The 57671-nt window shown below is 54.4% G+C and carries 47 protein-coding genes and 7 tRNA genes (1 of these 54 running past the window's edge); 40 read left to right on the top strand and 14 right to left on the bottom strand.

Annotation, left to right across the window (positions count from 1 at the left end):
• From V8L71_RS11365 to clpA, 3 genes are all read left to right on the top strand, one after another.
• A protein-coding gene (locus tag V8L71_RS11365; RefSeq protein WP_101146102.1) for an NADP-dependent isocitrate dehydrogenase crosses the window boundary here: on the top strand, positions 1-468 show its 3' portion. Its footprint begins 1767 nt before the window's first position; the window shows 468 of its 2235 coding nt (coding positions 1768-2235); the start codon falls outside the window, past its left edge; it ends in the stop codon at positions 466-468.
• Between the two features lie 286 nt (positions 469-754).
• A complete protein-coding gene (gene clpS, locus V8L71_RS11360; protein ID WP_008958433.1) occupies positions 755-1063 on the top strand; it encodes an ATP-dependent Clp protease adapter ClpS in 309 nt (102 codons plus the stop codon).
• Between the two features lie 139 nt (positions 1064-1202).
• Positions 1203-3479 carry an ATP-dependent Clp protease ATP-binding subunit ClpA gene (clpA, locus tag V8L71_RS11355; RefSeq protein WP_101146103.1) on the top strand — a complete coding sequence of 759 codons (2277 nt, stop codon included), beginning with the start codon at positions 1203-1205 and terminating at the stop codon, positions 3477-3479.
• A gap of 162 nt (positions 3480-3641) precedes the next feature.
• Here the strand turns inward: clpA and infA are convergent, their stop codons facing one another.
• From infA to aat, 3 genes are all read right to left on the bottom strand, one after another.
• Positions 3642-3860: a translation initiation factor IF-1 gene (gene infA, locus V8L71_RS11350; RefSeq protein WP_007111068.1), complete on the bottom strand. Its 219-nt coding sequence runs from the start codon at positions 3858-3860 to the stop codon at positions 3642-3644.
• Positions 3861-3991: 131 nt separating this feature from the next.
• A complete protein-coding gene (locus V8L71_RS11345; RefSeq protein WP_101146104.1) occupies positions 3992-4726 on the bottom strand; it encodes an arginyltransferase in 735 nt (244 codons plus the stop codon).
• 37 nt (positions 4727-4763) lie between these two features.
• The gene (gene aat, locus V8L71_RS11340; protein WP_101146105.1) at positions 4764-5510 is read right to left on the bottom strand and encodes a leucyl/phenylalanyl-tRNA--protein transferase; all 747 of its coding nucleotides are present in this window, start codon (positions 5508-5510) and stop codon (positions 4764-4766) included.
• A 194-nt stretch (positions 5511-5704) separates the two neighbouring features.
• Between aat and V8L71_RS11335 the strand changes: the two genes are divergently transcribed.
• Together V8L71_RS11335 and lolA are read left to right on the top strand one after the other, a co-directional pair.
• On the top strand, positions 5705-8944 hold the full coding sequence (locus V8L71_RS11335; protein WP_101146106.1) for a DNA translocase FtsK: 3240 nt from the start codon (positions 5705-5707) through the stop codon (positions 8942-8944).
• A 170-nt stretch (positions 8945-9114) separates the two neighbouring features.
• A complete protein-coding gene (gene lolA / locus V8L71_RS11330) occupies positions 9115-9780 on the top strand; it encodes an outer membrane lipoprotein periplasmic chaperone LolA (protein WP_101146107.1) in 666 nt (221 codons plus the stop codon).
• Between the two features lie 98 nt (positions 9781-9878).
• Here lolA and V8L71_RS11325 read toward each other — a convergent pair whose 3' ends face one another.
• A complete protein-coding gene (locus tag V8L71_RS11325) occupies positions 9879-11213 on the bottom strand; it encodes a replication-associated recombination protein A (RefSeq protein WP_101146108.1) in 1335 nt (444 codons plus the stop codon).
• A 238-nt stretch (positions 11214-11451) separates the two neighbouring features.
• Between V8L71_RS11325 and V8L71_RS11320 the strand changes: the two genes are divergently transcribed.
• From V8L71_RS11320 to V8L71_RS11300, 5 genes are all read left to right on the top strand, one after another.
• Positions 11452-11997: a hemerythrin domain-containing protein gene (locus V8L71_RS11320; RefSeq protein WP_101146109.1), complete on the top strand. Its 546-nt coding sequence runs from the start codon at positions 11452-11454 to the stop codon at positions 11995-11997.
• 150 nt (positions 11998-12147) lie between these two features.
• A complete protein-coding gene (gene murI, locus V8L71_RS11315; protein WP_101146110.1) occupies positions 12148-12945 on the top strand; it encodes a glutamate racemase in 798 nt (265 codons plus the stop codon).
• Positions 12946-13080: 135 nt separating this feature from the next.
• Positions 13081-14202 (top strand): tRNA (uridine(54)-C5)-methyltransferase TrmA, encoded by a 1122-nt coding sequence (trmA, locus tag V8L71_RS11310; protein ID WP_101146111.1) that lies wholly within the window; start codon positions 13081-13083, stop codon positions 14200-14202.
• 171 nt (positions 14203-14373) lie between these two features.
• Entirely contained in the window at positions 14374-19197 is a 4824-nt protein-coding gene (locus V8L71_RS11305; protein WP_336274177.1) for an NAD-glutamate dehydrogenase, read from the top strand.
• 138 nt (positions 19198-19335) lie between these two features.
• Positions 19336-20352: a quinone-dependent dihydroorotate dehydrogenase gene (locus V8L71_RS11300; protein WP_336274176.1), complete on the top strand. Its 1017-nt coding sequence runs from the start codon at positions 19336-19338 to the stop codon at positions 20350-20352.
• Between the two features lie 125 nt (positions 20353-20477).
• On the opposite strand, the gene rmf is transcribed toward V8L71_RS11300, so the two are convergent.
• A complete protein-coding gene (gene rmf, locus V8L71_RS11295) occupies positions 20478-20687 on the bottom strand; it encodes a ribosome modulation factor (RefSeq protein ID WP_007111057.1) in 210 nt (69 codons plus the stop codon).
• Between the two features lie 344 nt (positions 20688-21031).
• On the opposite strand from rmf, the gene rlmKL reads away from it, so the two are divergent.
• Positions 21032-23269, top strand: a complete 2238-nt coding sequence (gene rlmKL, locus V8L71_RS11290; RefSeq protein ID WP_336274175.1) for a bifunctional 23S rRNA (guanine(2069)-N(7))-methyltransferase RlmK/23S rRNA (guanine(2445)-N(2))-methyltransferase RlmL — start codon at positions 21032-21034, stop codon at positions 23267-23269.
• Between the two features lie 29 nt (positions 23270-23298).
• On the top strand, positions 23299-23634 hold the full coding sequence (locus V8L71_RS11285) for a glutaredoxin family protein (RefSeq protein WP_336274174.1): 336 nt from the start codon (positions 23299-23301) through the stop codon (positions 23632-23634).
• 12 nt (positions 23635-23646) lie between these two features.
• Here the strand turns inward: V8L71_RS11285 and V8L71_RS11280 are convergent, their stop codons facing one another.
• Positions 23647-23928 (bottom strand): WGR domain-containing protein, encoded by a 282-nt coding sequence (locus V8L71_RS11280; protein WP_290696408.1) that lies wholly within the window; start codon positions 23926-23928, stop codon positions 23647-23649.
• A gap of 113 nt (positions 23929-24041) precedes the next feature.
• Between V8L71_RS11280 and pdxB the strand changes: the two genes are divergently transcribed.
• Positions 24042-25199 (top strand): 4-phosphoerythronate dehydrogenase PdxB, encoded by a 1158-nt coding sequence (pdxB, locus tag V8L71_RS11275; RefSeq protein ID WP_336274173.1) that lies wholly within the window; start codon positions 24042-24044, stop codon positions 25197-25199.
• A gap of 76 nt (positions 25200-25275) precedes the next feature.
• Here the strand turns inward: pdxB and htpX are convergent, their stop codons facing one another.
• The 8 genes from htpX to V8L71_RS11235 form a co-directional block, all read right to left on the bottom strand.
• Positions 25276-26181: a protease HtpX gene (gene htpX / locus V8L71_RS11270; RefSeq protein ID WP_336274172.1), complete on the bottom strand. Its 906-nt coding sequence runs from the start codon at positions 26179-26181 to the stop codon at positions 25276-25278.
• A 153-nt stretch (positions 26182-26334) separates the two neighbouring features.
• Positions 26335-27582, bottom strand: a complete 1248-nt coding sequence (locus V8L71_RS11265) for a pyridoxal phosphate-dependent aminotransferase (protein WP_336274171.1) — start codon at positions 27580-27582, stop codon at positions 26335-26337.
• Between the two features lie 94 nt (positions 27583-27676).
• Positions 27677-28633, bottom strand: coding sequence for a ribosome biogenesis GTPase YlqF (gene ylqF, locus V8L71_RS11260; protein ID WP_336274170.1), 957 nt, complete (start codon positions 28631-28633; stop codon positions 27677-27679).
• A 97-nt stretch (positions 28634-28730) separates the two neighbouring features.
• Entirely contained in the window at positions 28731-29129 is a 399-nt protein-coding gene (gene msrB, locus V8L71_RS11255) for a peptide-methionine (R)-S-oxide reductase MsrB (protein ID WP_101146118.1), read from the bottom strand.
• Between the two features lie 127 nt (positions 29130-29256).
• Positions 29257-30843, bottom strand: coding sequence for a gamma-glutamyltransferase family protein (locus tag V8L71_RS11250; RefSeq protein ID WP_336274169.1), 1587 nt, complete (start codon positions 30841-30843; stop codon positions 29257-29259).
• Positions 30844-30870: 27 nt separating this feature from the next.
• Entirely contained in the window at positions 30871-32196 is a 1326-nt protein-coding gene (locus V8L71_RS11245; RefSeq protein ID WP_336274168.1) for a TRAP transporter large permease, read from the bottom strand.
• 3 nt (positions 32197-32199) lie between these two features.
• Positions 32200-32709: a TRAP transporter small permease subunit gene (locus V8L71_RS11240; RefSeq protein WP_336274167.1), complete on the bottom strand. Its 510-nt coding sequence runs from the start codon at positions 32707-32709 to the stop codon at positions 32200-32202.
• 1 nt (position 32710) lies between these two features.
• Positions 32711-33814 (bottom strand): TRAP transporter substrate-binding protein, encoded by a 1104-nt coding sequence (locus V8L71_RS11235; RefSeq protein ID WP_008958409.1) that lies wholly within the window; start codon positions 33812-33814, stop codon positions 32711-32713.
• A 332-nt stretch (positions 33815-34146) separates the two neighbouring features.
• On the opposite strand from V8L71_RS11235, the gene V8L71_RS11230 reads away from it, so the two are divergent.
• The 27 genes from V8L71_RS11230 to V8L71_RS11100 all read left to right on the top strand — a co-directional run bounded on the left by V8L71_RS11230 (position 34147) and on the right by V8L71_RS11100 (position 57590).
• A tRNA-Glu gene (locus V8L71_RS11230) sits at positions 34147-34222 on the top strand.
• A 54-nt stretch (positions 34223-34276) separates the two neighbouring features.
• Positions 34277-34351 (top strand) — tRNA-Gly (locus V8L71_RS11225).
• 95 nt (positions 34352-34446) lie between these two features.
• Positions 34447-34522, top strand: a tRNA-Glu gene (locus V8L71_RS11220).
• Between the two features lie 55 nt (positions 34523-34577).
• Positions 34578-34652, top strand: a tRNA-Gly gene (locus V8L71_RS11215).
• 87 nt (positions 34653-34739) lie between these two features.
• Positions 34740-34815, top strand: a tRNA-Glu gene (locus V8L71_RS11210).
• Positions 34816-34843: 28 nt separating this feature from the next.
• Positions 34844-34918, top strand: a tRNA-Gly gene (locus tag V8L71_RS11205).
• A gap of 252 nt (positions 34919-35170) precedes the next feature.
• Positions 35171-36139: an ABC transporter ATP-binding protein gene (locus V8L71_RS11200; protein ID WP_336274166.1), complete on the top strand. Its 969-nt coding sequence runs from the start codon at positions 35171-35173 to the stop codon at positions 36137-36139.
• On the top strand, positions 36136-36909 hold the full coding sequence (locus tag V8L71_RS11195) for an ABC transporter permease (protein WP_290693196.1): 774 nt from the start codon (positions 36136-36138) through the stop codon (positions 36907-36909). The genes V8L71_RS11200 and V8L71_RS11195 overlap by 4 nt, the downstream gene beginning before the upstream one ends.
• 35 nt (positions 36910-36944) lie before the next feature.
• Complete coding sequence (queF, locus tag V8L71_RS11190) at positions 36945-37778, top strand: NADPH-dependent 7-cyano-7-deazaguanine reductase QueF (protein ID WP_336274165.1); 834 nt, start codon at positions 36945-36947, stop codon at positions 37776-37778.
• A 73-nt stretch (positions 37779-37851) separates the two neighbouring features.
• Positions 37852-38412 carry a nitroreductase family protein gene (locus V8L71_RS11185; protein WP_101146123.1) on the top strand — a complete coding sequence of 187 codons (561 nt, stop codon included), beginning with the start codon at positions 37852-37854 and terminating at the stop codon, positions 38410-38412.
• Between the two features lie 2 nt (positions 38413-38414).
• Positions 38415-38924: a YiiD C-terminal domain-containing protein gene (locus V8L71_RS11180; protein WP_336274164.1), complete on the top strand. Its 510-nt coding sequence runs from the start codon at positions 38415-38417 to the stop codon at positions 38922-38924.
• A gap of 106 nt (positions 38925-39030) precedes the next feature.
• Positions 39031-39118 (top strand) — tRNA-Ser (locus V8L71_RS11175).
• 161 nt (positions 39119-39279) lie between these two features.
• Entirely contained in the window at positions 39280-40560 is a 1281-nt protein-coding gene (locus tag V8L71_RS11170) for a tyrosine-type recombinase/integrase (RefSeq protein ID WP_336274163.1), read from the top strand.
• Entirely contained in the window at positions 40557-41171 is a 615-nt protein-coding gene (locus V8L71_RS11165; protein ID WP_336274162.1) for a hypothetical protein, read from the top strand. Before V8L71_RS11170 ends, V8L71_RS11165 begins: the two co-directional genes overlap by 4 nt.
• A 121-nt stretch (positions 41172-41292) precedes the next feature.
• A complete protein-coding gene (locus V8L71_RS11160) occupies positions 41293-41511 on the top strand; it encodes a helix-turn-helix transcriptional regulator (RefSeq protein ID WP_336274161.1) in 219 nt (72 codons plus the stop codon).
• Complete coding sequence (locus tag V8L71_RS11155; protein WP_336274160.1) at positions 41511-41780, top strand: hypothetical protein; 270 nt, start codon at positions 41511-41513, stop codon at positions 41778-41780. Before V8L71_RS11160 ends, V8L71_RS11155 begins: the two co-directional genes overlap by 1 nt.
• Positions 41767-42282, top strand: a complete 516-nt coding sequence (locus tag V8L71_RS11150; protein WP_336274159.1) for a hypothetical protein — start codon at positions 41767-41769, stop codon at positions 42280-42282. The genes V8L71_RS11155 and V8L71_RS11150 overlap by 14 nt, the downstream gene beginning before the upstream one ends.
• Positions 42275-43825 (top strand): YfjI family protein, encoded by a 1551-nt coding sequence (locus V8L71_RS11145; RefSeq protein WP_336274158.1) that lies wholly within the window; start codon positions 42275-42277, stop codon positions 43823-43825. Before V8L71_RS11150 ends, V8L71_RS11145 begins: the two co-directional genes overlap by 8 nt.
• Positions 43818-44477: a hypothetical protein gene (locus V8L71_RS11140; RefSeq protein WP_336274157.1), complete on the top strand. Its 660-nt coding sequence runs from the start codon at positions 43818-43820 to the stop codon at positions 44475-44477. Before V8L71_RS11145 ends, V8L71_RS11140 begins: the two co-directional genes overlap by 8 nt.
• 405 nt (positions 44478-44882) lie before the next feature.
• Positions 44883-46859 (top strand): type I restriction-modification system subunit M, encoded by a 1977-nt coding sequence (locus V8L71_RS11135; RefSeq protein ID WP_336274156.1) that lies wholly within the window; start codon positions 44883-44885, stop codon positions 46857-46859.
• A gap of 136 nt (positions 46860-46995) precedes the next feature.
• Positions 46996-47976 carry an Abi family protein gene (locus V8L71_RS11130; protein ID WP_336274155.1) on the top strand — a complete coding sequence of 327 codons (981 nt, stop codon included), beginning with the start codon at positions 46996-46998 and terminating at the stop codon, positions 47974-47976.
• On the top strand, positions 47973-49313 hold the full coding sequence (locus V8L71_RS11125) for a restriction endonuclease subunit S (protein WP_336274154.1): 1341 nt from the start codon (positions 47973-47975) through the stop codon (positions 49311-49313). The genes V8L71_RS11130 and V8L71_RS11125 overlap by 4 nt, the downstream gene beginning before the upstream one ends.
• Positions 49310-50239 (top strand): GIY-YIG nuclease family protein, encoded by a 930-nt coding sequence (locus V8L71_RS11120; protein WP_336274153.1) that lies wholly within the window; start codon positions 49310-49312, stop codon positions 50237-50239. Before V8L71_RS11125 ends, V8L71_RS11120 begins: the two co-directional genes overlap by 4 nt.
• An 18-nt stretch (positions 50240-50257) precedes the next feature.
• On the top strand, positions 50258-51442 hold the full coding sequence (locus tag V8L71_RS11115) for an HNH endonuclease (RefSeq protein WP_336274152.1): 1185 nt from the start codon (positions 50258-50260) through the stop codon (positions 51440-51442).
• Positions 51443-51457: 15 nt separating this feature from the next.
• Positions 51458-54655: a type I restriction endonuclease subunit R gene (locus tag V8L71_RS11110; RefSeq protein ID WP_336274151.1), complete on the top strand. Its 3198-nt coding sequence runs from the start codon at positions 51458-51460 to the stop codon at positions 54653-54655.
• Positions 54656-55242: 587 nt separating this feature from the next.
• Positions 55243-56379, top strand: a complete 1137-nt coding sequence (locus V8L71_RS11105; RefSeq protein WP_336274150.1) for a chymotrypsin family serine protease — start codon at positions 55243-55245, stop codon at positions 56377-56379.
• 689 nt (positions 56380-57068) lie between these two features.
• Positions 57069-57590: a hypothetical protein gene (locus V8L71_RS11100; protein ID WP_336274149.1), complete on the top strand. Its 522-nt coding sequence runs from the start codon at positions 57069-57071 to the stop codon at positions 57588-57590.
• Positions 57591-57671 lie beyond the last annotated feature (81 nt).

Here is a 57671-nt window from a genome sequence, read left to right as displayed (position 1 = left end):
CACGTTCAACAGCTGTTGGAAGAGAACCACCTGCGTTGGGATTCGCTGGGTGAATTCCTGGCCTTGGCCGCCTCGCTTGAGCACCTGGGCAGTACCTTCGATAACGCACGTGCGAAAATGTTAGCCAAAGCGCTCGACCAGGCTAACGGTAAGTTCCTGGACAGCAACAAATCGCCTTCGCGCAAAGTGGGTGAGCTCGACAATCGCGGTAGTCACTTCTATTTAGCGCTATACTGGGCAGAAGCGTTGGCTGAACAGAATGACGATACCGAGATGAAAGAGCTGTTCGGTCGCTTAACCGAAGCACTGACGGCCAAAGAAGCGACGATTGTCGATGAGCTCAATAGTGTGCAGGGTCAGCCTACCGATATTGGTGGCTACTACCATCCTGACCACGCGCTGACAGACAAAGTAATGCGTCCCAGCCAAACCCTCAATGAGACGTTGACCATCGTCGCCAAGGGCTAATCGCTCCGTCTTCGATTAAGCCTAACCCCCGTCCGCTTGGCGTGCGGGGGTTTTGCATTGCCTTCGCTAATGCATCCTGTGATATTTTAATTTTTCCATGAACCCTTGCTGATCGTTAGCGTCTTATGTACTAGTGAATTCGCCATTGCTGTGAATTAGCTATAGTAAAACGTAGCGATGCTTCTATCGGTCAGTCTTGAGACAAATAATCGTGCTGCTTATGTCCAACCTAGAGAGCTCATACTTGGTCGATCTTCCCGTGTATGCGGGAATGACGCGCCCAAATATGCCCGATGAAGATGGCGATATAGCGGTGCAGCCAGCAGAGCCAGCGCTGGCGCAACCGCCACTTTATAAGGTGGTGCTTCATAACGACGACTACACGCCGATGGAATTCGTCATTGAAGTACTGCAAGGCTTTTTCAACATGGATAGCGAGACCGCCGTTCAGGTGATGCTCGCGGTTCATACCCAGGGTAAGGCCACTTGCGGCGTGTTTACCCGTGATATAGCGGAAACCAAAAGCTATCAGGTAAACGAGTACGCCCGTGAGTGCGAGCATCCGTTGATAAGCGATATTGAGGCCGCCAATTAAAAGCGTTGAGAAATAATTGGCGGAGAGGCTTGCAACCGTGCCATTTGTACCCGATGTTGAGAGAGCCGGTCGATTAAACTGATCCGACGCAAGCCCTAGGTGGCGATACGCCCTAGGTAGTAGCGAAAAGGGGACTGCCATGCTGAGCAAAGAACTTGAAATGACCCTGAACACGGCCTTTACCGTCGCGCGTTCCAAGCGCCACGAGTTCATGACCGTTGAGCACCTGCTGCTAGCGTTGCTGGATAATGCCTCAGCGGTAGACGTACTGAAGGCGTGCGGGGCTAACCTCGATAAGCTGCGGTCCGATCTGCAGGATTTTATCAACTCGACCACCCCGCTGATCCCAGAGGGTCAGGGTGATCGCGAAACACAGCCCACGCTCGGTTTTCAACGCGTTTTACAGCGTGCGGTTTTCCACGTTCAGTCATCTGGTAAAAGTGAAGTTTCCGGCGCGAACGTGCTGGTGGCTATTTTCTCCGAGCAGGAGAGCCAAGCGGTTTACTTCCTTAAGCAGCAAAGCGTGGCCCGCGTTGATGCGGTGAATTATATTGCGCATGGTATCTCTAAAGTAGCTGGCCACGGGCCGTCCCCGTCACCCTCTTCATCAGAAAGTGAAGATGCGGAAGAAGGCAGTAGCGAAGGCGCTGCACACCCGCTTACTGGCTACGCCACCAATCTGAATGAGCAGGCGCGGCTCGGCAAAATCGATCCGTTGATCGGTCGTGATCACGAGTTGGAGCGCGTCGTACAAATCCTGGCGCGTCGTCGCAAAAACAATCCGCTCTTGGTCGGTGAGGCGGGTGTGGGTAAAACCGCGATTGCCGAAGGCTTGGCCAAGCGCATTGTGGAAGAAGATGTACCCGACGTGATTGCCGATGCGGTGGTTTACTCGCTGGATATGGGTGCACTGCTTGCCGGTACGAAATACCGCGGGGATTTTGAAAAGCGCCTCAAGGGCTTGCTGGGTGAGCTTCGTAAACAGCCTAACGCCGTGCTTTTCATTGATGAAATTCATACCGTCATCGGTGCGGGCGCCGCCTCCGGTGGTGTGATGGATGCATCAAACCTGCTCAAGCCGCTGCTCTCTTCGGGTGAGCTGCGCTGCATTGGTTCCACTACTTTTCAAGAGTTCCGGGGCATCTTTGAGAAAGATCGTGCCTTGGCGCGTCGTTTCCAGAAAGTCGACGTGCTGGCGCCCTCTGTTGATGACACCATCAAGATCCTCAAGGGGCTGCGTTCACGCTTTGAAGAGCACCATGAGCTCAAGTACACCGACGGTGCCTTAGAAAGTGCCGCGCGGCTGGCGGATCGCTACATCAATGATCGCTTCCTGCCTGACAAGGCGATTGATGTCATTGACGAGGCGGGGGCGCATCAGCGGCTACTGCCACCGGAAGTTCGAGCTAAAACCATCGACGTGGAGCAAGTGGAAGCCGTCGTCGCCTCCATTGCACGGATCCCGCCGAAGAGCGTTTCAAGCTCCGACCGCAAGCTGCTTGAAAAGCTTGATCGTGACCTGAAAATGCTGGTCTTTGGGCAGGATGAAGCGATCGATAGCCTCTCTGCGGCCATCAAACTGTCCCGTGCGGGGCTTAAATCGCCTGACAAACCGGTGGGTAGCTTCCTATTTGCTGGTCCTACTGGGGTGGGTAAAACCGAAGTAGCCAAGCAGCTCGCCCATATCATGGGTATCGAGCTGGTGCGCTTCGATATGTCCGAGTACATGGAGCGTCACACCGTATCGCGTCTTATCGGTGCGCCTCCCGGTTATGTCGGCTATGACCAGGGCGGCTTGTTAACCGAAGCGGTTACCAAACAGCCTCACTGCGTGTTGCTGCTGGATGAGATCGAGAAAGCGCACCCGGAAGTCTTTAACCTGCTGTTGCAGGTGATGGATCACGGCCGCTTGACGGATAACAACGGTCGCGAAGCCGACTTCCGCCATGTGATCGTCATCATGACGTCCAACGCCGGGGCTGAGCAGGCGTCGCGCCGTTCGATTGGTTTCCAGCACCAAGATCACTCGACCGATGCGATGGAAGTCATCCGGCGTACATTCTCGCCTGAGTTCCGCAACCGCCTGGATGGCATTATACAGTTCCACGCGCTGCCGGTTTCCGTTGTCCGCAACGTGGTCGACAAGTTCTTGATCGAACTGCAGGCGCAGTTGGATGAGAAGCGTGTGCAGCTGGATGTAGACGACATGGCGAGGGATTGGCTGGCCGACAAAGGCTATGATCCGGATATGGGCGCACGCCCCATGGCGCGTCTCATCCAAGAGAAGCTTAAGAAGCCATTAGCCGAGATGATTCTGTTTGGCGAGCTGGCGGATCAGGGTGGCATTGTGCATGTAAGCCTGGAGGAGGGCGAATTACACCTTTCCACCGAGACTGAAATGGCTGATGCGCCCTGAAAAGGGCGCTAAGCAGCGCTACAGCTTGACATTCAAGCACTAGTCATGCCTAAAACGCAGCGCCCTGTCATTGACGGGGCGTTGTCGTTTTTAATGAACAGCCATTGACACTGAACGGCCTGGCGGGAGGGGGCTAGCCGAACGCGTTAACGCTGTAACGACTTAGCGCGAACGGTAAACGATACGGCCTTTAGAAAGATCGTAAGGTGTTAGCTCTACTTTTACCTTGTCGCCGGTCAGAATGCGGATGTAGTTTTTGCGCATCTTGCCAGAGATGTGAGCGGTTACAACGTGGCCGTTCTCCAGCTCAACACGAAACATGGTATTCGGAAGGGTATCGACGATAACGCCTTCCATTTCAATATGATCTTCGCGTGCCATATAGGCATTTCCTCACTTATGAGTTAGTAGTGTTACAATCAGTCAGCATTTGAGTGCCGTTAGGCAGGCGCTCAAGAAACAGCGCTATATTGTGCCGTAAGCCTGCCGTCAAGGCAAAAAAGCTTACTCGTTTAGCGGATTAACTGCCGCCAGTGGCGCCCATCGAGTATTTCCAGCGGTGCAAAAGCCTGTTTGTAGCGCATCTTACGGCACTCTTCGATCCAATACCCTAAATATAGGTGTGGGAGCGCTTTTTCTCGGCTGAGCTCAATCAGCTGAAGAATAGCAAAAGTGCCTAATGAGCGCTTATCCAGCGCTTCGCTCACGGCAAAAAAGGTGTAAATGGCCGAGAGGCCATGCTCCAGTTGATCAAAGGCGGTGACACCGATCAGCTCGTCATGGAGATATATCTCCATGAGATGGGCGTAGGGCTCATCAAGGGTGAGGAAGGTACGGTACTGCTCCCGGCTGGGTGGAAACATATCGCCGTCAGCGTGACGTTGACGAATATAATCCGCATACAAGTCATAGTGGCTTGAAGCATAGTAAGCGGGCATGACGCGAATGGTAAGATCTGCATTACGCCGCCAAATTTTTCGCTGTGTGCGATTAGGCTCGAATGTTTCAACCGGAATGCGTACCGACCGACAGGCGTTGCAGCCTTCGCAGTGGGGGCGGTAAAGATGGCGCCCGCTACGTCGAAACCCAAGCAGTGCCAGTGAGTCATAGACCCCAGGCACGGGTGACTCCTGCGGGTCGAGAAATAGCGTTGTCGCTTCTTTGCCTGGCAGATAGCTGCAGGCATGAGGAACGGTAAGGAAGAAGCGTAAATCCCGCACCGGGCGACGCGGAGTGTTACTACTCACGGCTTGCCTCCTGGGTGAAGCATAATGGGTTCATCTCTTATACGTTAGCCTCGGTGGCAATTGCTTTTAGCCACGGCGATGGAGGAACGATCGGCGTCTCATCGGGTGATGAGGGTAACGTAAACGCCTTACTGGGTAACCAGTTATTAAGATAGTTGATGAATGCTTCGCGAGCGACTGTAATAGCGCCCAGGCTGGCCAAGTGAGGCGTGTGCATTTGGCAGTCGATCAGCTTACCGTCATGCTCGCGCATGGCTCTCGCTAGATGGGCGAGGGCGACTTTAGAAGCATCAGGTGTGCGGGAAAACATGGATTCGCCAAAAAACATTGGCCCCATGGCAATGCCGTACAGGCCGCCCACTAACTGGCCGCCTTGGTGGACTTCAATACTATGGGCAATGCCGAGGGCATGTAGCTGACCGTAGGCGGCACGCATCTCGTTGGTGATCCAGGTGCCGCCTAATTCGTCTCGCGGAGCGGCACAGGCGTGAATAACCTGATCGAAGTGTTGATCCAGGGTGATATGGAAGCCACCATGGCGCAACCGTTTGGTGAGGCTCCGGCGCTGCTTAAATTGCTCGGGTAGGAGTATCATGCGCGGGTCTGGGCTCCACCACAAAATGGGGTCGTCATCGCTAAACCATGGAAATATTCCCTGCCGGTAAGCGTCTACTAGCCAAATGGGTGAAAGCTGCCCACCGGCCGCCAGCAGCCCGTTGGGTGAATCGAGGGCCGTCGATATGGCGGGAAAATTAGGGTATGGCGAGGAAAGCCAAGGCAGCATTAAGTGCTCCTATTGCTAGGGTCGTGAACGACGAACGTTCGTGTACGGCATAGATTCTTGTACGACATGTGTTCTTTACAACGTTCTTCTGCTGAATGCTTAGCAAGAGGCTCTGTGACGGCGGAAGGATGCTCGGTATCATGCAAACTCGCAAGTGGATTAAAGACGCCATTTAGGTGTAAAGGGAGAGTCGCTTGAAAGTGAATAAAGCAGTTAACAAGCGAACGCAGCGTAGCGCGCGTCAAACACCAGCATCGGCTTCTTCTGCGCGTGTTAACGCTGCAAAAGATAAGGCTCGCCGTTTTGGCCTGCGCTTACAAGGCTCTGTGCGCGAAGGTGTCGTGGTGATACTGCTCGCATTGTGTGTATTTTTATTATTAGCACTGTTTAGTTACCACCCCGCCGACCCAGGCTGGTCTTATCAGGGGGCCGAAACGGATGTGCGCAACTGGATGGGGCAGGTGGGGGCATGGTTAGCCGATGTTCTTTATTCATTGCTTGGTGCCAGTGCCTTATGGTGGCCGGGCATGTTTGGTTTTGCCGCCTGGTGGTTGATTCGCTCTCGCCAGGTGCGTTTTGAACTCGATCCGGTGGCGATTGCCGTACACGCAGGTGGATTGGTGTTGCTGATTTTCGGCACCACCATGCTCGGGGCGCTGCATTTTTACCACCCAGATAGCATGCTGCCCTACGCCTCTGGCGGTATCTTGGGCGAGGGCTTGGTCGGCGCATTGAGGCCGCTCGTTGGCAGTGGCGGGGTTGGTTTGATAGCGGCTGCGCTCATTTTAAGCGGCTTTCCGCTGTTCAGCGGTATGTCGTGGCTACAGGTGGCGGATGAACTCGGTAAGCGGATCTGCCGCTTGGGTGGTTGGCTATCAGCTCGACGGCAAGCTCGCCGTATGCGTGCGGCGCAGCGCGCGGCGGCTAAACCCGCACCGACGCCTAAGTCTAAAGCAGAGCCCAACCAGGCAGCCGAGTCAAACGCAACACTGAAAGATAAACAGCCTGCTGAGGTTAAGCCCACGGCTGAGCCGGTCGGTAAAAGTGCCGCTGGCCGTGAACGGCGTGAGCCAGGTTTCTCCATGCCGCTGGATAGCGGCGACACTGACGCTGCCGCCGCTTCTGCACCTAGCCGTGACACGACAGACACCTCCATTCCTTGGGAAGCGGCCGCGTTTTCCAGCAATAAGCATGTGCCTGCTAAAAGCCCCGCGCCTGACGGTGAGCCTTCGATAGAAGCGCCGACCAAATCACCAGTGACGCCAGCCCATCAAGCGGAACAAAAGGCTGAAAGCGCAGCGCCGCCTGCGCCGCGGGAAAATGCGTTCGTACAACCAAGCACGTCGGCGGTAGCGTCTGAGCCTGATGATGCGCCCCAGGAAAAAGCCAGTGCTTTCCCATTGCGTGCGTCGCGCCAGGAAGAGACGACCGAGCCCGCCAGCCAGCACTATTTCGTCAACGATGAAACCGCTGTTAAACAGCATAGTGAGCCATCACTCACCGCTGAGCCAGCGTACACTCCTGAGCCATCGCATTCTGCTGAACCATCACACACAGATGAAATAGCAAAAGCAGAAACGAGCACTCATCGTAGTGATGTTACGGAGCAGACCCCCGTGCACGTTTTTGAGCCCGAGCCTGCCCGTAAACCTGAGCGTGTGGCAGAGGTCGTGCCAGAGCCCGTTTGGGACGACGAAGAGATGGACGACGAAGCGCTGTACCCGGCAGAGCCGCAAGCCGAAACCGTACCAGGGGCTGCTTATTCATCATCTAGACAGTCATCACCTACGACGCCTACGCCAACTGCGCGTCGTGAGCCTACCTTCGCCCCCGATGAGAGTGCGCCAGAAGCGGATGAAGGCCCAGCGCTTTGGACCGTGGAACATTTACAGAGTCAACGGCCTGCCTTTGAAACCATGGACGAGCCAGAAGGCGAGGTGCCGAGCCTGCAACTGCTGACACCGGCAGAGCCGCATCAGCCGAACTATACCGAAGAGCAACTGGCCGATATGGCGGAGCTGCTCGAAGTACGGCTGCGCGAGTACGGCGTTAAGGCGGAAGTCGTCGATACCTGGCCTGGGCCGGTAATTACACGCTTTGAGATCAAGCCCGCGGCGGGCGTGAAGGTCTCCAAAATCAGCAACCTTGCCAAAGATTTGGCGCGCTCCTTGATGGTCAAGAGCGTGCGGGTGGTCGAGGTGATTCCGGGCCGGCCAACAGTAGGCATTGAAATACCTAACCCCAACCGCGCCATGATCCGGCTACGCGAAGTCATCGACTCTGACCGTTACCAGCAGGAAACCTCGCCGCTGACCATGGCGCTGGGGCAAGATATTGGCGGTAGCCCGGTGGTGGCCAACCTGGGCAAGATGCCGCACCTATTGGTCGCGGGTACGACAGGTTCGGGTAAGTCGGTGGGTGTTAACGCCATGCTGATCTCGATGCTGCTCAAGGCGAAGCCCAGCGAGCTGAAGCTGATCATGGTCGACCCTAAAATGCTGGAGCTGTCGGTCTACGACGGCATTCCCCATTTGCTGGCACCGGTGGTCACCGATATGAAAGAGGCGGCCAACAGCCTGCGCTGGTGTGTGGCTGAAATGGAGCGCCGCTATAAGCTAATGGCGGCCATGGGGGTGCGTAATATTGCAGGTTTTAATGGCCGTTTGGATGAAGCCGAACGCGCCGGTGCGCAAGTGGCAGACCCGCTTTGGGAGCCGCAACCCTGGGAAGTACATCAACCGCACCCCGTGTTGAAAAAACTGCCCTACATCGTTGTGGTGATCGACGAATTTGCCGACATGTTCATGATCGTCGGTAAGAAGGTCGAAGAGCTGATTGCCCGTTTGGCGCAAAAAGCACGTGCCGCCGGTATCCATCTGATTCTAGCGACGCAGCGCCCCTCGGTGGATGTGGTGACGGGTCTGATCAAGGCCAATATTCCTTCGCGAATGGCCTTCCAGGTGTCATCGCGCATCGATTCGCGCACCATTCTTGACCAGGGCGGCGCGGAAAGCCTGCTTGGGCACGGTGATATGCTCTATCTGCCCGCCGGTTCCGGGCCGCCTAACCGCATCCACGGTGCCTTTGTGGATGATGACGAAGTACACCGGGTGGTCGATGACTGGAAGCGCCGTGGCGCCCCGGAATATATCGAGGAGATCCTTTCTGGGGGCGTCTCCGCGGATGCCTTGACCGGTCTTGAAGCGGAAGGGGGCGATGGCGACGATGCCGAGCAGGACGCGCTTTACGATGAGGCCGTCCAGTTTGTCACTGAAACGCGTAAAGCGTCGATTTCTGCCGTTCAGCGGCGCTTTAAAATTGGCTATAACCGGGCGGCGCGCTTAGTAGAAGCCATGGAAGGCGCCGGTGTGGTGACATCCATGGGCTCTAATGGCGCACGCGAAGTGCTGGCGCCGCCCCCGGTGGGCCACTAGGTCAAAAAGCCACAATTATGCAATAAGCGTGAAAATAGCGCCGCTGGTGAAACCCTGCGGCGCTTTTCACGTCTTACAACACATGGACGGTTACGCCGACCTCACTGCTTGATTATTGAGCAACCGTTTTGAGCAATCATTCGTTAGCAACGGTTGCCTAGGGAGATCACATGCGCGATACGCAATCAAAACGAACTTCATCGCTGGGTGCTTCACCCCTGGCATTGGCAGCAAGCGCCTTGGGTCTAACCTTCGGTGCCCCCGCATGGGCGGATGATGCAGCCGAGCGTTTGACCGAGCGGCTGGATCCACTCGAGCGTTATCAGGCGTCTTTTGACCAGCAGATTCTCGATGGCAGCGGCGAGCGACTACAGAGCGCACGCGGCGAAATGTGGTTGTCACGCCCGGGTATGCTGCGTTGGGAAGTCGAAGCGCCGTACTCGCAAACCGTGGTTTCCGATGGCGACGATGTCTACATGTATGACCCTGATCTTGAACAAGTCACCGTTCAGGAAATGGATGATCGCGTCACCCATACCCCCGCGCTGCTGCTCTCGGGAAGCGTGGACGATTTAACCGAAAGCTATGAGGTCTTTTACGAGCAGGACGGGGGGGAAGATGTGTTTACCCTGGTACCTATCTCTGCCGATACGCTGTTCGAAGAGTTAAGTATGGTATTCGATGCCGACACGCTAACTGAGCTGTGGATGATGGACAGCACCGGCCAGCGCACCGCGATTACCTTTAGCAATATCACTCTCAATGGCGAGATCGCCTCGGATATGTTTGACTTCGAAATTCCCGAAGGCACGGATGTGATCCGCGAAGAGCTCTAAGAAGAGCTCTAAGAAGAGCTCTAAGAAAGAAGGAGCTTTAAGAAAGCGCTTCAAGCTAGCGTTGTCTGCACAAGCCAGAGAGTAAACCGTCAGGCGCCTTAGGGCGCCTGATCTGCTTCTTGGTCACGATTTTCCCGCCATGCCATGATTTCGCTAAAGCGTTTCTCTTGACCGAAAGGGCTCGGCTTAAAGAAAATGGCTTTAGGCAGCTCGTCAGGCCAGCAATCGTGGGCGCTACCCGCCGGGTAACCATCGGGTTCATTGTGGGCATAGCGGTATCCTTCACCATGGCCCAGTTGCTCCATCAGCTTGGTGGGTGCATTGCGCAGATAGGTCGGCACTTCCACTTGAGGTTGCTGGCTTACATACTGCTTGGCCTCACTCCAGGCACGATCAATGCGGTTGCTTTTAGGCGCCACCGCCAAGTGAATGGCTGCATGGGCTATCGCCCGCTGGCCTTCGTAATCTCCCAGGCGCAGGTAGGCGTCCCAGGCGGCAATAACTAGCGGCAGGGCGCGCGGGTCGGCATTGCCGACATCCTCTGAGGCAATGGCCGTCAGTCTGCGCACCACGTCCAGCGGGTCGCCGCCACCCTGCATGAAGCGCGCCATATACAGCAGCGCGGCATTAGGGCGTGATGAACGAATGGATTTGTGAATCGCCGAGAGCAGGTCGTAGTAGGCGTCGCCCTGCTTATCGAAGGCACTGGCCTGGTGGCCAATCACATCCGCCAGTACGTCCTTATGGAGCACTTCGCGGCCCGCTTCCTGGGTGGCGAAATCACATGCCGTTTCTAAAAGCCCCAGCGCCCGACGGGCATCACCGGCGCTGGCGTGGGCTAGCGCGCTCAACACTTCATCATCGACGACAATATCGCGTTTGCCGAGGCCGCGCTCCACGTCGTTAAGCGCTTGGCGCATTACCGTGATGAGCTCTTCTTGGGTCAGTGATTTCAACACATAAACTCGCGCGCGGGAGAGCAGCGCCGAATTGACCTCGAACGAGGGGTTTTCGGTGGTGGCGCCAATTAGCGTCAGCAGGCCCGACTCCACGTGGGGAAGCAGGGCATCCTGCTGGCTCTTGTTGAGGCGGTGAATCTCATCCAGGAAAAGGATCACCGTCGATGACATTTGTTGGGCTCGCTCCACCACGGCGCGAATCTCTTTTACCCCGGCCATCACCGCGCTAAGGCGCTCTAAATGGGCGTCGGAAGCCCGCGCCAAGAGCTCCGCTAGCGTGGTTTTACCCACGCCCGGCGGCCCCCACAAAATCATCGAACGCACGAGGCCTGATTCCGCCATCCGGCGCAGCGGCTTGTCTGGCCCCACTAACGCCTGCTGGCCTACGTAATCGTCCAGCTGGCGTGGGCGCATGCGAAAGGCGAGTGGGGCGTCTTCAGAAGGTGCTGCGTGGGCGCTATCAAAAAGATCCATGGAAACTTCCGTTGTCATTCGTCACGTAGAACTACTTATTAGCAACAAGTGTCTGTGGTAAAGCGCGGCTTGTCGAACTACCTTTGGCGTAACCTAACAGAAAGATGCACTTGCTAGGATAGCGCCATAGAGGCATTGTTAATGATAACCCCTGTTAGTTAGTTGCTATGCCCCTATGATTGCGTGCCGTTAGCTCTTAGCGTGACGGCAGGCATGACACGATAAAGGAGACGGCTCCATGCTAAACCAACTGCGTCTAGATCATGCCAATATGGCCCGTATGCTTCATGTGCTGCAGCTGAAGCAAAAAACGCTTGCCCAGGGAGAACGGCCCAATTTCAAGCTAATGCGTGAAGTGGTCGATTACATCCTGTCCTACATGGATGGTTTTGCTACCCCGCTGGAAAGGGTGTGCGTTGAGCGACTACAGGCTAAAGCGCCCGACAACGGTGCACTGACCGAGAAGATGGCCAGTGAGTATCGTGAGTTAAAACCCCGCTTGCAGCGTCTATCCAGCGATATCGACATGATCCTGATGGACAACGTCATGCCAATGGATCGTTTTGCCGAAGACCTTAAAGACTATCTAGAGGCGCACAGGGCCTACCTGCGTCACGAACGCGAGGGCCTGTTCCCCCTGATCGACGAACACTTTAGCCAGGAAGATATGGACGAGTTGCGTTCAGCGCTTCCTGCTGGCGCCGAACAGGAGCTAGAACGCCTGCAACAAGCCTACCCTGAACTCTATGCAGAACTGCGCGGGGCGGATGTACCTGCGGTATAGCCACCAATACGGCATTAACCTGGGTCGACGAGCAACAAATTAACAGGCGGGGCATGCTAAACTGGCAGCCCCGTTTTTAGTGAGCAACCGTTCAACCATCGACCAGCTCGGCGCTGAGGAATGAAGCAGGATAGTGATGCGAAGAGAATCATGAAGGGCCCCGTATTAATTTTTGATTCCGGTGTCGGCGGTCTGTCGGTAGCGCATTCGCTGCGCCAACACTACCCCGATGTAGCCATGTGCTACGCCTGTGATAATGCCTGGCTGCCGTATGGGCTGCGCGAAGATTCCGCCCTAACCGAGCGCATCGTGTCGGTCTGTAAAGCCGCGGTAGCTGCTTGCCAGCCTAGCGTGCTGGTGGTTGCCTGTAACACCGCCAGTACGCTGGCGTTGGAGCAACTACGCCAGCAGTTAATGATTCCCGTGGTAGGCACCGTGCCTGCTATCAAGCCTGCTGCCGCACTGAGCCAAACGCGTCACATCGGCTTATTGGCCACCAAGGCCACCGTGGGGCGGCCCTATACCCAGCGCTTGATTGATAGCTTTGCCAGTGACTGCGTCATTACCCGCGTGGCGGCCGATGCCTTGGTGGTAGAGGCAGAGGCCTATTTGGCTGGCATCACGCCCAACGTAGAGCGTATGCAGTCGGCATTGGCGCCGTTATGGCAAGCCGTCACCGCGCCAACCGTGTCTCCCAAGTTGGACACCGTGGTTCTCGGCTGTACCCATTTTCCGTTGCTTAAACCGTGGTTAAGCGAGCTTGCTCCAGCGCCTTTGCATTGGATTGATTCTGGTGACGCGATCGCACGGCGGGTGGCTCAGGTGGTGGATGCGCTCGCCAGTGAACACCAAGATGGCCGCTGTTGGACCACGGCACCCGCGGTAAACTTAACCGCTGGTTTAGCGCGCTATGGATTTAACGCCCCGCAGCTATTGTCCGTGAGTTAATGCATCCTGTTTACCCGCTACTGTTTTCGAAGCTCTATTTTCAAAGCGCAATTTTCAAAACCCTATTTTCAAAACCGAATTATTGAAACCGTATTTTTGAATCCCTATTTCTGAATTTATTCAAGAGGAGCAGCCTTGGCTATCCCCGTCGTAGAACCTGAACGTTATGCCGAGCAGCTAGCCGCCAAGCGCGACTATCTTGAGACGACCTTTGCGCCTTTCCAGCCACCGGCACTAGAAGTGTTTGAATCACCGCCGGGCTACTATCGCCAGCGCTGTGAATTTCGCATTTGGCATGAAGAGAACGATCTCTTCTATGCCATGTTTGAAGTCGATCCTGAGAATCCAAAAAATAAGCGCGTCATTCGCTTAGATCAGTACGCTGTCGCCAGTGAGCGAATCAATCAGCTCATGCCACAGCTGCGTGAGGCCTGTCTGGCGTCTGACGAGCTGCGTCGCAAGCTGTTTCAGGTGGAGTTTTTAACCACGCTCTCCGGCGAGGCGCTGGTCACGCTGATTTATCATCGGCCCTTAGGCGATGAATGGGAGCGCGAAGCACGAGCGCTGGAAGCTGAACTCGGCATCATGATCATTGGCCGCTCCCGCAAACAGCGCATCGTGCTGACCCGTGATCACGTCTGGGAGCGCCTAGAGGTGGATGGTCGCGCGTTGCACTATCAGCAGGTCGAAAACAGCTTCACCCAGCCCAATGCGCATATCTGCCAAAAAATGCTCAGCTGGGCGCGTGAAGTCACCGTTGGCCAGCCAGAGGACGATGCAAAGAAAGATTTGGTCGAGCTTTATTGCGGAAACGGCAATTTTACCATTGCGCTCGCCGAGAATTTCCGTCGCGTCCTCGCCACCGAAATTTCCCGCACATCGGTCGCCAGTGCCAACGTCAATCTGGAAGCCAATGGTGTTACCAACGCGCAAATTGGTCGCATGTCAGCAGAAGAGTTTTCACAAGCGCTGAAGGGCGAAAAGGCCGGGCGTCGCGTGGCAGAAATGGGGTTGGAGGAGTACGATTTTTCCACCGTACTGGTCGACCCGCCCCGCGCTGGGCTAGATGAGCAGAGCTGTGAACAGCTCAGCGAGTACGCTCAGATCGTCTATATTTCATGCAACCCGGCCACATTGGCTGAAAACTTGACCATACTGACCACTACCCATCGCATTGAGCGCTTTGCGCTATTTGACCAGTTCCCGTTTACCGATCACTGTGAGTGCGGGGTATTGTTAACGCGGCGAGATAGTTAATTAGGTTGAATGTGCTAACGCCCTAATGCGTAAACGGTATGCGCCATGAACAACATGTCATGTGATTAGGGACGCGACGATAGGTAGCGTAAGCTAGACGCTATGTTGGCCTAAAGGCCTATTGTCCTTCGTTTTTTGGCCGATCAATGGCCCAGGCAGTCGAGGTGATGGATGCACTACGTTGCGATTGAAGAGAGTCGTCAGGATCTTTTGAAGCAGTTGCAAGAGCGATTATATGCGCGCTTGGAGCCTGCTCGAGCTGCGACCATTGACGCCTTTGCTCGACACTTTTACGCCACCGTGCCGGTGGAAGATCTTGTCGATCGTCGCCTGGACGATCTGTATGGGGCTACGCTTTCGATTTGGCAGTTTTTGCAGCACCATGATCCTAAAAGCCCCAAAGTGCGCGTCTTTAACCCGGATTTTGAAGAGCATGGCTGGCAGTCAACGCATACCTTTGTCGCCGTGTTGCATGAAGATATGCCGTTTTTGGTCGACTCGGTGCGTATCGAGCTCAACCGCCGCGGCTTGACGGTACACGCGATTCAAAACGCGGTACTGGCCGTCGCCCGAGATGACCGCCATCAGTTACAGACCCAAACCTCACCTCGCGATGAGAACGCGCCTGACGCACGTGAGTCCTTGATTGTTATTGAAGTCGATCGACACACCGACGTGGCGTTGCTTGAGAAAATCGAAAGCAACCTGAACGACGTACTGCGTGATGTGCGCACCGCCGTGGGCGATTACGATGCTATGTGCGCGCAAATTACCGCGTCGATTCAAGAGCTCGAGAAAAATTGCCCGCCGCAGATTGACCCCGACGACCACGAAGAGGCGATTGCTTTCTTAGAGTGGCTGCTCAAGGATAACTTCACCTTCCTAGGCTACGACGAGTACCTACTGGTAGGTAACGAACTGCAGCGCGATGCCGATAGCGTACTGGGCGTATTCCGCCTGGATCAGCCGCGCTACTGCGAGCGGATTCGTACCGAAGAGGGCGTGGATGAGCACAACGACTATGTGTTGGTGCCGCAGCTACTGTCGTTTGCCAAGAGTGCCCATCACTCACGGGTGCATCGTCCTACCTATCCTGACTACATTACCGTTGATCGTTACGATGACGACGGCAATGTGATCGGAGAACGGCGCTTCTTTGGTCTGTTCACCTCAATGGTTTATAACGAATCGCCGCGTAATATTCCGCTGCTGCGTCGCAAACTAAAAGCGGTGATGGATATCGCTGGGTTTAATCCCCAGGGCCACAACGGCAAGCAGTTGCTGCAGGTGCTGGAAGTTTACCCCCGCGATGACCTGTTTCAAATCGACACCGAATCATTGGCGAGCACTTCGCTGGGTATTCTCAATATCCGCGAGCGCCGCCAGGTGCGGCTGTTTATTCGCGCCGATATCAGCGGCAAGTTCTACTCCTGCTTGGTGTTTGTGCCCCGCGACGTATTCTCGACGGATCTGCGCCAGCGAATTCAAAATGTGCTGTGCGATGAGCTGGATGCCCACTTTGGCGATTTCAATACCTACCTATCCGAGTCGGTACTGGCACGCATTCAGCTGATTCTGCGCTTCAACGGCGATGCGCCCAGCGATTACGACCTTAAGCGCCTGGAGAGCAAGGTGGCGCGGCTGGCGCGTAGCTGGAGCGACGACCTGCACAACGCCATGGTGGAAGGGTTTGGCGAAGAGCGTGCCAACCACCTGATGGATCACTTCCGCGAAGCATTCTCAGCGAGCTATCGTGAAGATTTTTCCGCACGCACCGCGGTGTTTGATGTCCAGCACTTGTTAACGCTGAACAACGGCGACGACTTATCGCTGTCGCTCTACCGTCCGCTGGAAGAGCAGGGTGGTGGCGTTAATCTAAAGCTGTTCCATCGCGGCACCCAGATTCCGCTTTCCGACGTGCTGCCGATGATGGAAAACCTCGGTCTGCGCGTGATTGGCGAACGCCCCTACGATATCAACTCCCCTGAGCAGCGCTACTGGATTCACGATTTTGAGCTAGAGCATAGCGGTGCGGATGTCAGCCTGGGCGATATGCGCGATGTATTCACGGAAGCCTTCAAACGCATCTGGACCGGCGAAGCCGATAACGATGCCTTTAACCGCCTGATTATCGGCGCAGGGCTGGATTGGCGCGAAGTGGCGATGCTGCGCGGCTATGCGCGCTATTTGAAGCAGATCCGCTTTGGTATGTCTCAGGACTACATTGCCGCGACGCTGGCCAACTACCCGGCCATCACCCGCGAGTTGGTTGAGCTATTCCGCCTGCGTTTTGATCCTGAGCAGCAGGACCACGCCACCGACGAGTGCATCGCTAGCTTAAACGAGCGACTGGAAGGTGTTGCTAGTCTTAACGACGACCAACTGCTGCGTCGCTTTATGGAGTTAATTCTCGCCACGCTGCGTACCAACTACTACCAGCTCGGCGAGGGCGGACGCTTTAAAGACTATATCGCTTACAAACTTGAGCCCTCCAAGGTCACCGGCATGCCCAAGCCGCGGCCAATGTTTGAAATTTTTGTCTGCTCGCCACGGGTTGAAGGTGTCCACCTGCGCGGCGGTAAAGTCGCCCGCGGCGGCCTACGCTGGTCGGATCGCTTTGAAGATTACCGCACCGAAGTGCTGGGCTTGGTGAAAGCGCAGCAGGTTAAGAACGCCGTTATCGTCCCGGTGGGCGCAAAAGGCGGTTTTGTCTGTAAGCGCATGCCGGAAAATGCCAGCCGCGATGTGGTGCAGAAAGAGGGCATCGCCTGCTATCAAATCTTTATCCGCGCGCTGCTGGATGTTACCGACAACCTGGTGGGTAGCGATGTGGTGCCGCCGGAAAATGTCGTTCGTCACGACGAAGACGATGCCTACCTGGTCGTGGCTGCCGATAAAGGTACCGCCACCTTCTCGGATATCGCCAACGAGATTTCCATTGAGTACGGCCACTGGCTAGGCGATGCGTTTGCCTCTGGCGGCGCCAATGGCTACGACCACAAGAAAATGGGCATCACCGCACGCGGTGCCTGGGAGTCGGTTAAACGCCACTTCAAAAACCTGGATGTAGATACCCAACGCGATCTGTTCAGCGTGGTGGGAGTCGGCGACATGGCGGGGGATGTGTTCGGCAACGGCATGCTGTTATCTGACAAGATTCAGCTGGTGGGTGCCTTCAACCACCTGCATATCTTTGTTGACCCCAATCCGGATGCGGAGGCGTCCTTTGCCGAGCGCAAACGGCTGTTCGCCCTGCCACGCTCCAGCTGGGAAGACTACAGCCAGGAGTTGATCTCTGCCGGTGGCGGTATCTTTAGCCGCAGTGCTAAGTCGATTGCGATAACGCCGGAAATGCAGCAGGTATTCGGCATTCAGGAAGCGCGTTTATCCCCCAACGAATTGATCCGCGCGATGCTCAAGTCCAAAGTGGATTTGATCTGGAACGGCGGTATCGGTACCTATGTGAAGGGCTCCGATGAAACCGATGCCGATGTCGGCGACAAAGCCAACGACACCCTGCGCATCAACGGCAATGACCTGAACTGCCGCGTGGTGGGTGAGGGCGGTAACCTCGGTTTGACCCAGCGCGGGCGTATGGAAGCCGCCGCCAAAGGCGTGCGTGTCTATACCGACTTCATTGACAACGCCGGTGGGGTGAACTGCTCCGACCATGAGGTCAATATCAAGATTTTGATCGATGAAGTGGTCAAGCGCGGCGATATGACCGACAAACAGCGCAATCAGCTGCTGGCGGAAATGACCGATGAAGTGTCAGAGCTGGTGATTCTCGATAATTACCGCCAAAGCCAAGCGCTGGATCTATCGGCTATCCTTTCTGACCAGTCGATGGGGCCCTACCGCCGCTTTATCAGCGAGCTGGAGGCCACCGGGCAGATTGACCGCGAGCTGGAGTTCCTGCCTGCCGATGATGTGCTCAAAGAGCGGGCCAGCAATGATCAAGGGATGCGCCTGCCTGAGCTGTCGGTGCTGATCTCCTACGCCAAGAGCACCTTGAAAGGCGACTTGATCACCTCTGACGTGCCGGATGACCCGTATATTCACCGTCATCTGGAGCGGTTGTTCCCCTCGGTGCTGGTGGAGCGCTTTAAAGACGAAATGTACGAACACCGTCTTAAGCGTGAAATCGTGGCAACGCAGGTGGCCAACGATCTGGTCGACCATATGGGTATCGTCTTTGTACGCCGCCTAATGGACTCCACCGGCGCTGGGCGTGCCGACATCGCTCGCGCTTATATTGTGGCCCGCGATAGCTTTAACTTGCCCGGTCTATGGGCGCAAATTGAAGCGCTCGATAATCAAGTGCCGAATCGCATCCAGTACTCAATGATGCTCGACTTGATGCGCCTGATCCGTCGCGCTACGCGCTGGTTTGTGCGTCAGCATTTAGGGCTCTCGACGCTGGACACTATCGAGTATTTTGCTCCTCGCCTGGCGCAGTTACAGGAAGGTATTGGTGAGTTGCTGAGTGGCGAAGAACTTAGCGCCTGGAACTCGCGTCGAGACGAGCTGTTGGAGGCGGGTGTGCCGGATGCGCTGGCATCCACCGTGGCGGCGTCATCAAGTCTTTATGCGGGACTGGGTATTATCCAGGCGGCGCGCCTGACCAACGAAAAACCGCAGCGGGTGGCGGAAGTGCTGTACGAAATTGGCAGCCGCCTGGAGCTGCCGTGGATGATTCAGCAGGTAACTCAGCTGGAAGTGCGCGACGCCTGGCAGGCCCAGGCGCGGGAAACCTTCCGCGACGACATCGAGCGTCAGCAGCTGGCACTGACCACCAGCGTGTTGAAACTCGACGCTGGCAGTCGCGATACCCAAGAGCGGGTGGCGCAGTGGCTGGATCAGCATGCCGACCTGCATCGCCGCTGGTGTCGTTTGATTGAAGAGGTGCGTGGCGGCAGTGAAGGGGGCTTTGCGCTCTTCGCCGTGGCGGTACGCGAACTGGTCGATCTGGCTGAAAGCGATAGCGAAGCCTAAACGTACCTCGTCCACTTAATTAAAGTGTATCTATTTAATTAAAGAGGCGTATGAAAGCGCGCCCTGGTTCTCCACCAGGGCGCGCTTTATTGCGTTATACTAATGCCCGTTTTCAGTCCCCGCTTCAAGAGATCCGCTATGTACAACCTCGCCCGCTCACTGTTCTTTCGCGTTGACCCAGAAACCTCTCACGGTATGGCGCTGGGTGCGTTGGATGCACTGCATCGGGTAGGGGGCGTTACACGGCTATTTGGCCAGCCGGTCGAGGATCCCGTCGAACTGATGGGGCTGCGCTTTGCCAATCGAGTAGGTCTCGCCGCGGGGTTGGACAAGAACGCCGACCACCTGGATGCGCTGGGCGCGCTGGGGTTTGGCTTTGTCGAGGTCGGAACAGTGACGCCTAAGCCGCAGCCAGGGAATCCTAAGCCTCGGCTGTTTCGCTTAGCGCAGCATGAAGCAATCATCAACCGCTTTGGTTTTAACAACAAAGGGGTTGCGCATCTGATCCAGCAGGTTAAGCAGCGTCACTACGGCGGCATTGTGGGCATCAATATTGGTAAAAACCTGACGACATCAGTAGAGCACGCCCTGGATGACTACCTGGTATGTCTAGATGCGGTGCACCCTTATGCGGATTACATTGCCGTTAACGTCTCCTCGCCGAATACCCCTGGGCTGCGTACCTTACAGTTTGGTGAACAGCTGGACGCGTTGCTGGGGCCTATTCGCGCTCGCGCCAACGAGCTTGATTCTCAAGCGGGCCGAAAAACTCCATTACTGATTAAGATCGCCCCGGATATGAGCGCGGAAGAAGTGGCGTTGATGGCAGAAAGTATTCAGCGCAATGCACTTGATGGCGTGATTGCTACCAATACGACGGTTTCCCGCGCGGGAGTAGAGGGTGACTCACAAGCGGAGGAGGCGGGTGGGCTTTCTGGAAAACCTGTCTTCGAGGCATCAAATCGTGTTATTCGCCAGTTACGTGAGCATCTACCATCGCTACCTATCATCGGTGTCGGTGGAATCGATAGTGCCGCTGCTGCCCAGGCCAAAATCGCGGCGGGAGCAGATTTAGTGCAACTCTACTCGGGGTTGATCTATCAAGGGCCTAAACTGGTCGGTGAGTGTGCAAGGGCACTGAAAGCTAACGGTTGAGCGTGCAGATGATTAGCAAAGCAGTGTGGATATCAATGCGCACTAAAAAGCCCACTTGAAAAAGTGGGCTCACTGAAAACCTCTCGCTTAAAATCTTTCTTTTAGAATCTTGAAAAATAAAAACGTTAGGCCATGACTAAGGGGTTTTTGTGGATGCCCGAGATGCCTGTCATCCCATCCCACTGGTCACCGCGGCCTTCACGCCAACCGCTCATCCAGTATTCGCGTAAATTGATATCTTGACTGGGACAATCGTCGCGAGAACGACCCGATACACCCGCTTTGTAGCCGTGGACATAAGCCCGCTGGAAGCGATCACGTTTTTGCCGTTTCATTGGCTAACCTCTTTTCACGAAAGCCTTTGATAAGAAATAGGGTGTTATCGAAAACGAAAACAACCGCTATTCCGAGAGCTTGCTTCAAGAGCGAGACGCCGCTCTAACCCTGTTGTTTGGCACTCACGGGCTGAACGAGCCGAGCGGCTATCTCTTACAAAGAACACTCATATGCCATAGGCCTAGTTCTGAACCGACCCTGACAAGAAACGCATGCGTTTTTCAGTAGCTACTCTCTTATTGTTAGACCATGATGGGGTCATCTGTCGACTATCAAATTGTCATAAAACGTAAACTCATTTGCTATATACAGGGATATCGCGCCTTTACGCGCCGCTATTATCATGACCGAGTCGAACCAAACCGCTGCCCTGAACTTGCTCGCCACTTGCCCCAAAGGCATCGAAGGCCTGCTCCACGACGAACTCATAGCGCTGGGCGCCACGCCGGGTAAAACCACCGTGGCAGGCGTCTATTTCACTGCCAGCCAAGCGATCGCTTATCGTGTTTGCCTGTGGTCTCGGTTAGCCAACCGGGTCATTTTGACCCTGGCACGCGAATCGATGATCGATACCGCTGAGCAAGTGCGCGATGTGGTCGCCCGCATTGCCTGGACACAGCATCTGGCACCGGGCAAAACGCTGGCCGTCGATTTCCATGGCCGCAGCGAACACATTCGCCACACCCGCTTTGGCGCGCAAACCGTTAAAGACGGCATTGTCGATGCGCTTCAACTGGCCGGGCAGGAACGCCCCAATGTGGATACCAAAACCCCACATTTGCGCGTCTATGCCCACCTGCACCGGATGAATTTAACCATTGGGCTGGATCTCTCAGGTGAGAGTCTCCACCGCCGTGGTTATCGCCGTGACGTAGGCCATGCACCGCTAAAAGAGAATCTGGCGGCGGCACTGCTGGTGCGCGCAGGCTGGCCCGAGCGCTTAAAAGCGGGAGAGCCGTTGATTGATCCGCTGTGTGGTGCAGGCACGCTGCTGATCGAAGCCGCCATGATGGCCGCTGACCAAGCGCCTAACCTGAATCGTGAGCGGTTCGGCTTCCACGGCTGGGCAGGCCACGATGATCTCGCTTGGCAGGAACAGAAGCGCGAAGCCGATGCGCGCGCGTCGATTGGTCGCAAGCGCTGTAAAGCCCAGCTACTCGGCTTTGATCAGAGCCCTGCAGCACTGACGGCAGCGAAATCCAATGCCATGCGCGCGGGTATTCCAGCCTTGATAAGCCTGCATGGTCAAAGCCTTGTCCAGTTGACGCGACCCGAAACACTGACGGCTGAGAGCGGCCTGCTGATTACTAACCCACCCTACGGCGAACGCCTGGGTGAATTGCCTGAGCTGGTGCGTCTATACGCCCAGCTTGGTGAGAAAGCCAAAGCGCTATTCCCCAGCTGGACCCTGGCGGTATTTACCGGTAACCCGGATCTAGGCCACCGGCTGGGCATGCGTGCGCACAAGCAGTACGCGCTTAAAAACGGTGCTCTGGATGCCAAGCTGTTGCTTATGGAGATTGGTGGCGCTGAGCATCCGCCTGCCGAGAGCGATACAAAGCCCGTCCAGAGCGAGAGCAGTGCAGTGGCGACGCCTGGTGAAAAGGCGAGCGAAGAGCAAGCCGCCCACAAAAACCAAGACAATGCGCAGATGTTTGCCAATCGACTGATTAAAAATCAGAAGCGCTTGAAGAAATGGCTGAAGCAGAGCGGTGAAACCAGCTATCGCGTTTATGATGCCGATATGCCGGAATACGCCCTGGCGGTGGATCGTTATGGTGATCGGGTACATGTACAAGAGTACGCGGCACCTAGCTCGATCAACCCAGCCCAGGCGCAAAAGCGCTTGTACGATGCCTTGGAAGTCATGCCCGAGGCGCTTAACGTTGATGCCAGCAAAATCTATATCAAACGCCGCGAACGCCAAACCGGCAGCGCCCAGTACCAGAAGCGGGCCGCCAGCGGTGAACGCTTTGAGGTGCAGGAGGGCGCAGCACGGCTATGGGTCAACCTGCGTGACTATCTGGATACCGGGCTGTTCCTTGACCATCGGCCGGTTCGGCGCATGCTGGGCGAAATGGCCAGCGGTAAGCGTTTTTTAAATCTGTTCTGTTATACCGCCACCGCGACCGTACAGGCGGCCTTGGGTGGCGCCAGTGACAGTGTGAGCGTGGATATGTCCAATACCTATCTGGAGTGGGCCAAGGACAACTTTGCACTGAATAAGCTCGATACACGTCTTCACCGTGTGGTGCGCGACGACTGTTTCCGCTGGCTGGAAACGGCTAACGCCGAGTTCGACCTGATCTTTATGGATCCGCCGACATTTTCCAACTCGAAGAAAATGCGCGATACCCTCGACGTTCAGCGTGACCATCCGCGGCTGGTGGACCTCGCCATGGCGCGCTTGGCACCGGGCGGCACCTTAGTGTTTTCGAATAACCAACGGCGTTTTAAACTCGATGAAGCGCTTTACCAGCAGTATGCGGTCGAGGACATCACCGGGCGCAGCTTCGACCCCGATTTCCAGCGGCGTACGAATCTTCACCATGTGTTTATACTGCGCCATAAAGCGGCGTAAGAGAGCCATTGCATGAAAAGAGTCTTTGCATGATTCAGCTATCGCTTTACACCACGCTGGGTTGCCACCTATGCACGCAATTGGAAGGGCTGGTGGCGACACTCGCCAATCAGAAGGTGTGGCTGCACCATATCGAAATCAGTGATGACGATGCGCTGGTCGAACGCTACGGCGTGCGGATACCGGTGCTGGTGGATAGCGATGGCAATGAGCTGGATCGTGGCTTTGAGCTATCGCGCTTAAGTGACTGGTTGCGTCAGCGCGGCTGGCTGGATGAAGCGGCCCTGGCCGCGTTTACCTCACCACCCGATACCTCCGCCCCCAAAGGGGCGCATGAGCGTGACGGGCGGCGCTTTTTGGGCTAAACCTGCGCGGCCTTAGAGTGCATCCAGTAGTGATAGTTGGCGCATGGCCTCCTGGCCCTCGGGAGTATGATCGGCCACGTCCAGCACCTTGCGAAAACCCCGCGAGGTTTGGATGGTGGTTTCGTCCTCAAGCCACATCTGGGCCTGCTCCAGCGTATCGGCCAGCTGATGTTTCAGGCCGCCAAATTGGGTGCCGATTTGGCCCCAGGCGCGGCTGAAAATCCAGTCACCAAACATATCCTGGTGAATATGAACCAACACATAGTCATGGTTGGTTTCCCAGCGTACGATCACAACACTCTCCTTACTTAGCTTTTAAAAGATAGCCTTTAAAAGATAGCCTTTAAACACGCCTGCCCATCAAGCCGTCGCGGGCGGTATTGTAAAGCCCGGATACCCAAACGCCTATGAAACTTGTCATTGATGCCAATATCCCCGCTGCCGATGCCTGCTTTGGAGCTTTCGGAACGTTAACCCGCGTGCCGGGCCGGGAAATCAGCGCGGCCCATGTGCACGACGCCGACGCGCTCATCGTGCGCTCGATTACCCAGGTCAACGATAAGCTGCTTGTCGATAGCCCCGTTCGCTTTATCGGCACCTGCACCATTGGCACCGATCATATCGACCAGGCAGCGCTTGCCCAGCGCAATATCGCCTTCTCCAGTGCACCAGGCTGCAACGCCGAAGCGGTGGTTGATTATGTATTGAGCAGCTTGTTGACCCTGGCGGAGCGCGATGGTTGGTTACTTAGCGAGCGGACCGTGGGGATCGTCGGGGTGGGCAACGTTGGCCGTCGGCTACAGGCGCGGCTGAAGGCCATGGGCGTGGCAACGCTGGCCTGTGACCCGCCCAGAGCCGACGAGGAGGGCCAGGCAGGCTTTCACTCGTTAGATGCCCTGATCGAGCGCTGTGACGTGCTCTGCCTGCATACGCCGCTAACGCGCGAAGGCCCACACGCGACGTATCAATTACTCAACTCTCAACGTATCGAGGAGCTAGCACCGGGGTGCGTACTGCTTAATGCCGGGCGCGGCGACTGTGTGGATGGATTGGCGCTACGCAGCCGCCTTGCGGGCAAGGGCGATATCAGTGCCATACTGGATGTGTGGGAGGAAGAACCCGATATCGATGCTGGCCTTCGTGATCTGGTCTCTCTAGCAACACCGCATATTGCCGGGCATAGCTTAGATGGCAAGCTGCGCGGCACCTGGATGATTCAGCAGGCGCTGGCTCACCACTGCGGTCAGCCAAGCGAGCTAACGTTTGCCGATATTTGCCCACCGCCCGCCCTGACGTCGCTGCATTTGCAGCACGCACTGCCTCCTGAAGATGCGCTAAGACTCTGCATGAGAGCAGTGTATGACGTACGCCGCGACCACGATGCTCTCCAGCGCCAAACGCAGCATCACGGCATGCACAAAGGTTTTGATGACTGCCGCGCCAACTACCCGCTGCGGCGCGAATTCGCCACGCTCAACGTGCAGTTGTCAGGGGAGGCGATAGCGCTGGAAGGCTTATTGCGTGGGGCGGGGTTTACGGTAACCGAGCAGGATAGTAAAAAATAAGCAGTGAAAAACAGGTGGCGAATAACAATAAGGCCCGCAGATGCGGGCCTTAAATGTTTAGAGCTGCTGGACAATATTACTGACGATAAGCGGCTTCTTTCAGCGCACGGATGCGCTCATCCAGCGGCGGGTGGCTGGCAAATAGCTTTTCCACCAGCGAGCGCGTTTGGCCTTTGGTGATGGCCATGGCGCGCAGTGTGTCCGGCATTTGATCGGGCATTTCCGTTTCGGTTTTCAAGCGAGCCAGCGCGCTGACCATCGCATTGGTGCCTGCCAGCCGCGCACCGGCTTCGTCGGCGCGGTATTCGCGATAGCGCGAGAACCAGGCGACGATAGCTGAGGCCAAAATACCGAACACAATCTCAGCGACCATGACTACTGCGAAGTAACCCATAAAGCCGAGCCCGCCTTCACCATCGCTACGGCTGCGCAGGAAGTTATCGACCAAGTGTGCCACTACCCGGGCAAAGAACATCACGAAGGTGTTCACCACGCCTTGAATCAGCGCCAGTGTCACCATGTCGCCATTGGCAACGTGGCCAATTTCGTGAGCCAGTACCGCCCGCACTTCTTCCGGTCGCATGCGATTCATCAAGCCTGCCGAGACGGCCACCAGTGCATCGTCCTTGTTCCAGCCCGTAGCAAAGGCGTTGGATTGCTGTGCCGGAAAGATGCCCACTTCCGGGGTTTTAATACCCGCTTCACGGGAGAGCTCCGCGACCGTGTCCAGCAACCACCGTTCGGTCGAGTTGGAGGGCGTTTCGATGATCACCGTGCCGGTGCTGCGCTTGGCCATCCATTTGGAAATGAAGAGCGAGATGATGGAACCCGCCATGCCGAACACAAAGCAGAAGATCAGCAGGCTGGTGAAGTTGATGCCCTGGCCGCGCAAGTAGCTCTCTACACCGAGCAAGCGCAAGGTGATACTGGCGACCAGCAAGACCGCTATATTGGTTGCTAAAAACAGCAAAATTCGCATCATGGTGCAGGTTCTCCCTCAACGTTTAGAAACCGGTTCATACACAGCCAGTGAAATGGTCACAGAATAGTTGCTTAAATACGTACTCTTCGTGGCAGTTTCAAGTCATCGCTGCGTCAAATAGCTGTTTTAATCGGCATATTCACTTGGCTAGACTCACTGCCGGTAGCGGGATAGGAAGTTGGCAAAACGGTCTAGTGCATCACCGAGCTGGTCTGCCCAGGGCAGGGTCACAATGCGCACATGATCCGGCTCTGGCCAGTTAAAGGCGGTCCCTTGTACCAGCAATATTTTTTCCTGCAGCAGCAGGTCAAGCACCATCTGCTGATCGTCTTTGATCTTGAAAACTTTTGGGTCCAGACGTGGAAACGCATAGAGCGCGCCTTTTGGCTTCACGCAGGAGACGCCGGGGATCGCGTTCAGCTTTTCTACCGTGATGTCACGCTGGGCCAACAGCCGCCCGCCAGGCAGGATTAAATCGTTAATCGACTGATAGCCCCCCAGCGCGGTTTGAATCGCATGCTGGGCGGGCACGTTGGCGCACAGACGCATGGAAGCCAACATATTCAGCCCCTGGATATAGTCCTGAGCGTTCAATTTGGCCAAGGTGCCGGAGATAATCATCCAGCCTGAGCGAAAGCCCGCACAGCGATAGCTTTTGGAAAGCCCGTTCATGGTGATGACTAATTGGTCATCGTCCGCTAACGCGCCCGTGGCGGTATGCTCGACGCCGTCGTACAGAATCTTGTCGTAGATCTCGTCAGAAAATACCACCAGATTGTGCTGCTTGGCGATCTCTAATACCTCTTTGACCACCGCGGGCGGATACACCGCGCCGGTCGGGTTATTGGGGTTGATCAGCACAATGGCGCGAGTGTGGCTGGTGATTTTGGCGCGAATATCCGCCATGTCGGGCGTCCAGTCCGCCTGCTCGTCGCACAGGTAGTGCACCGCGTGGCCACCGGAAAGGTGAGCGGCCGCAGTCCATAGTGGGTAGTCCGGTGCGGGAATCAGCACTTCGTCGCCGTCATTGAGCAGCGCCTGCATGGCCATCACGATCAGCTCAGAGACGCCGTTACCGATGAAGATATCCTCAATCCCCACGCCGGGAATCTGCTTGCGCTGGCACTCCTGCATAATGGCTTTACGGGCGGAATAGAGGCCTTTGGAGTCGCAGTAGCCCTGGGCCGTGGGCAGGTTACGCATCACATCCTGAAGAATCTCCTCCGGCGCCTCGAAGCCAAAGGGCGCGGGGTTGCCGATATTCAGCTTGAGAATTCGTTGGCCTTCCTCTTCCAAGCGCTTGGCGTGGTCGAGTACCGGGCCGCGAATGTCATAGCAGACATTGTGCAGCTTATGAGATTTCTTTAGCGGTTGTGATTCGTGCGACTGCGGGGTATCCATGAGGTGTTTGTCCAAAAGTAGCTAGAAGCCCAAAAGTATCCAACGTCATTATGTGTTTACTAGGTCAAAGGGTGACTTAGCAGTGCTCGGCTCATTATGCGTCGGAAAGGCCTTGATTGTCTTCGTCGTTTTGCACCGGGGGTGGCGGAATATCTGCCGGGGTTTCAAGCGTTAGCCTGCCCAGCTTGCCGTCGCGAAGTTCGTGAAGCAGTACTTCGGCGCCACGGTGCAGATCAACCGCGCCGCCGTGGCGCAGGCCGCCACGGCGGGCAGCGATATCTTTTAAGATGGCGTTACCGTCGAAGCCAGCAATAGCGAGAAAATCAGGCTTTTTCGGACCGTCCGCATCAATATCGTGGGGGAGGTCCGGCGCGGTGTAAGGCGGCAGCGCTTTGAGCTTATAGCGCTCGGTGAGTGCTTCAGGGTAACGCTTGGCAAGCTCTGCGCTGGTGACAATCGCCACATCGGTATACTCAATGGCCGTATCGCGAATGGCACCGGTGGCGGCAAGGCGATAGGCACTGGCCTGGTCTTCGATTTTGGGCCACAGCACGCCTGGGGTGTCGGTAAGGGCTACACGCCCATCGATACGCACCTTCTGTTGACGCTTGGTGACCGCAGGCTCGTTACCGGTCTTGGCGATTTTGCGCCCAGCCAAGCCATTAATCAGCGTGGATTTCCCGACATTCGGTATACCCATCACCATCACGCGCACATCGCGGTCAGCGCGCACGGCACCGGCCAGTTCATGACACAGCTTGGGGATTTTCTTCAGCTCACGGGTATTGGTCGTAGTAACGGCTAAGGCACGCATGTTCTCTTGGGCATCGAAAAATTCGACCCACTCGGCCGTCCGCTCTGGGTCGGCGAGGTCGGCGCGGGAGAGAATTTTTAGCACCGGCTTATGGCGGGTTAGCTCGGCCAGCATCGGGTTGGCGCTGGAGTAGGGCAGGCGTGCGTCGAGGACCTCGATCACTACGTCAATTTCAGGCAGCACCTCCTTAATCTGGCGGCGGGCCTTGTTCATATGTCCGGGGAACCAGCCGAGCATGGGTCTCTCCTGAAAGTACAAAAAATAGCGGCACAAAAAAGCGGGCGACCATTCTAACAGATGGCGCCCGCCTTGCTGTGCTTCCTTTTAGCAAGGATTACTCGTCGGGGTGAAACTCTAACGACACCGAGTTGATGCAGTAGCGCAAGCCGGTGGTCTCGGGTGGCCCGTCGGGGAAAACGTGGCCCAGGTGTGCATCACAGTGAGAACAGACGACCTCGGTGCGCTGCATGCCGTGAGTGGTATCCGTATGCTCTTCAACGCAGCGGCTACCCAGCGGCCGGTCAAAGCTGGGCCAGCCGCAGCCAGCATCAAACTTGTGCTCATTCTCAAACAGTGGCGCATTACAGCACACACAGTGGTAAATACCCTGAGCATCGCGCACCTGATAATCCCCGGTGAACGGGCGTTCAGTGCCTTTCTCGCGTGCCACACGGTACTGCTCTGGCGTTAACTGCTTTTGCCACTCGTCGGGGGATTTTTCTATTTTCGCCATGGGGTTCTCCTCTCCCTCTGGTTGGCCACTCTTCAGAGGCTTATTAAGCAGGCTAGCTTAACACTCTCATGAGTGACAGCGAGTCGCCTGCTCAAGTTCAGCATGGATGAAACTTCCCAAGATGTGTTTATACGCTGACCGCGCCGCCGTTACTGCGCGGATCGTGGGCGCTCTCGATCAATCCATCCAGGTGGTACACGATACCGCCCGCATGACCCATGGTGTCGCTGAAGGCTTCAGGCAACACTTCCACATCGTGGCCGGCTGTCGCTAGGGCGGTTACAAGGGCATCGTCAAAACGCGCTTCGAGTTTTAAGTTAGTGCTGGTTTCACCCCAGGTACGACCCAGCAGCCAGCGAGGCGCCGTGATCGCCTGCTGAAGCGGCATGTCGTGCAGGGCATAGCGGGAAAACACTGCCGCCTGGGTTTGCGGCTGGCCTTCACCGCCCATGGTGCCGTAGACCATGGTACGGCCATCGTTAAACTTGGCAAGCGCCGGGTTAAGGGTATGGAAAGGTTTGCGGCCAGGGGCTAAGCCGCGCAGGTCGTCGGGATTAAGCGAAAAGCTGATGCCGCGGTTTTGCCACAGTACACCGCTTTCCGGCAATACCACGCCACTGCCGAACTCCCAATAAATACTCTGGATAAAGCTTACCGCGCGCCCTTCGCTATCCACGGTACCCATCCAAATGGTGTCGCCAGGGGCTGGCTCGTGTGGCCAGGGCAGAGCGCGTTGTGGGTCAATTTGAGCCGCTTCTTGACCAATACTTTCCTCGCTGAGTAACGCCTGCAGCGGTGTGGGTACACGGCCCGGATCAGTCACATTTTGGTCACGTAGGATAAAGGCGCGCTTGGTCGCCTCAATCAGCCCGTGCAGGTGATCAAAACCGTTGGGCTCGGCGGCTTTCAAGCGCTCGTAGATGCCTAAAATCATTAACGACGCCATGCCCTGGGTCGGCGCTGGCAGGTTGTAGAGCGTGGCATCCTGGAGGGTGACTTCCAGCGGTGTGACGCGCTGGGCACGGTAGGCGTGAAAGTCAGCCAAGCGCAGGGGGCTGCCCACTGCTTCCAAATCTTTCGCCATGCTAGCGGCCAGTTCGCCGCGATAGAAATCATCTAATCCGGCTGCCGCCAAGCGCTTGAGGGTGGCCGCTAAGCGGGGCTGGCGCAGCCGTTCGCCTTCCCGGGGCACTTGGCCGTTAAGCAGCAGGGAATCACTAAAGCCAGGGCTTTGAGACAGGCGCTCAACGTGTTTGGCGGTGAGGGCTTCCTGGCTTTGTGTGACCGAAATGCCCGCTTCGGCATGGTGAATAGCGTCGGCCAGCAGCGTGGTGAGGGGAAGCTGTTTACCCCATGTTGACGCTACCTTCAGCGCTTCATCCCAGCCGCCGATGGTGCCCGCCATGGTGAGGGCGGCCTTTGGGCCTCGCTCAGGTATTTGCGATTCACCGGCGTAGAAATCCGTGTTGGCCAAGCCTGCCGCCGGGCCGCAGGCGTCGATGGCAATAGGCGCCTTGCCCGGTTCATGAATCAACCAAAAGCCATCGCCTCCCAGGGCGTTCATATGCGGATAAACCACCGCAATAGCAGCAGCGGCAGCAACCATGGCCTCCACCGCGTTGCCGCCCTGCTTAAGCACATCTCGCCCGGCGCTGGCCGCCAGGTGATGCGGGGCGACGCAGCTGCCGCCGTAACTACGTTGGGTGTGTAACATCTCAAATTCCTTTGTTATTGATCATGGTTACCAGCCAATGGCGTTCGGCAGCCAGGTGGCAATGCTGGGGAAAATAAACACCAGCGCAACGGCCAAGAATTGCAGCCCGATAAACGGTAAGGCGCCCTTGTAAATATCCAGCGTGGTGACCTCTTTAGGCGCCACCCCCTTGAGGAAAAACAGCGACCAGCCAAAGGGCGGGGTAAGAAACGAGGTTTGCAGCACCAGCCCCACTAGAATGCCCAACCACACCATATCGACGCCCATCTGGACAAAGAACGGTAAAAATAGCGGCAGGGCAATATAGCTGATCTCAATCCACTCCAGGAAGAAGCCCAGCACGAACATCAGCAGTAGCATAAACAGCAGCGCCCCTAGCTCGCCACCGGGCACCCAGTCAAACATGCGGGCCACAAGATGCTCGCCACCCAGGCCACGGAACGCCAGCCCAAATACCTGCGCACTGATCAAGATAAAGAACACCATCGCCGAAATCACCAGCGTGGCCTTGGCGACCTCCTTGAGCAGCGTGAAGGACAGCCGACCCGAACAGGCCACAAACACCAGCGCCCCCAGCGCCCCCATCGCGGCAGCCTCGGTAGGCGCGGCAATACCGCCAATAATTGAACCCAGCACTGCAAATACCAAGCCTACCGGCGGGCCCACCACGGTGATCACCTTCATCAGCAGTTGGCGTCGCCCCATCGCTTTACGCTCCTCAATGGGGATGGGGGGCATCAGGTGAGGGTAGAGTTTGGCGATGACCAAAATGGCAATGATATACACCGCCGCGAGCGTTAGCCCCGGCACCATGGCGGCTGCAAACATCGTACCGACGGACTCGCCGAGTATTTCTGCCAGCAGAATGAGCACCAGGCTGGGCGGAATAATTTGCCCCAAGGTGCCGGACGCGCAGATCATCCCGGTGGCCAGCGTTTTAGGATAGCCACGACGCAGAAGCGTTGGCAGCGTGAGAAGGCCCAGCGTCACGATGGTGGCGCCGACAATGCCGGTGGCGGCGCCCAATAAAACGCCGACTAAAATAATCGCCACGCCCATGCCGCCCGATAAGCCGCCAAACAGGTGGCCAATCACATCGATCAGCTCTTCGGCCAGCTTCGATTTCTCCAGCATCACCCCCATAAACACAAACAGTGGTATGGCCATAAAGGTGTAGTTGGTGACCACACCATAGATGCGCGATGGCAGCAGGTTAAACAGCATCGGGCCAAAGCCGATATAACCAAAGAAAAAGGCCGTTGCCGCAATACTGATGCCCACCGGAATGCCGATCAGCAGAAACACAAAAAAAGCCACGATCATACCGATCGCTAGCCACTCATTAGGAGACATGCGTTATTCACCTCGTGTGGGTAGGGCAAACACCTGACGCAGCGCGTGGGCCAACCCTTGCAGCGCGAGAAGGATAAAGCCAAATGGGATCAGTGATTTAAGCAACCAGCGAAGAGGCATGCCGCCTGGGTTTGGCGACGCCTCACCACGGGCGTACGACTGCGCTATCCAGGGCAGCGTCAGCCAGGCGATGTACAGGCCCATCACCAGCAGCAACAGCCCGCCGATCACCTCGATCACCCGTTGTAGCCCCGCCGGGAAACGCTCATAAAAGACGTCGACGCGTACCTGCTCGCCCATCAGCAGCAAATAGGACATGCCAAATAGGGCAATCGGCGAGATCAAGTGCCACTGCAACTCCTGCAGCCATACCGAGCCAACGCTAAACGCGTAGCGCATCAACACATCGCCAGCGTCAAGCCCGACTAATACCACGCAGGTCCAGGCGGCGATCCAGCCAAATAGCCGAACCACCGCCTCAACGCCGTGGACAAAAAATGCCACGGTGCGCATATCAGACTCCGATAATGTCGTTTAACCAGGCACGTTCACTGGCACCTGCCCAGCGGTCGTGGTTGGCTTTGAATGCCATGTAGCTATCGTGGACTTTGCGAACCAGCGGGTCGGCATTGGCCTCTGTGGCCAGCGTGTCTTGGGTGGCTTCACGCAGCGCATCGACAACGGGAGTGGGCAGCATGCTGGCCGTCACGCCCTCGTTTTCGACCAGATCAGTCATGGCTTCACCGTTCACCGCTTCTGACCAGGTGACACTCTCCAAGCAGGCCGCCATACAGGCCGTTTTGACGATCATTTGCAGGTCTTCCGGCAAGCTATCCCAGTGAGTTTTCGAGATCAGCAGTTCGCCGGTGGTGGAGGGTTCGTGCCAACCGGTGGTGTGGTAGAACTTGGCGGCGTTGTGAAGCCCCATGCGGCGGTCCTGGAAGGGGCCAACGAATTCGGCGGCATCGATCACACCCCGTTCCAACGCGGGGAAAATTTCGCCACCGGGCAGCACGCGGGCATCCACACCTAGCGAGGAGTACACCTGGCCTGCCAAGCCGGGAACGCGCATGCGTAGACCGTTGAGCTGGCTAATATCCTCGATAGGCTCTCGGAACCAGCCCGTCATCTGCACACCGGTATTGTTCAGCGGGAACGCCACCATGCCATAGGGCTCATACACTTCGTGCCAGAGCTCCAGGCCGCCGCCGTGATAAAGCCACGCCATATGGCCCATAAAGCTCATCCCAAACGGCACAGTCGTAAAGTACTGGGCCGCAAAGGTGGTGCCGGACCAGAAATAGCTATTGGCCGCATTCATTTCGATAGTGCCGCTTTGAACGGCTTCAAAGCCTTCAAAGGCTGGGATCAGCTCACCGGAAGAGAAGTGCTGAATATTGAGGCGGCCGCCGGACATGGCGTTGATCTTGGCGATCACATCCGTAGGGCTGCCTGGGCCTTCCACGTAAAAGGGCGAACCGGGGCTGTAGGCATTGGTCATGCGCCAGTTAAAGCTTTCCGCTGATTGGGCGCGAGCGATAGAGGGCGCACCCAGTACCAGGCCAGCAGTGGAGGAGACGGCTGCCGTGGTGAGAAACTTGCGGCGGGATAAGGACATAGCACACCTCATTAATTGGGAAGTAGTCAGCAAGGGAACACAATGAGCTAGCAAGGGGCGTGCCATAAAAATCGATTTTATTATAAATAAAAGATTTTTAACGATTTTGTAGGAGGTCAGGAGGGGAGTAAAACTAAGTAAAATAAGTGCTTGCACCGATATGACGCCGAATTATCACACTGAGCACTTTCAACGTGCATGGCTGTGACGTAACCCCACGCTTTGCTTGTAGGTAATTGAAAGCTAGCCAATTAGGTTGGTGAAGGGGAGAGAGCTTGACAGCTCAATAAGGTCTGAGTAACATACGCGCCACCTCGACGAGGCATTGCAACGTCCCATTCGTCTAGTGGTCTAGGACACCGCCCTTTCACGGCGGTAACAGGGGTTCGAACCCCCTATGGGACGCCACTTATTCTTTTTCTTTCTAGAGCTAGAGTAAGCGGTCGTCAGGGTTATCGGAATGCGGGAATAGCTCAGTGGTAGAGCATCGCCTTGCCAAGGCGAGGGTCGGGAGTTCGAATCTCCTTTCCCGCTCCAATTAGGTGTGTGGTAAGTCAGGCGAGGTCGGGAGCTGGAACGCCAGCCCGGTCGAATCTACTTTCCCGCTCCAAAGTAGTTGAAGTAATTACAGTGTCCCATTCGTCTAGTGGTCTAGGACACCGCCCTTTCACGGCGGTAACAGGGGTTCGAACCCCCTATGGGACGCCACTTCCGATAAGTTAGGTAAAAAGCTTAGGCAAAAAGCTAAGCAAGTGTTCTATAAGCGGGAATAGCTCAGTGGTAGAGCATCGCCTTGCCAAGGCGAGGGTCGGGAGTTCGAATCTCCTTTCCCGCTCCAGTTTAGGTGTGTGGTTAGTCAGGCGAGGTCGGGAGCTGGAACGCCAGCCCGGTCGAATCTCCTTTCCCGCTCCAGTTTTGATATATAGTCCCATTCGTCTAGTGGCCTAGGACACCGCCCTTTCACGGCGGTAACAGGGGTTCGAACCCCCTATGGGACGCCATCTAGCGTTACACGTCGTTTTTTGCGTTGCGGGAATAGCTCAGTGGTAGAGCATCGCCTTGCCAAGGCGAGGGTCGGGAGTTCGAATCTCCTTTCCCGCTCCATTTTGGATGTGTGGTAAAGAGTATCGCCTTACCAAGGCGAGGATCGTGAGCTGGGGCGCCAGTCCGATCGAATCTCCTTTCCCGCTCCAAGCACTTTTATGTTCACTATTTATTATTTCTATGATGCATCAGCTACTTGCTGGGCGTCATTTTTTGCGTGTCTGGCGCTTGGTGATCTTTATCACCTTGAAAAAAGTCGTTTGCGCCCTAATGTTTTACCTTCTCTTTTTATTTTGCTGACAGGACATGTTCATGGCCGAACCGGCATTGTCGATCCGTGGCCTTACCAAAGTGTATGGCAACGGCTTTCAGGCACTCAAAGGTATTGATCTCGACGTCCAGCAGGGCGATTTTTTTGCTTTGTTGGGCCCCAATGGGGCCGGTAAATCCACCACGTTAGGTGTGGTCTGCTCGCTGGTGCAAAAAACTGCGGGCCAAGTGTCCATCTTTGGCATTGATGTTGATAAAGACTTCGCCAAGGCTAAATATCAGCTAGGTGTCGTGCCTCAGGAGTTCAATTTCAACCAGTTCGAAAAGGTGCTCGATATCGTGCTGGCCCAAGCGGGCTATTACGGCATGACCAGTCGCGAAGCCTTGCCTCGTGCCAAGCAACTGCTGACGGATCTTGGTCTATGGGAAAAGCGCAACGGCAGCGCGCGCATGCTCTCCGGTGGCATGAAACGCCGCCTGATGATTGCCCGGGCGCTGATGCATCGCCCCAAACTGCTGATTCTCGATGAGCCAACCGCAGGCGTGGATATCGAACTGCGTCGTAGCATGTGGGAGTACATGCGGCGGATCAACCAGGATGAAGGCACCACCATCATTCTGACGACGCACTACCTGGAAGAGGCCGAGAGTCTCTGTCGCAATGTGGCGATCATCAATAATGGCGACATTGTGCGCAATACCAGCGTGCGGGAGCTACTGGCCGAGCTTGATACCGAGACCTTCCTGATCGATTTGGCTGAGCCAATCGCAGAAGTGCCCCACATCGAAGGGTTTGAATTGCACCAGATAGAGCCCACCCAGCTTTCGCTGCTGGTTCATCGTGGGCAGCGCTTGAACGATGTGTTCAAAGCGTTGAGCGAACAGGGTATCGAAGTAGTATCCATGCGTAACCGGGCCAATCGCCTGGAGGAGATGTTTGTGTCGATGGTAGAAGGTAGCGGCCAAGGGGCGATAGACCAGCGCGTCGAGAAGAAGGAGGAACGCGTATGAACGCTACGCAAACATTGATCGCACTATGGACGCTGGTGCTCAAAGAGATCAAGCGCTTCACGCGCATTTGGCCGCAAACGCTGCTGCCGCCTTCGATCACCATGGCCATGTACTTCATCATCTTCGGTAATCTCATTGGTTCGCGGATTGGCGACATGGATGGCTTCAGCTACATGGACTTTATCGTCCCGGGGCTGATCATGATGTCGGTGATTACCAACAGCTACTCCAACGTGGCATCGAGCTTTTTCTCGAACAAGTTTCAGCGTTCGATTGAAGAGATGATGGTCTCGCCAATGCCCAACTGGGTGATTTTGGCTGGCTTTATCCTGGGTGGCATGGCACGAGGTTTAGGCGTTGGGCTGATTGTGACGGTCGTTTCGCTGTTCTTTACGCGTTTGACCATGGAGCATCCGTTGCTCACGGTATTAGTGGTGGTACTCACCTCGGCGCTGTTCTCCATAGGTGGCTTTATCAACGCCTTGCTGGCGAACAAGTTCGATGACATTTCTATCGTGCCAACCTTTATTCTCACGCCGCTGACTTACCTGGGTGGGGTGTTTTACTCTATCTCGATGCTGCCAGACTTCTGGCAGGGCGTTTCCATGCTCAACCCCATTCTGTACATGGTTAATGTCTTCCGCTACGGCTTTCTGGGTGTCTCGGATATCCCCGTTGGTTGGGCACTGACTGCTATTTTCGCCTTCATCATCGTGTTATTTGTGGTGGCGTTAACCATGCTAGAGCGTGGTAAAGGTATTCGCAGCTAGTGGTCATACAGCACAGTAAGAGAGAGTAATTATTAATGGCTCATCGTCCAGACACGTTAGAACACGCCCCCCTGGGGCGTGACTCCGCTTACCCTGAGGAGTACGACGCGGGGCTTCTCTACCCCATCCCCCGTGCGGCCAACCGGGCGCCACTGGGTATTGATGAGGGCGTTTTACCGTTTGTGGGCGAAGATGAGTGGCACGCCTTTGAAGTCTCCTGGCTGAATAGCCGCGGCAAGCCCATTGTCGCCGTGGCGCGCTTTCGATTACCCGCAAGCTCGCCCAACCTGATTGAATCCAAATCGTGGAAGCTCTACCTCAACAGCTTTAATCAATCCCGGTTTTATAGCCGTCAGGAAGTGATGGAAACGATGGCCAATGACCTTGCCGTGGCGGCGGGGGCTGAGGTGAGTGTCGAGCTGTTTGATGTGGATGCCTCAGAGCTTTCACCACAGCAGTTGCCGGGTGAATGCTTGGACGATTTGGATATTGCCATCAACGATTATACGCCAAGCAGCGCACATCTCTCGGTAGGGGACGAGATCGTCGAAGAGACCCTCTATTCCCATCTGCTGAAATCTAACTGCCCCGTCACCGGCCAGCCGGATTGGGGAAGCGTGTTGATTCGCTACCAAGGGCCCAAAATCGATCGCGAAGGGTTACTGCGTTACCTGATTGGGTTTCGTCAGCATCAGGATTTTCACGAACACTGCGTTGAGCACATCTTCACCGACCTAATGACCCATGCAAAACCAACGCAACTGCTGGTGCTGGCGCGTTACGTGCGTCGTGGTGGATTAGACATTAGCCCCTGGCGCGCAACGCCTGGTCTAACGCCGCCCACGCCGCTGCGCCTAGCAAGGCAGTAAACGGCAATGTTATAAATGACGATGCTATCAATGGCGGTACTCAGTAGCCCACCGATTGGATTTGGAGTTATTAATGGACGCACTCACGCTACTTCACGAACGCAGCTCGATGGGCAAGCTGATTGAGCCAGCGCCTAGCAGCGAACAGCTAAGCGACATCTATCAAGCCGCTTTGCGGGCGCCTGACCATAAAGAGCTGCGCCCCTGGCGCTTTATAGAGTTCAGCGGGGAAGGGCGTGAGCGCCTGGGCGAACTATTTGCCGAGGCGGAGTTCCAGGAAAATCCTAGCGCCGACGACGATACGCTCAACTCGGCGCGCAAAAAGCCGCTGCGGGCGCCGATGATTATCGCCGTGATTGCCAAGGTCACGCCTGGACTCGAAAAAGTGCCCAAAATGGAGCAAGTAATTTCCGCTGGCTGCGCCGCCCACGGTATTCTGCTTGCCGCCCATGCGCTGGGTCTTGGCGCCATGTGGCGCAGTGGCAAGTACGCGTTTGACCCGGTGGTACGCAAAGGATTAAGCCTGGATGAAGATGATGAAGTCGTCGCCTTTATCTACTTGGGCACCTTGGGCGGACGGCATAAGCCCGTGGCACAACATAACGTTGCTGACTTTGTGGAGCGTTGGGACTAGCTATGAATCTGCCCCGTAAGCCAGGCATCCCGCACCCACGTCTGCCACTACCGGAAGGCCAGCAGGAAGACTTAGCCGTCTTTCAGCAGTGGCTGAGTGACGCCATTCCCATGGTAAGTTCGCTAGGCATTAGCGAAATGTCGCGCCAAAGCGATCAGCTGACCTGGCAGTTAGCACTGGCGCCTAGCCTTAACGACAAAGGCACCGGGTTTGGTGGGGCGCTATCCGCGCAAACCACGTTACAAGGCTGGTGTTGGGTCACCTTATGGCTGCGCGAACAGGGCATCGCCCGCGATGTGGTGGTTGCCGAGGCCACCCAACGCTTTCTAGCACCGGTCACCGATAATTACCGTTTGGTGTGCACACCTGCTGAACCTGAAGGCTCCTCTCAACTAGCCCAGCAGCTTGAGGAGCGTGGGAAAGGGCGCATTGCGTTAACCCATCAGCTTTATTGTGGTGAGACGCTCTGTCTGGAAGCCAGTGGCAATTACGCGGTGCTGCCGTCACGCTAACCGAAGCGGTAATCGGCCTGAAAAGGCTTGCTATTTCGAGGCTTAGCCCATAGTATGTGCGCCGTTCTGTCGCGAAAGGTAAAGCCTTTCTACAGCGCCAAAACGCGGAGGGGTGTCCGAGTGGTCGAAGGAGCACGCCTGGAAAGTGTGTAAGCCGCAAGGCTTCGAGGGTTCGAATCCCTCCCCCTCCGCCATAACATTTTAAAAAACCCGCTAACAGCGGGTTTTTTTGTGCTTTGATATATTAAAATCAATAACTTACATTCGCATGGCGTTTTATCGGGTTGCACGGCATCGCACACAAGCGCAAAATCTATGTTGGGTGAGATGTTGGGTAGAAAATAGGGGTCCCGTTATGCCAAGACAAACGAAGCCATTAACCGCGCTGGAAGTGAAGCGGATCACACAACGTGGGCTTTATGCCGCTGGTGAAGTGCCTGGCCTGTATCTGCAAGTGGCCAAGGGAGGTACGCGGTCTTGGGTGCTGCGTTATGCCACCGGGGAGACACGCTTAGCTGCATCTGGTAAGCCGTTCAAGGTGCGCCGCGATATGGGGCTGGGGAGTTACCCTGGCGTCACACTAGCGCAAGCCCGCGATAAGGCCCGCGCTGTTCGTGAGAAACTGGATGCAGGCATTGACCCAGTAATTGAGCGCAAAGCCTCCGACCAATCACGCCGCGCTGCTGAGCTGGCGCGTATGACCTTCACGGATGCCGCCGCCGCTGTTATCAAGATTAAGCAGGCAGAAAGCCGCAACAGCAAACACGGCAAGCAATGGCAAACCACGCTAGAAACTTACGCCTTTCCCACCTTGGGCAAAATGGCCGTATCAGATATTGAGCTGGTACACGTTAAGCAAGTGCTGGTGCCGATCTGGGAAACCAAAACGGAAACCGCTACCCGCCTTCGCCAGCGTATTGAAGCGGTATTGAACTGGGCAACGGTTCACGGCCACCGTAGCGGCGATAACCCGGCACGCTGGAAAGGCAACCTCGACACCGTGTTACCCGCGCCCTCCAAAGTGGCTAAGGTCGAGCACCACCGCGCCATGCCGATAGATGCCATGCCGACGTTCTGGCAATCCCTTGAAAAGCGCACCGGGGATGCGGCCAAGTGCTTGGCGTTCACGATCCTGACCGGTTGCCGTTCTGGTGAAGCCCGCGGCGCTCGCTGGGATGAAATAGACCTAGCCAACGCCACTTGGACGATACCTGCCGACCGCATGAAAGCAGGCAAAGAACACCGCGTTCCGTTATCCGCGCCAGCACTCGCCTTACTCAAAGCACAGCCACAGACACGAGAACACGTATTCCAAAGCCCACAAGGCAAGCTGCTGTCTGATGCAGCCATGACCGCCTTGCTCCGCCGCATGAAAGAGGATCACCGGACAACGGTTCACGGCTTTCGGTCAACGTTCAGGGATTGGATGGCAGAGCGCACAGCCACCCCGCACGAAGTGGCAGAGGCCGCGCTGGCACACAGCATCAAGAACGCCACAGAAGCCGCTTACCGCCGCAGCGATCTGTACGCCAAGCGTGCCCGCGTGATGGATCAATGGGCCGCTTACGTCACCACACCGGCACCGGCTGGCACTGGCAACGTCGCACCGATCCGAGGAGAGGTAACTGGTTTATGAGCGCCAGCAGGCAAGAGCAATATGACAAGGCAAAGACGCTTCTGGAGCATGCTTTAAGCCTAGGGGATGATTGGTTTAATAAATGGTTAATGCCTGATCAATTGGCCTTTATGTACGGAAACTGGGATATAGATGACTCTACTCAATATCATTCTTTCTTGGTAATCACAGTGCTGCTTGCTATTAAGGATGCGCGAGAACTAATCGATGAAAATGATGAAGCCATACTTCAAAAAAAGTACGGGCAGAAGCAATTGATCTTAACGGATCGAGAGCGTTTCGATGAGGTGTTACAAAAAGCGGGGGAGCTTCTTAAAAGCACAGGTTGCCTTCCCGAGGACAAGTTTCCTGACATCGTAGCCGGTTATCTTATGGGCGATATTACTCCACCAAAGAAAAAAACTAGGAAACCAGACTTTGGCAAGCGAGAGGGGATTATCGCGTTACTTATGTTAGCGAAAAGTGCAGGGCTCAACTGGCATAAAAATGATGCTACTGAAAATGACATGAATGCTATCGATCTTGTCTCTAAAGTGACGAAAATCGGTGCTTTATCATTAAAAAAGCATTACTTGCCAAATGCAAAGATTGTAAGGAAAACAATAACTTAATATTTAATAAAGTGTGCCGAAGATGAAGGAACACGATTTTTTATAAAATAGGTCTTCTCGAACAGTTTTCTCCACAACGCCATGATTTACCCAGTCATCCACTACGACGAGGTAAATCATCATGGCTGCCAAAACGAAACCCCAGACCACTTCTAAGCCCGGCGTTGAATTTCTCAATGCCAAGCAAGTTGCTAATCGCTATGGCGTTCATCCAGCAAGCATTTATCGCTGGGCTAAGGAAAGCAATTTTCCTAAGCCCATTAAGCTAGGCCCGAACGTCACCCGCTGGCGCTTGACAGACTTAGGAGATTGGGAAGCAACACAGCAGGAGGTGTCGTAATGATTACGTCTTCTCCTCATTTTCAAAAATCTGAATCTGCCCAACATCATTCCACCTTGATTGTGGGGGATCATCGAGTGATGGGCGGCATCAGTGCAGCGCAAGGCTGCTTGCTATCTCTTCTTTCTGAGACTGACATACCTCTAAACGACTATTACAGGCATGGACTTTTATTGGCGCTGAAAGAGCTGACAGGCGTGCTAGAAGCGCGTGTGAGTTATCTCGAAGAGCAACACCTGTTTCCTGGAGGTGAGCATGCGAACGATTAATCAGGAAAAAGCACGGGGGGGGAGTAGGTCAACGCAACACGATAATGACCGTAGCATCAAAAATACACGACCTGACGTTCATGCCATGCTGGCGCGTTTTGATAAGGTTCGCGAAAACGGCCCTGGCCGTTGGCTGGCGTGCTGCCCAGCCCATCAAGACCGATCACCTAGCCTAGCAATACGTGAGACGCCAGACGGCACCCTTCTAATGAAGTGCTTTGCTGAGTGCCCCACAGCGGACGTATTAGCCGCCGTTGGCTTAGAGCTGAAAGACCTGTTCCCTCAGCGTGAGCGCGATGATTACCACGCCAGCAAGCGCCCAGGGGAGCGCTGGGTGCCGCGCGATGTACTTGCTGCCATTGCTCGTGAAGCACTTATCGTACTGCTCGCTGCTCATTCTACTCACCGGGGGGATTGCTTGAGCAGTGCTGATCTAGACCGTTTAGCCACAGCAGCAGGCCGCCTACGAAGTGCGGCTAAGGAAGTGGGCTGCAATGTCTAGTAACGATAACGGTACTGCATGGTTGGATGCCCAAGCACAGCAAATGGTGGAGAAGCCTGCCAATGATGAAGGCAACCTCGATCTATCGCCCGAACCACTGCCGCTTTCACCTAAGCCTCTGTCTTATCCTGTTGAAGCCCTTGGGCCGGTACTTGCCCCGGCTGCCAAACGCTTGGCCTATCACATTCAAGTACCAATCGGGATGGCGTGCCAGTCAGTGCTCAGTGCTGCCTCGTTAGTGGTGCAAGGCCACGTTGATGTAGCCCGGGGGAATATTGGTAGCGGACCAGTAGCCCTTTTCCTGATGACTGAAGGAGAGAGTGGGGAGCGTAAATCCAGTGTTGATAAGATAGCGCTGGCACCAATTCGTACTATCGAAGCTGAGCAGCGGGATCAGTTCGACAAGGTAATGACAAAATTCAGGGCCGAGGATGAAACCTGGGAAATGTGCCGTAAATCGATCCTTGCCGCAAACGAAGTAAAGGGTAAGCAGGCCATGAGCGAAGAGCAGCAAGCCCGCTTGTCAGAACAGTTGGCGGCGCACGATGAATGCCGTCCTAAGCCACCACCTATGCCGAATTTGACGTTCTCGGAGCCAACAGCTGAGGGGATGTATAAGCACCTGAAGGCCAACCATCCCAGTGCTGGTCTTTACAGTGATGAAGCTATCGGTTTTTTCGGTGGGCACGGCATGAGTGATGAGGCGCGAGGGCGCACCATTGAAGCGCTTTGCCACCTATGGGATGGAGCACCGTTAACACGGACACGTGGGACGGTGGGTGAATCTGGCTTTCTGGCAGGTCGCCGCCTATCTACCCATCTGATGATGCAACCAATCATTGCCGATAAGGTACTGGGCGATCCGTTACTCCAAGGGCAAGGGTTTCTGCCCCGGTTCTTAATTTGCCGGGAGCCAAGCCTCATCGGTACCAGGTTGTTAGCCGACCGTGATCCCAGCGCCAGCGTGGACAACGACCCGGATATTGCAGCGTACTGCCGCCGTATCGACGAGCTAGCACGCAAGGAGCTACCCATTAACGATAGCGGCGAACTCGAGCCGCGCTTGCTACGCATCGAAGGCGAGTCTTTTAAAGTGATGTGCGATCTTCACGATGGCATCGAGTCTGAGTTAGTCCCTGACGGTGACTTCCACGATATACGTGCGTTCGCCAGTAAAGCTACGGAGAACGCCGCTCGACTCGCCGCCATCATGGCAGTAGTGGAAGGTATCGACGAAATCAGTGTCGCTCATATCCAACGTGCGGGGCTACTGGTGACGTACTACCTCGAGACGATGAAGAACCGCACCGAAGAGGCACAGCAAGATCAGCAGGAACGCCAAGCCCGCGATTTATTGGACTGGATCAGCAACCACGGCGGCAAGCTACATCAAAATGATTTCAAGCGACTTCCAAGCGCCTATCGTAGCGCCAAAAAGGCTCGTCTGCTTCTCGATAAGCTGGCGCTGGCGGGATACTTAAGAGCTACTAAATACAGTGCTCGTAACAGCGTGACTGAATGGAAAGTAGTGAACGATGTTTAACCCCATTGAGCGCGGTAGGCAATTACGCGAACAACGTGAATATGCTAATAGGGGGAGCTGCGGATTTAGCGGATTTGAGGATAAGTATCAAAAAATTCAGCTACATCAAGGCACTGGTGATAACCCACCGTTTGCGGGCAATGTGCGGATAACTGCGGATAGACCTGTGGATGCACCCACGGGCGAGAAAATCCGCAATGTATCCGCAGTGCATCCGCAGCTTATGAAGGCCTCAACCTCAAGCCTTTCCGCAAATCCGCAAAAACCGCAAAGGGAAGCGGAGATAACGTTGCAACCTCTAGAAGAAGCTACAACGGCTGCGAACGTGGAAACTTTGCTAGCCAACTTATGTATTGTTGGCCGCGGTCTAGGGGGAGTACAAGAGCTGGCGCGCACCACTATGCTTCAACTAAGCCAGAAAGCGGCAGCAGAGCTAGCCGTTGCCCTGGATGATGCTTTTGAGGTGTCACCGGACACCGCTACTGCCGTTGCCCAGTGCCGCAAATTACTCACTAACCCAGCAGCGCTCGAAGCTGCCAAAGCGCTGTGGCCCAGGCTTCCACCAACACCTGCGCCAGCATGTAACAACCTGTTTGCACAAGCTCCCCCACAACAAGAGCCATCCTCTTGGGGGCCACCCATTCCTCCATAGGAAAATATGCCTAGCGTTTGCGCTGGTTTTTTTCCACACAACAGGGAAGCCGAAGCGATAAACGTGAATAGAACGAAACGTGAAAATCAACATATATGCCCGTCTCATGGGCTTTTCAGCGCTTTCATCATGATTGTCTTCCCTAACCAACCGGGACATACCCCAGGGGGCAAGAAAAAAGACGAAAGTGGGAAAACAGGGACATACCCCGGGGGGCAAGAAACAAGGCAAAGCGGGAAAAAGGGACACTCCCCCGGGCAAGAAACCCGATATTAGTCGTGAAACAGGGAGTTGCTTGTAGATGAACCACCTGATTAGTGCTTCTAATGTGTACTGAAGCGGATGGTGAGAATGTGTATGATGGCGCGATCATATACTCATTGCACTTAGACGCGGAGATCCACCGTGAACACGGAAAGTCACTCTCAGCTTGCTGCTTTTATCTGGTCGGTTGCTGACCTATTGCGCGGTGATTTCAAGCAATCCCAGTATGGCCGCATTATTCTGCCGTTTACCCTGCTGCGCCGCCTGGAATGCGTATTGGAGCCTACCAAGGCCGAGGTGCTGAAAGCTGCTGAAGACCACCAGAACAAACCAGAGGCAGTGCGTGAGAAGCTGTTGTTGCGGGCAGCTAATCAGCCGTTTTTCAATGCGTCACCCTTTAGCTTGATCAGCCTGTCTGATACCCAGACCAGCGACGACCTGATGAGCTATGTGCAATCGTTCAGCCAGAGCGCCCGGGAGATTTTCGAGCACTTCGAGTTTGAAAGTTTTGTACAGCAACTCGGCGCCAATAATCTGCTCTATAAAGTCGTGCAGCAGTTCGCGGCCATTGACCTAAGCCCAGCGTGGGTAAGCAATCACGGCATGGGCGGCATCTTTGAAGAGCTGATTCGCAAGTTTGCCGAAAGCTCCAACGAAACCGCCGGGGAGCACTTCACGCCCCGCGATATCGTTCACCTGACCACCTCACTAGTGCTCACTGGACAAGAAGCCAAGCTTAAGCCTAATAGCATTGTCACCGTTTATGACCCGACGGCGGGCACCGGCGGGTTTCTTTCCGAGAGCGATGACTACATTCAGCAGGTCAGCCAGAATGTCACCGTCTCGTTGCACGGTCAGGAACTCAACCCCGAGTCCTACGCGATCTGTAAGGGCGATATGCTGGTCAAGGGGCAAGAAGTCGAGCAGATCAAGCTGGGCAACACGCTCTCTGAAGACCAGCTGGCGGGGGAACGGTTTGACTACATGCTCTCCAATCCGCCGTTTGGCGTCGAGTGGAAGAAGGTCCAGAAACAGGTCACCGATGAGCACAAACATCGCGGCTACGATGGCCGTTTTGGCCCCGGCCTGCCGCGCGTGTCGGATGGCTCGCTGCTGTTTCTGATGCACCTGGTCGCCAAGATGCGCACCCGCCAAGACGGCGGCTCGCGGATTGGGATCATTCTTAACGGCTCACCGCTGTTTACCGGCGGTGCTGGCAGTGGGGAATCTGAAATTCGCCGCTATCTGTTGCAGCACGACATGGTAGAAGCCATCGTCGGCTTGCCCACGGATATGTTCTATAACACCGGCATTGCTACCTATGTGTGGGTGCTTTCCAATGACAAGCCCGCCGAGCGCAAGGGCAAGGTGCAGCTGATTAACGCCACCGGCCGAGCCAGCAAGATGCGCAAATCGCTGGGTAGCAAACGCCAGTACATCACCGATCGCGATATTGACGATGTTGTACGGCTGTATGGCGTTTTTGAAGAGAACGATGAAAGCAAAATCTTCCCCGTGGAAACCTTTGGCTACCGGCGTATTACCGTCGAACGACCGTTGCGGCTCAACTTTGCAGCCAATGCCGAGCGCGTAGCCAAACTTAATGATGAAAAAGCCCTACAAAAGCTAGATGATGCCGAGAAAGCCGCACTCAAAGCCGCTTGCGAACAGCTCGGCGAGCAGCGCTATACCAATCGCAAGACCTTTACCAAAGCACTTGACGCGGCACTAAAAGCCGAAAGTTTGAAAGTCAGTGCGCCAGTACAGAAGGCGATTCTCAATGTGCTCTCCGAGCGTGACCCAGAAGCGGATATTTGCCTCGACAAAAACGGCAACCCCGAGCCAGACACCAGCCTGCGCGATAATGAAAACGTGCCCTATAACGAATCGGTGTTTGACTACTTTGAGCGTGAAGTAAAACCCCATGTACCGGATGCCTGGATTGATCAAGACAAACGCGACGAGCTAGATGGCCGCATTGGCATCGTCGGTTTCGAGATCCCTTTCAACCGCCACTTCTACCAGTTCACTCCCCCGCGCCCGCTGGAGGAAATCGACGCCGACCTCAAGGCCTGCACTGACAAGATCAAGCAGATGATCGAGGAGCTGTCGGCATGAAGCAAAGAGGCATTCAGTCGGGTATTTCACAGTCATTGACTATGGAAGGGGCATGCCCTAATATATATCGCAATACACCCGCCATGCCTCTCACTGAAGCACACTTTGGCGGGTTTTTTGTGCCTGGAGATCGGGCATGAGCGACTTCCAAAAGCCTGCACACAGCATCGAAGAGCAGATTGCAACGCTTCGCGGCCGTGGCCTAGCGATACCCGACGAGGCTCGGGTACGTCACTACCTAGCCAATATCAGCTATTTCCGCCTTTCAGCCTACACACGTCCCTTCTACCAGCCAGGCCTCCAGGAGCATTGTTTTCTTGAGGGCACCTCCTTTGAGGATGTGCTGAGGCTTTACGTCTTTGATCGCGAGCTCCGCCTGTTGCTGCTTGATGCCATCGAGCGGTTGGAAGTCGCGTTACGTGCCCAGTTGACCAACACGCTGGCTGAGCACCACGGCCCTCATGGCTACCTGAATCCCGCTATCTTCGACACTCGCTACAATCATGGATGGCTGTTGGAGAAGCTGGAAAATGCGGCCAAGGGGCGAGAGATCGAGACCTTCCTGGCGCATTATCACAAGAAGTACCGATCAGCCCCTAATCAGCCGCCCATCTGGATGGCGGTGGAGCTGTTGACCTTTAAGGAAGTCTCGACCCTGTTGGCTAAGCTGCGGCTACCAAAAGATACCCAGCGCATCGAGCAGCACTTCGGCTGGAAGATGCCGGTACTGAGATCCTGGTTCCGCAGTCTGTCCGATCTGCGCAACATCTGTGCACATCATGGCCGAGTCTGGAACCGCGAGTTCGGTAGCCGCCCCGAGATGCCAAGAAAGATTCCAGTCGGCTGGCCAGGCATCCCTAATAGCATCGAAACGGGATCTCATGAGCACCCTGGACAGCGACTCGATCCGAGGCGGCGCCTATATCTTCAGTTAGTGGTGATTGAATCGCTGATGCAGGTTGTGTCTCCCACGAGCCAGTGGGCCGAACGATTGGTGACACTGCTGGATCACTATCCCCAGGTGTCACGACCACACATGGGCTTTCCTGGGCATTGGGACACAGAGTCTTTCTGGCGTGAGGCAGTGATGAACGCAAGAGAAGGAGCAACGGTATGAGCTACCCAGCCTATCCCGAATACAAGGACTCCGGCGTTGAGTGGTTGGGGGAAGTGCCAGCGCATTGGGAGGTTAAACGGCTGAAGCATCTCCTGATACAAATAACTGACCGAGCAAATCGGCGGTCTAATCCAATTGCGTTGGAGAACATTGAGAGTTGGTCAGGGTGTTATATCGAGACAGAATCCGATTTTTCCGGTGAAGGAATTGCCTTTCAAGCGGGAGACCTTTTGTTCGGTAAGTTGCGTCCATACTTGGCCAAAGTCTACCTTTCTAAATTACCAGGAGAGGCATTGGGTGATTTTCACGTAATTCGCCCAAGTGCCAAACTGGTGCCCCAGTTCGCATTCCATCAGCTATTGCAACGCCAATTTATTTCGGTAGTTGACGGAGCGACTCACGGAGCAAAAATGCCACGGGTAGGGTGGGAAGTGATGGGCAACATGCCGTTTATTAATCCACCAACCACTGAACAGAAGACCATCGCCACCTTCCTCGACCACGAAACCGCCCGCATCGACGCATTGGTGGAAGAGCAAAAGCGCCTGATCGCACTGCTCAAGGAAAAGCGCCAAGCGGTTATTTCCCATGCCGTTACCAAAGGACTCGACCCCAATGTGCCGATGAAAGACTCCGGGGTGGAGTGGCTGGGGGAAGTTCCGGCGCATTGGGAGGTATTGCCCGCCAAGTTTTTATTTAATTTTATTACGAGTGGGTCTCGTGGTTGGGCTGAGCACTATTCGGATGATGGAGAGCTTTTCTTTAGAATTACAAACCTTACTCGTGACACGGTTCACCCGAAGTTGGAATCAATAAGATATGTTAGCCCACCCGCAGGTGGTGAAGGTGAAAGGGCACGAATACAGATTGGAGATATTTTGATTTCAATAACAGCTGATCTTGGCTCTGTATGTGTAGCTAGTGAGGGCATAGAGGGTGGCTATGTCAGTCAGCATGTGGCGCTAGCGAGGCCTAACCACAACATTGGGTGCCCTGCATGGCTAGCATATTTTGTACTTGGAGATGTTGCCAAGGCACAGCTTTTAGGCTCTGGATATGGCGGTACAAAAGTCCAGCTAAGCCTAGAGGATATACGCGAAATGATTATAGCCTTGCCTCCTAAGCGTGAGCAGCATGCTATATATCAATACCTGGATGGTCGATTAGCAAGGCTTTCAGCATTGCTGGAAGAGGCTTCAAATATGATCATTATTTTGAAAGAACGCCGCTCCGCCCTGATCTCCGCCGCCGTTACCGGCAAAATCGACGTGCGTGGCTGGCAGCCGCCAATGGGCTCTGTAGTATCTACAGAGGCCTCTCAGTTGGAGGCGGTATGACGCAGGGACGTAGTATTCGGCTTTTTCTGGTGGACGGCACATCCAATGGGCTGCTTACCGCCGAGATTATGAACTGGACAGGCCATGTGCTCACCGGCCCGCGCACCAAACTGCCTGAACTGGTGCAGCGCCCTGAGTGCGGCCGCACTGGCATTTATTTTCTGGTTGGCCCTGATATTGAGGGCAGCCCGCGCCCGCAGGTTTATATTGGCGAAAGCGACGATGTTAGCACCCGCCTGAAACAGCACAACCGGCCAGAAGACAAAGGCGGTAAGGACTTCTGGGAAAAGGTTTGCCTAATTACCAGCAAGGATCAGAATCTCACCAAGGCTCACGTAAAGTACTTGGAGAGTCTGCTGATTCAGTCGGCGGGCGAGCTTGGCCGCTGCAAGCTGATTAATGGTACTGCCCATGAGTACATCAACCTTCCGGAATCCGACCGTGCCGATATGGCGTTCTTTATGGAACAGATACGCACAGTGCTGCCAGTGCTGGGGTTGGATTTTTTGAGAGTGAGACCGGCTATTTCCAATCAACAATCTGTAGCGCCAGTGCCTGATGCTAAGTCACCCAAATTTATCGCTGAAGTGCCTCGCCATGGTATTAAGGCCTTTGGGCAAGAAATTGATGGTGAATTTTATGTGCTTAAAGGATCGACGGCACGGGGAGCTTGGAACGGCGTAAAAGGCGGCTACCAGTCGTTATATCAACAACTTTGTGACGATCAGGTGTTGGTGGACTGTGATAAAGGTCTGAAAATCTTTGCCCGCGACTATGCGTTTACAAGCCCCAGCGCTGCCGCTGCGGTATTTTGTGGCCGCAGCGCTAATGGGCGTCGTCATTGGAAGCTAGAAAGCACTGGCCAAACGTATGGGGCTTGGCAGGATCAGCAAGTAAGTGCTGTGGTAGAGAATGTTTCAGAATAGAAAAATTCAGGTGTTTTCATGACGACAAAAAATAAGAAGCAAAAAAGAAAAGAAGAGTCTGGACGCCTGGGTGCAATCAGGCGAAGAATTGAGGGTCATCAGAATAAAATAGGTGCTAAGGCGCAAGATGAACGATTGGCCAGACAGATAGCTGGAAACCTATATAGTGCCTTAAATGATAATGATAATGATAATGATAATGGTGATGGTGATGGTGCAACTGTAGATGCTGATACTAAAGATTGCTCAGAGCCATCTATGTATGATGAGACCCATTATCTTTGGGTTTTTGAGCCAGCTGATTTAGACGATATGTCGGTTGAGCAAGTTTTTGAAGTTTGGAAGCACCGGGAGCAGTTATGTGGCTCTAAAGAAGTTGCAGCGGAGACGCTTGCCATTATTGAGGTTGCAGATGAGGTGGTAGAAAGCTATCAAGGATGGCAAGGCTATATAAATAGAGTTGAAATTAGTGCATTGGAAGTTCCGTTTTTGTCTGACGACTCTGAAGAAAGCTATGTTAATGGAATTGAAAAAAACGCTTTAAATATAGCTCATGTTTTAGAATTGAGTGATGACGATGTTAAATTAGCTTGGGAGAATAGACCTGACAGCTTTGCTAGCATTGAGGCAGCGTGTCAAGCTCTGGCTTTATTAAGGAAAAAAGCAGGGTTGGTGAACTCCAGCGCATGGCAAGCGTTGATTGAGCATGATGAAATAGAAAAACTAAAAGATTACCTTCCTTATGAGGGAGCTTCTCTCAGCTTCATTAAAAGTGAGACTGATAAAAAGCCGATAGATTCTATTACGTTTGATGAAAAAAAGCGTCGAACAAGCGTTTCTGTTGTTAGGGAAGGACAGCAGGATTTTCGAAAGCAAGTGCTTAAAAATTATTATGGCAGTTGTTGTATTTCAGGTAGTCGCATAACCGAAGTTTTGGAGGCGGCCCATATAAGCCCTTATACGGGTCAACATTCGAACAGGTTAGATAATGGTTTGTGTTTACGTGTAGATATACACAGACTTTTTGATAATTTTTTAATCTCCATTAACCCTGAAAAACGACGAGTAGAAACGAGTTCAAAAATTAAAAATGATCCTGAGTATGGCCAGTTAGAAGGAAAGCAGATAATGAGAGGTAAGGTGTTGGCATCAGACTACTTTCTGAGTCAGCATTATAGAACTTTTTGTAAACGCGAAATATAAAAGCCTGGGGGTAACATGGCCGACAGCAGGGAAGCGCAGTTCCAACAAGACATCATCGACGCCATGGCTACCGGTGGTTGGAAAGTGGGCACAGCCAACGGCTATGACCGCTTCTCAGCGCTCTATACCGAAGACTTGCTGAGTTATGTGAAAGAGGCCTGGCCCGAGCGCTGGGAAAAGTTCTGTAAGGCCAATCCGCAATCCTCTGAGCAGGTGTTTGTGCAGAAGGTGGTACGCGAGCTGGAGCGGGCGGGCACGCTAGAGGTGCTGCGCCACGGTTTTAAAGTGCCAGGGGTGACGTTTGATCTGTGCAGCTTTAAGCCCGACCACACCATGAACCCCGAGGCGCTCTCCCGCTACCGTGCCAACCGCCTGCGCGTGGTGCCGGAGGTCTCTTATTCCCCCCATGCCCGAGAGAAGGGCAAGGGCGGTGAAAGTTACAACCCGCGCTTAGATCTAGTGCTGTTCGTCAACGGTATTCCTACCGCCACCTTAGAGCTAAAGAGTGAGTTCAAACAGTCGGTAGAAAATGCCAAGCGCCAGTACCGCCATGATCGCCCGCTAAAAGACCCCCTTAATCGCAAGGTAGAGCCGCTGCTGGCGTTTAAACGCGGCGCGCTGGTGCATTTTGCCGTTAGCCAAGCGGAAGTGGCGATGACCACCAAGCTGGCGGGTAAAGAGACGTTCTTTCTGCCGTTTAACCTGGGCACCGGAGGCGGGGGTGCTGGTAACCCTCCACCAGAAGATGACAACAGCTACGCCACAAGCTATTTGTGGGAGCAAGTGCTTTTGCCGGATGCTTGGCTGAAGATTCTCGGGCGCTTTTTGCACTTGGAGCAAAAAACTACTGAAGACTTTCACGGGCGGCGCAAAACGAAAGAAACGCTGATTTTCCCGCGCTACCATCAATGGGAAGTGGTTAATCAATTGATTGAGACCACCCAAGCTGAAGATGGCGGCCAGCGCTATCTAGTTCAGCACAGCGCTGGCTCGGGTAAGTCTAATTCCATTGCCTGGCTGGCTCATCAACTCGCCAATCTCTACGATGAAAGCGGCCAGCAGAAGCGCTTCAACTCTGTAATTGTGGTGACTGACCGCACAGTGCTGGATAGCCAGCTACAAAACACCATTTACCAGTTTGAGCATGCGCATGGCGTGGTGTGTCCCGTTACCCGCGATGTCGGCAACCAGAGTAAATCTGAACAGCTGGCTGAGGCGCTGGCGAGCAATACCCGCATCATCATCGTCACCATCCAGACCTTTCCTGCGCTGTTCGATGCGTTGGATAAGCGGCCAACACTTGCCGAAGGCCGCTATGCAGTAATTGCCGACGAAGCGCACTCTTCGCAGGCGGGCGATTCTGCGCGCAAGCTCAAGGCGCTGTTAGCCGCCGCTGGCGAGAGCGCGGAAGATGACGAGGAAATCAGTGCAGAAGCAATGCTGGATGTGGCCGTGTCAACTCGCCGCCCTAATGAGCGCATCAGCTACTACGCGTTTACTGCCACACCCAAAGCCAAAACACTAGAACTGTTTGGTCGTGTGCCAGATCCAAGCTTGCCGCCAAGTGCGGACAACAAGCCCGAACCATTTCATCTCTACTCGATGCGTCAGGCTATCGAGGAAGGCTTTATTCTTGATGTGCTGCGCAACTACGTGACCTACAGCACCGCCTGGAAACTGGCCCATTTGGAGGATGAAGAACAGGAAGTAGACGCCAAAAAAGCCTCCCGTGCGTTGGCCAAGTGGGTACGCTTGCATCCTTACAATATTGCGCAGCGCGTAGAGGTTATTGTTGAGCACTTCCGCGCTAATGTGCGCCACCTGCTGGACGGCCAAGCCAAGGCCATGGTGGTCACCGCTAGCCGCCAAGAGGCGGTGCGCTACCAGCTGGCTATGCGGGAGTACGTGGAAACTCAAGGCTATAGCGACGTTCATCCCTTGGTGGCCTTTTCGGGCACCGTACCGGCAGATGAGATAATTCCTGAAGAAGTAAGCGAAACCAGCAAGCTGCTCAACCCCGGCGTGCGTGGGCGTGATTTAGCGGCGGCGTTAGATACCGACGATTTCAACGTGATGATCGCTGCCAACAAATACCAGACCGGCTTTGACCAGCCCAAACTATGCGCCATGTACGTGGATAAGAAGCTGCAGGGCGTGGACTGCGTACAAACGCTCTCGCGGTTGAACCGCTTGTTTCCCGGCAAGCAGACGTTTATTCTCGATTTCTTCAATGAACCACAAGAAATTTTAGAAGCGTTTGCCCCGTATTACCGTAAGGCAACGTTGGCTGACGTTTCCGACCCGCAGGTGGTGTATGACCTTAAACGCACGCTGGATGCTAACGGCATTTATCACTGGCCCGAGGTGGAAGCGTTCGCTACCGCTTTCTTCGATCCTAAAGCCCCAGCATCACGATTAAGCTATTACTGCCAGCCCGCTCAAGATCGCTTTAAGAAGCGCTATGAAGTCACCGTTGAGCAACAGCAGACCTGGAGGGAAGCCCGCTACCAAGCGGAGCAGCAGGGCGACGATAAAGGCATAAAGCGTGCCAAGCAGGAGCTGGAAGACGCCGGTAAAACCCGCGATGAGCTTGACCTGTTTCGTAAAAACCTACAGAGCTTTGTGCGCACCTATGAATTTCTCAGCCAGATTATTCACTTCGATGATACTGAATTAGAGCAACTGTGCGTTTACGCCAAGCACCTGTACCCCCTGCTCCGTATCGACCGGTTATTAATTGGCGACCCTATCGATGTCAGCGAGCTTGAGCTGGACAGCTACCGGCTGACTAAACGCGCCGAACAGAGACTTTCGCTTGAAGAGGAGAGTGGCGATTATGGCCTGAAACCAATCTCAGATGTTGGTTCCGGCAAACCCCATGACGCTGAAACTCAACGCCTAAATGAGATCATCGAGCGCCTGAATGACCTCTACGGCGCAGATATTAGTGATGGAGATAAGCTGCATTTTGCCAATGGCATTGCTGACCGCATTGAACGTGATGATGCTGTCATGGCCCAGATCAACCACCATGACGAAACCCAAGTGATGCACGGGCTATTTCCTAAACGAGTCACCGACGCCGTGTTAGACGCTATGAACGACCATGAAAAACTGAGTATGCCGCTGCTGGAAAACGAAGAAACTGGTAGGCAGTTTGCGCTGCTTATTTTGAAGCTGTTGGCAGGGCGGGAGGCCAGGGCATCAAACTAGTAACGAAGCGAGTTCTTAGGCTGAGCTGCTGTTGCCTTATTTGAAAATGAACTCAGCGACTGCACTTTGAGGGGACGCTTCACGATTCTGCGGTAGATCGTCTTTTGGCTGTCGAAGGGTGCTCTGGCAGGAATAGCTTGTGTTCGAATCCAGGCTTTGGTCGGCTTGGCCACCCTGCTACAGGGTGGTGCGCTTCTGTTACTACTGGCTGAATGACTGAAAGGGCAACAAAAAATTATTACAGGCCGGATTGGGCGCCCCTGTTGGTAAATTAGGCTCTTTCGCCCCGGGGTATGATGGCCTAACCTGACAGAAGAATTATCCAAATGACTTTGTGCTGTACTTTACTGTGATAGGCTTGAAGCCAGTGCAATATGGATAAAACTGGAGCGAATCAAAGAGCGGGCTGCGCGGAGGAAGATACCGGCCATCAGCAATGATAGTTCTTAGCTTGGTTTTGAGCGGTAAAAATGCTTTGTGTTTTAATGCTTCATAGTAGGTTGAAGGTATTTTAAACACTTGGTAGGTGGCAGTTAAATCTTCTGTTTCTTAATAAAAAATGTGTATGAAATATTATAAGGGAATTTATGGAATTAAATAATAAAGTGAGCGCGAAATATTTTGCAAAGATCGTTTATGAGTGGGCTAGGCGTAATGGGGCTCTGGCTATGAGTAACTCTCCAAGTTCCGGAGCTTCTCACGATTTGAATGAAGTTTTTGAGCTTGAAGGAGAGGAGTTGCAGGAGGTTGAAAGAGTTCTCAAGCGAGTAAAGTTAACGGCTATAGTGCATGACGAAAAAAACGGTAGTATAGCGCTTCTTTGTAAAAATGCTGTTTCTCCCGCGGCTAAGAAAAAAATTCCATCAGAGTCGCATGGAATAAACTTCGGATTGATCGGGAAAGTTTCACTTGAGTCCAACCCGCCAGCCACTCCATCCTCTACTGAGGCTGGATCTCCAGTATGGTTTTCTCATCAAGGAGCCTTGGCCTGTGGAAGTTCAGTTACTGCGGCGACGGATCCTGGCGCGGGCACTTTAGGCTTCTTAGCTACACGGTCAGATGGGACACTCGTGGGCGTGACTAATAACCATGTTACTGGGGGGTGCAATCACACTCCATATGGAATGCATATTATGTCGCCTTCACCATTTGATGCTGTTCCAGGAGGACCAGAACCGACTGCAATAGGCAAGCATTCTGGGTTGGTGCCTATTTTAAGTGGTGATCCTGGTCAAATTCATCTACAAGAACTAGATGTTGCTATATTCGATGTTACAAAACCTGAATTGCTATCTTCAATGCAAGGTGAAGGACTTTATGATACACCAGCTGAAGTAGCTGATCCTGAATCTAATCTAAGGGTAAAAAAGGTTGGTAGAACAACAGGATTGAGGACAGGTGTTATTTTAGGAAGGGTTTCCACTACTTTATCTATTCCTTATAAGTCCAGTAAGTTTAACTCATTAGTTCATTTTGATGATGTATGGGCAATATTGGGAGATAATGGCTCAACTTTTTCCGAGCCTGGTGATAGTGGGGCATTGGTTGTTTCTGAAGATGGCGATCATGCTTTGGGGCTAATATTTGCTGGCGGCGGTAATACATCATTCATGATCCCGGTGAGAAAAATTCTGGAACATTTTAATCTTAGCCTTGCTTGTCAGTATAATACTGAAAAGGGCGATCAAGATGATAAAGTCCAAGAAGATGAAAATGCTGCTTGATTCTTTAAAGCTTTCTTCTGAGGAGGCATCGGTGGTGGAAGATGATAGCACGCAGCCTTCGAGCTTAACTGTCATTGTGTATGGCAAGTCTCTGCCTATGGGGACGGAACCCATAAATAAATGGCAAGGGCATCCAGTTAAGGTGATTTGCACTGGAGGAAAGCTAAGGCTGCAATTATAGTTCTTTACAATATCCGTCAGTGAGGCAGGGCTTGTCAGGATGAACATTAGTAAAGAGCTCATCCTCATTGCCATGAGATTTCAGCATGCAATAACTGGAAAACGAGCGGAGGCAGATTGCGCTACTGTTTCGCAAGTATCTGGCGAGGAGTGAGACTATTGTTCCTTTGAGGTTGCTCGAAACGAAAGTAAAAGCCGTTGCATTACATCGCATACACTCATATGCAGTTACTTTTTTTATGTAGGGTGAGATGTTGGGTAGAATTTTATATTGATAATAAGTGTTTGTTTTTTTATATGGATAGGGCGGACTCCCCCTCCGCCAGAACATCTTAAAGGGCATGTTTTCGAGGCTTTTCAATAGCTTAGAGGACATGCCCTTTTGCTTATTTACCACATGTATTTACCACATCTCTTTAAGTTTTTTTTTGGGTCCAACGCTACTAATGCTCTGTGTTCCATGTTGCTTTACACTAATGATCTCTCAATAGGTTTAGTAGAGGTTGTTCATGGATCTTCAGGATTTATACCGCGACAGTGTATTCATAGAGAAGTTGAGTGGCGAAAATCTGGGGCCTGTAAAGGCATCAGTCCAGAAAGGCAAAATTCACCTTCAAGCCAAGCATCCTCTAGAGCCTGGAGATATACTGGTTAGGGAAATGCCTTTCGGTAAACCCGAGCGCTATGTGGTAGAAGACCCTGGTTTCAGGCAAGGTGTTCATGGTGCCATCCCCCCGCATTTTCAGGCAGAAGTAACTCGTGAAAGCCAAGCTAGCGCGCGCGGAGATAACTCACAGAAACCCGCACCAGCGCAAATCACCTACAACGTCTATGGTGGTCATGCTCGCTTCAACCAGAATTCTACTGACAACTCCGTGAACGTCACTGTAGAGGCTGGCGAATCACTGTTTGAGGACTTGAAGAGTGAGCTTCGTTCCAATATCGCTGACCAGCAGCGTTTGGATGAGCTACTTTCTCTTGTCAGTGATATGTGCGTATTCCGCCCTATCGTGACCGCCCATTCCGTTTGAACGTGACCGTCTGTTCTGGATGATGGTGACCGCGCATTCCGTTTTATCGTGACCGATTTTGGGCAGTTTTCCGGAATCGCC

Source organism: Vreelandella indica, assembly GCF_037070225.1.
GTDB lineage: Bacteria > Pseudomonadota > Gammaproteobacteria > Pseudomonadales > Halomonadaceae > Vreelandella > Vreelandella arctica.
Note: the sequence above shows the minus strand (reverse complement) of the source record. Positions and strands in the feature narration are given on the sequence as shown.

What these genes read in the sequence shown, in the direction of transcription:
- clpS (WP_008958433.1), top strand. Translation starts at nt 755, where the DNA reads ATGCCCGATGAAGATGGCGATATAGCGGTGCAGCCAGCAGAGCCAGCG.
- clpA (WP_101146103.1), top strand. Translation starts at nt 1,203, where the DNA reads ATGCTGAGCAAAGAACTTGAAATGACCCTGAACACGGCCTTTACCGTC.
- infA (WP_007111068.1), bottom strand. Translation starts at nt 3,860, where the DNA reads ATGGCACGCGAAGATCATATTGAAATGGAAGGCGTTATCGTCGATACC.
- aat (WP_101146105.1), bottom strand. Translation starts at nt 5,510, where the DNA reads ATGCTGCCTTGGCTTTCCTCGCCATACCCTAATTTTCCCGCCATATCG.
- lolA (WP_101146107.1), top strand. Translation starts at nt 9,115, where the DNA reads ATGCGCGATACGCAATCAAAACGAACTTCATCGCTGGGTGCTTCACCC.
- V8L71_RS11325 (WP_101146108.1), bottom strand. Translation starts at nt 11,213, where the DNA reads ATGGATCTTTTTGATAGCGCCCACGCAGCACCTTCTGAAGACGCCCCA.
- V8L71_RS11320 (WP_101146109.1), top strand. Translation starts at nt 11,452, where the DNA reads ATGCTAAACCAACTGCGTCTAGATCATGCCAATATGGCCCGTATGCTT.
- murI (WP_101146110.1), top strand. Translation starts at nt 12,148, where the DNA reads ATGAAGGGCCCCGTATTAATTTTTGATTCCGGTGTCGGCGGTCTGTCG.
- V8L71_RS11305 (WP_336274177.1), top strand. Translation starts at nt 14,374, where the DNA reads ATGCACTACGTTGCGATTGAAGAGAGTCGTCAGGATCTTTTGAAGCAG.
- V8L71_RS11300 (WP_336274176.1), top strand. Translation starts at nt 19,336, where the DNA reads ATGTACAACCTCGCCCGCTCACTGTTCTTTCGCGTTGACCCAGAAACC.
- rmf (WP_007111057.1), bottom strand. Translation starts at nt 20,687, where the DNA reads ATGAAACGGCAAAAACGTGATCGCTTCCAGCGGGCTTATGTCCACGGC.
- rlmKL (WP_336274175.1), top strand. Translation starts at nt 21,032, where the DNA reads ATGACCGAGTCGAACCAAACCGCTGCCCTGAACTTGCTCGCCACTTGC.
- V8L71_RS11285 (WP_336274174.1), top strand. Translation starts at nt 23,299, where the DNA reads ATGATTCAGCTATCGCTTTACACCACGCTGGGTTGCCACCTATGCACG.
- pdxB (WP_336274173.1), top strand. Translation starts at nt 24,042, where the DNA reads ATGAAACTTGTCATTGATGCCAATATCCCCGCTGCCGATGCCTGCTTT.
- htpX (WP_336274172.1), bottom strand. Translation starts at nt 26,181, where the DNA reads ATGATGCGAATTTTGCTGTTTTTAGCAACCAATATAGCGGTCTTGCTG.
- V8L71_RS11265 (WP_336274171.1), bottom strand. Translation starts at nt 27,582, where the DNA reads ATGGATACCCCGCAGTCGCACGAATCACAACCGCTAAAGAAATCTCAT.
- ylqF (WP_336274170.1), bottom strand. Translation starts at nt 28,633, where the DNA reads ATGCTCGGCTGGTTCCCCGGACATATGAACAAGGCCCGCCGCCAGATT.
- msrB (WP_101146118.1), bottom strand. Translation starts at nt 29,129, where the DNA reads ATGGCGAAAATAGAAAAATCCCCCGACGAGTGGCAAAAGCAGTTAACG.
- V8L71_RS11250 (WP_336274169.1), bottom strand. Translation starts at nt 30,843, where the DNA reads ATGTTACACACCCAACGTAGTTACGGCGGCAGCTGCGTCGCCCCGCAT.
- V8L71_RS11245 (WP_336274168.1), bottom strand. Translation starts at nt 32,196, where the DNA reads ATGTCTCCTAATGAGTGGCTAGCGATCGGTATGATCGTGGCTTTTTTT.
- V8L71_RS11240 (WP_336274167.1), bottom strand. Translation starts at nt 32,709, where the DNA reads ATGCGCACCGTGGCATTTTTTGTCCACGGCGTTGAGGCGGTGGTTCGG.
- V8L71_RS11235 (WP_008958409.1), bottom strand. Translation starts at nt 33,814, where the DNA reads ATGTCCTTATCCCGCCGCAAGTTTCTCACCACGGCAGCCGTCTCCTCC.
- V8L71_RS11200 (WP_336274166.1), top strand. Translation starts at nt 35,171, where the DNA reads ATGGCCGAACCGGCATTGTCGATCCGTGGCCTTACCAAAGTGTATGGC.
- V8L71_RS11195 (WP_290693196.1), top strand. Translation starts at nt 36,136, where the DNA reads ATGAACGCTACGCAAACATTGATCGCACTATGGACGCTGGTGCTCAAA.
- queF (WP_336274165.1), top strand. Translation starts at nt 36,945, where the DNA reads ATGGCTCATCGTCCAGACACGTTAGAACACGCCCCCCTGGGGCGTGAC.
- V8L71_RS11185 (WP_101146123.1), top strand. Translation starts at nt 37,852, where the DNA reads ATGGACGCACTCACGCTACTTCACGAACGCAGCTCGATGGGCAAGCTG.
- V8L71_RS11180 (WP_336274164.1), top strand. Translation starts at nt 38,415, where the DNA reads ATGAATCTGCCCCGTAAGCCAGGCATCCCGCACCCACGTCTGCCACTA.
- V8L71_RS11170 (WP_336274163.1), top strand. Translation starts at nt 39,280, where the DNA reads ATGCCAAGACAAACGAAGCCATTAACCGCGCTGGAAGTGAAGCGGATC.
- V8L71_RS11165 (WP_336274162.1), top strand. Translation starts at nt 40,557, where the DNA reads ATGAGCGCCAGCAGGCAAGAGCAATATGACAAGGCAAAGACGCTTCTG.
- V8L71_RS11160 (WP_336274161.1), top strand. Translation starts at nt 41,293, where the DNA reads ATGGCTGCCAAAACGAAACCCCAGACCACTTCTAAGCCCGGCGTTGAA.
- V8L71_RS11155 (WP_336274160.1), top strand. Translation starts at nt 41,511, where the DNA reads ATGATTACGTCTTCTCCTCATTTTCAAAAATCTGAATCTGCCCAACAT.
- V8L71_RS11150 (WP_336274159.1), top strand. Translation starts at nt 41,767, where the DNA reads ATGCGAACGATTAATCAGGAAAAAGCACGGGGGGGGAGTAGGTCAACG.
- V8L71_RS11145 (WP_336274158.1), top strand. Translation starts at nt 42,275, where the DNA reads ATGTCTAGTAACGATAACGGTACTGCATGGTTGGATGCCCAAGCACAG.
- V8L71_RS11140 (WP_336274157.1), top strand. Translation starts at nt 43,818, where the DNA reads ATGTTTAACCCCATTGAGCGCGGTAGGCAATTACGCGAACAACGTGAA.
- V8L71_RS11130 (WP_336274155.1), top strand. Translation starts at nt 46,996, where the DNA reads ATGAGCGACTTCCAAAAGCCTGCACACAGCATCGAAGAGCAGATTGCA.
- V8L71_RS11125 (WP_336274154.1), top strand. Translation starts at nt 47,973, where the DNA reads ATGAGCTACCCAGCCTATCCCGAATACAAGGACTCCGGCGTTGAGTGG.
- V8L71_RS11120 (WP_336274153.1), top strand. Translation starts at nt 49,310, where the DNA reads ATGACGCAGGGACGTAGTATTCGGCTTTTTCTGGTGGACGGCACATCC.
- V8L71_RS11115 (WP_336274152.1), top strand. Translation starts at nt 50,258, where the DNA reads ATGACGACAAAAAATAAGAAGCAAAAAAGAAAAGAAGAGTCTGGACGC.
- V8L71_RS11110 (WP_336274151.1), top strand. Translation starts at nt 51,458, where the DNA reads ATGGCCGACAGCAGGGAAGCGCAGTTCCAACAAGACATCATCGACGCC.
- V8L71_RS11105 (WP_336274150.1), top strand. Translation starts at nt 55,243, where the DNA reads ATGGAATTAAATAATAAAGTGAGCGCGAAATATTTTGCAAAGATCGTT.
- V8L71_RS11100 (WP_336274149.1), top strand. Translation starts at nt 57,069, where the DNA reads ATGGATCTTCAGGATTTATACCGCGACAGTGTATTCATAGAGAAGTTG.